Source organism: Paenarthrobacter sp. NPDC091669 (genome assembly GCF_044756725.1).
In the GTDB taxonomy this organism is placed as follows: Bacteria; Actinomycetota; Actinomycetes; order Actinomycetales; family Micrococcaceae; genus Arthrobacter; species Arthrobacter bambusae_C.
In genome coordinates this window covers 113,447-166,163 of record NZ_JBIVTK010000007.1, presented here as the reverse complement: position 1 = coordinate 166,163, position 52,717 = coordinate 113,447, and the positions used below count along the sequence as shown (strand labels likewise).

The 52,717-nt window shown below is 62.3% G+C and carries 64 protein-coding genes and 1 tRNA gene (1 of these 65 only partly in view); 36 read left to right on the top strand and 29 right to left on the bottom strand.

Annotated elements, in window-relative coordinates; translation table 11 throughout:
• Positions 1-16 precede the first annotated feature (16 nt).
• From ACIQLI_RS13500 to ACIQLI_RS13475, 6 genes are all read left to right on the top strand, one after another.
• The gene (locus ACIQLI_RS13500) at positions 17-1,306 is read left to right on the top strand and encodes a sensor histidine kinase (RefSeq protein ID WP_400389197.1); all 1,290 of its coding nucleotides are present in this window, start codon (positions 17-19) and stop codon (positions 1,304-1,306) included.
• The gene (locus ACIQLI_RS13495) at positions 1,303-1,995 is read left to right on the top strand and encodes a response regulator (RefSeq protein ID WP_400389193.1); all 693 of its coding nucleotides are present in this window, start codon (positions 1,303-1,305) and stop codon (positions 1,993-1,995) included. Before ACIQLI_RS13500 ends, ACIQLI_RS13495 begins: the two co-directional genes overlap by 4 nt.
• 105 nt (positions 1,996-2,100) lie before the next feature.
• The gene (locus tag ACIQLI_RS13490; RefSeq protein WP_354231659.1) at positions 2,101-2,550 is read left to right on the top strand and encodes an Lrp/AsnC family transcriptional regulator; all 450 of its coding nucleotides are present in this window, start codon (positions 2,101-2,103) and stop codon (positions 2,548-2,550) included.
• Positions 2,551-2,787: 237 nt separating this feature from the next.
• Positions 2,788-4,230 (top strand): amino acid permease, encoded by a 1,443-nt coding sequence (locus ACIQLI_RS13485; protein WP_400389190.1) that lies wholly within the window; start codon positions 2,788-2,790, stop codon positions 4,228-4,230.
• A gap of 33 nt (positions 4,231-4,263) precedes the next feature.
• Positions 4,264-4,428, top strand: coding sequence for a hypothetical protein (locus ACIQLI_RS13480; protein ID WP_400389187.1), 165 nt, complete (start codon positions 4,264-4,266; stop codon positions 4,426-4,428).
• Between the two features lie 35 nt (positions 4,429-4,463).
• Positions 4,464-5,234 carry an IclR family transcriptional regulator gene (locus ACIQLI_RS13475; RefSeq protein ID WP_400389184.1) on the top strand — a complete coding sequence of 257 codons (771 nt, stop codon included), beginning with the start codon at positions 4,464-4,466 and terminating at the stop codon, positions 5,232-5,234.
• On the opposite strand, the gene ACIQLI_RS13470 is transcribed toward ACIQLI_RS13475, so the two are convergent.
• From ACIQLI_RS13470 to ACIQLI_RS13460, 3 genes are all read right to left on the bottom strand, one after another.
• Positions 5,231-6,007: an IclR family transcriptional regulator gene (locus ACIQLI_RS13470; RefSeq protein WP_400389181.1), complete on the bottom strand. Its 777-nt coding sequence runs from the start codon at positions 6,005-6,007 to the stop codon at positions 5,231-5,233. The two genes, ACIQLI_RS13475 and ACIQLI_RS13470, sit on opposite strands and share 4 nt — an antisense overlap.
• A 64-nt stretch (positions 6,008-6,071) precedes the next feature.
• On the bottom strand, positions 6,072-6,812 hold the full coding sequence (locus ACIQLI_RS13465) for a cyclase family protein (protein ID WP_400389178.1): 741 nt from the start codon (positions 6,810-6,812) through the stop codon (positions 6,072-6,074).
• The gene (locus ACIQLI_RS13460) at positions 6,809-7,255 is read right to left on the bottom strand and encodes a hypothetical protein (protein WP_400389175.1); all 447 of its coding nucleotides are present in this window, start codon (positions 7,253-7,255) and stop codon (positions 6,809-6,811) included. Before ACIQLI_RS13460 ends, ACIQLI_RS13465 begins: the two co-directional genes overlap by 4 nt.
• 164 nt (positions 7,256-7,419) lie before the next feature.
• On the opposite strand from ACIQLI_RS13460, the gene ACIQLI_RS13455 reads away from it, so the two are divergent.
• The 3 genes from ACIQLI_RS13455 to ACIQLI_RS13445 all read left to right on the top strand — a co-directional run bounded on the left by ACIQLI_RS13455 (position 7,420) and on the right by ACIQLI_RS13445 (position 11,292).
• The gene (locus ACIQLI_RS13455) at positions 7,420-8,307 is read left to right on the top strand and encodes an intradiol ring-cleavage dioxygenase (protein ID WP_400389172.1); all 888 of its coding nucleotides are present in this window, start codon (positions 7,420-7,422) and stop codon (positions 8,305-8,307) included.
• Between the two features lie 37 nt (positions 8,308-8,344).
• Positions 8,345-9,652 carry a M18 family aminopeptidase gene (locus ACIQLI_RS13450; RefSeq protein WP_400389169.1) on the top strand — a complete coding sequence of 436 codons (1,308 nt, stop codon included), beginning with the start codon at positions 8,345-8,347 and terminating at the stop codon, positions 9,650-9,652.
• 224 nt (positions 9,653-9,876) lie between these two features.
• Positions 9,877-11,292, top strand: coding sequence for an amino acid permease (locus ACIQLI_RS13445; RefSeq protein WP_354231427.1), 1,416 nt, complete (start codon positions 9,877-9,879; stop codon positions 11,290-11,292).
• Between the two features lie 90 nt (positions 11,293-11,382).
• Here ACIQLI_RS13445 and ACIQLI_RS13440 read toward each other — a convergent pair whose 3' ends face one another.
• Positions 11,383-12,042 carry a DUF1345 domain-containing protein gene (locus ACIQLI_RS13440; RefSeq protein WP_400389165.1) on the bottom strand — a complete coding sequence of 220 codons (660 nt, stop codon included), beginning with the start codon at positions 12,040-12,042 and terminating at the stop codon, positions 11,383-11,385.
• Positions 12,043-12,068: 26 nt separating this feature from the next.
• Positions 12,069-12,233 carry a hypothetical protein gene (locus ACIQLI_RS13435; protein WP_400389162.1) on the bottom strand — a complete coding sequence of 55 codons (165 nt, stop codon included), beginning with the start codon at positions 12,231-12,233 and terminating at the stop codon, positions 12,069-12,071.
• A 119-nt stretch (positions 12,234-12,352) separates the two neighbouring features.
• Between ACIQLI_RS13435 and ACIQLI_RS13430 the strand changes: the two genes are divergently transcribed.
• Positions 12,353-12,435, top strand: a tRNA-Leu gene (locus ACIQLI_RS13430).
• Between the two features lie 50 nt (positions 12,436-12,485).
• Here ACIQLI_RS13430 and ACIQLI_RS13425 read toward each other — a convergent pair.
• Positions 12,486-12,824 (bottom strand): YnfA family protein, encoded by a 339-nt coding sequence (locus ACIQLI_RS13425; protein ID WP_354231421.1) that lies wholly within the window; start codon positions 12,822-12,824, stop codon positions 12,486-12,488.
• A 232-nt stretch (positions 12,825-13,056) separates the two neighbouring features.
• Here ACIQLI_RS13425 and rpsF point away from each other — a divergent pair, with 232 nt between their 5' ends.
• The 4 genes from rpsF (at position 13,057) to rplI (ending at position 14,836) form a co-directional block, all read left to right on the top strand.
• Positions 13,057-13,362 carry a 30S ribosomal protein S6 gene (rpsF, locus tag ACIQLI_RS13420; RefSeq protein WP_011776755.1) on the top strand — a complete coding sequence of 102 codons (306 nt, stop codon included), beginning with the start codon at positions 13,057-13,059 and terminating at the stop codon, positions 13,360-13,362.
• A gap of 50 nt (positions 13,363-13,412) precedes the next feature.
• Entirely contained in the window at positions 13,413-13,997 is a 585-nt protein-coding gene (locus ACIQLI_RS13415; protein ID WP_354231419.1) for a single-stranded DNA-binding protein, read from the top strand.
• 128 nt (positions 13,998-14,125) lie between these two features.
• Positions 14,126-14,365, top strand: coding sequence for a 30S ribosomal protein S18 (gene rpsR / locus ACIQLI_RS13410; RefSeq protein ID WP_003800144.1), 240 nt, complete (start codon positions 14,126-14,128; stop codon positions 14,363-14,365).
• Positions 14,366-14,383: 18 nt separating this feature from the next.
• Complete coding sequence (gene rplI / locus ACIQLI_RS13405; RefSeq protein WP_089597031.1) at positions 14,384-14,836, top strand: 50S ribosomal protein L9; 453 nt, start codon at positions 14,384-14,386, stop codon at positions 14,834-14,836.
• A 65-nt stretch (positions 14,837-14,901) separates the two neighbouring features.
• Here rplI and ACIQLI_RS13400 read toward each other — a convergent pair whose 3' ends face one another.
• On the bottom strand, positions 14,902-15,324 hold the full coding sequence (locus tag ACIQLI_RS13400) for a DUF1801 domain-containing protein (protein WP_400389157.1): 423 nt from the start codon (positions 15,322-15,324) through the stop codon (positions 14,902-14,904).
• A 71-nt stretch (positions 15,325-15,395) separates the two neighbouring features.
• Here ACIQLI_RS13400 and ACIQLI_RS13395 point away from each other — a divergent pair, with 71 nt between their 5' ends.
• Positions 15,396-16,247, top strand: coding sequence for a PhzF family phenazine biosynthesis protein (locus ACIQLI_RS13395; protein WP_400389154.1), 852 nt, complete (start codon positions 15,396-15,398; stop codon positions 16,245-16,247).
• Positions 16,248-16,263: 16 nt separating this feature from the next.
• On the opposite strand, the gene ACIQLI_RS13390 is transcribed toward ACIQLI_RS13395, so the two are convergent.
• Both ACIQLI_RS13390 and ACIQLI_RS13385 read right to left on the bottom strand, forming a co-directional pair.
• Complete coding sequence (locus tag ACIQLI_RS13390) at positions 16,264-17,796, bottom strand: DUF6297 family protein (RefSeq protein WP_400389151.1); 1,533 nt, start codon at positions 17,794-17,796, stop codon at positions 16,264-16,266.
• A gap of 1 nt (position 17,797) precedes the next feature.
• On the bottom strand, positions 17,798-18,475 hold the full coding sequence (locus ACIQLI_RS13385; RefSeq protein ID WP_354231410.1) for an ABC transporter ATP-binding protein: 678 nt from the start codon (positions 18,473-18,475) through the stop codon (positions 17,798-17,800).
• Positions 18,476-18,533: 58 nt separating this feature from the next.
• On the opposite strand from ACIQLI_RS13385, the gene ACIQLI_RS13380 reads away from it, so the two are divergent.
• Positions 18,534-19,325 (top strand): IclR family transcriptional regulator, encoded by a 792-nt coding sequence (locus ACIQLI_RS13380; protein WP_400389148.1) that lies wholly within the window; start codon positions 18,534-18,536, stop codon positions 19,323-19,325.
• A 738-nt stretch (positions 19,326-20,063) separates the two neighbouring features.
• Positions 20,064-20,678, top strand: coding sequence for a hypothetical protein (locus ACIQLI_RS13375; protein ID WP_400389145.1), 615 nt, complete (start codon positions 20,064-20,066; stop codon positions 20,676-20,678).
• Between the two features lie 422 nt (positions 20,679-21,100).
• On the opposite strand, the gene istB is transcribed toward ACIQLI_RS13375, so the two are convergent.
• Together istB and istA are read right to left on the bottom strand one after the other, a co-directional pair.
• Positions 21,101-21,916: an IS21-like element helper ATPase IstB gene (gene istB / locus ACIQLI_RS13370; RefSeq protein ID WP_400389142.1), complete on the bottom strand. Its 816-nt coding sequence runs from the start codon at positions 21,914-21,916 to the stop codon at positions 21,101-21,103.
• Entirely contained in the window at positions 21,913-23,604 is a 1,692-nt protein-coding gene (gene istA / locus ACIQLI_RS13365; protein WP_400389139.1) for an IS21 family transposase, read from the bottom strand. The genes istB and istA overlap by 4 nt, the downstream gene beginning before the upstream one ends.
• 146 nt (positions 23,605-23,750) lie before the next feature.
• Here istA and ACIQLI_RS13360 point away from each other — a divergent pair, with 146 nt between their 5' ends.
• Positions 23,751-24,050 carry an iron chaperone gene (locus tag ACIQLI_RS13360; RefSeq protein WP_400389540.1) on the top strand — a complete coding sequence of 100 codons (300 nt, stop codon included), beginning with the start codon at positions 23,751-23,753 and terminating at the stop codon, positions 24,048-24,050.
• Between the two features lie 41 nt (positions 24,051-24,091).
• Here the strand turns inward: ACIQLI_RS13360 and ACIQLI_RS13355 are convergent, their stop codons facing one another.
• Positions 24,092-24,301, bottom strand: a complete 210-nt coding sequence (locus ACIQLI_RS13355) for a hypothetical protein (RefSeq protein ID WP_089597024.1) — start codon at positions 24,299-24,301, stop codon at positions 24,092-24,094.
• Positions 24,302-24,477: 176 nt separating this feature from the next.
• On the opposite strand from ACIQLI_RS13355, the gene ACIQLI_RS13350 reads away from it, so the two are divergent.
• The gene (locus ACIQLI_RS13350) at positions 24,478-25,395 is read left to right on the top strand and encodes a diacylglycerol/lipid kinase family protein (protein ID WP_400389136.1); all 918 of its coding nucleotides are present in this window, start codon (positions 24,478-24,480) and stop codon (positions 25,393-25,395) included.
• Positions 25,396-25,401: 6 nt separating this feature from the next.
• On the opposite strand, the gene ACIQLI_RS13345 is transcribed toward ACIQLI_RS13350, so the two are convergent.
• Positions 25,402-26,310: a hypothetical protein gene (locus tag ACIQLI_RS13345; protein WP_400389133.1), complete on the bottom strand. Its 909-nt coding sequence runs from the start codon at positions 26,308-26,310 to the stop codon at positions 25,402-25,404.
• Between the two features lie 203 nt (positions 26,311-26,513).
• Between ACIQLI_RS13345 and ACIQLI_RS13340 the strand changes: the two genes are divergently transcribed.
• Together ACIQLI_RS13340 and ACIQLI_RS13335 are read left to right on the top strand one after the other, a co-directional pair.
• Positions 26,514-26,807 carry a DUF4287 domain-containing protein gene (locus ACIQLI_RS13340; RefSeq protein ID WP_354515579.1) on the top strand — a complete coding sequence of 98 codons (294 nt, stop codon included), beginning with the start codon at positions 26,514-26,516 and terminating at the stop codon, positions 26,805-26,807.
• Positions 26,808-26,892: 85 nt separating this feature from the next.
• Positions 26,893-27,342 (top strand): SRPBCC family protein, encoded by a 450-nt coding sequence (locus tag ACIQLI_RS13335; protein WP_400389131.1) that lies wholly within the window; start codon positions 26,893-26,895, stop codon positions 27,340-27,342.
• Here the strand turns inward: ACIQLI_RS13335 and ACIQLI_RS13330 are convergent.
• Both ACIQLI_RS13330 and ACIQLI_RS13325 read right to left on the bottom strand, forming a co-directional pair.
• Complete coding sequence (locus ACIQLI_RS13330; protein ID WP_400389128.1) at positions 27,339-28,292, bottom strand: hydroxymethylglutaryl-CoA lyase; 954 nt, start codon at positions 28,290-28,292, stop codon at positions 27,339-27,341. The two genes, ACIQLI_RS13335 and ACIQLI_RS13330, sit on opposite strands and share 4 nt — an antisense overlap.
• On the bottom strand, positions 28,289-29,539 hold the full coding sequence (locus tag ACIQLI_RS13325) for a CaiB/BaiF CoA transferase family protein (RefSeq protein WP_400389125.1): 1,251 nt from the start codon (positions 29,537-29,539) through the stop codon (positions 28,289-28,291). Before ACIQLI_RS13325 ends, ACIQLI_RS13330 begins: the two co-directional genes overlap by 4 nt.
• 152 nt (positions 29,540-29,691) lie before the next feature.
• Here ACIQLI_RS13325 and ACIQLI_RS13320 point away from each other — a divergent pair, with 152 nt between their 5' ends.
• The 4 genes from ACIQLI_RS13320 to ACIQLI_RS13305 all read left to right on the top strand — a co-directional run bounded on the left by ACIQLI_RS13320 (position 29,692) and on the right by ACIQLI_RS13305 (position 33,078).
• A complete protein-coding gene (locus ACIQLI_RS13320; RefSeq protein ID WP_400389123.1) occupies positions 29,692-30,204 on the top strand; it encodes a GNAT family N-acetyltransferase in 513 nt (170 codons plus the stop codon).
• A 63-nt stretch (positions 30,205-30,267) separates the two neighbouring features.
• Complete coding sequence (locus ACIQLI_RS13315; RefSeq protein ID WP_400389120.1) at positions 30,268-31,344, top strand: alpha/beta hydrolase; 1,077 nt, start codon at positions 30,268-30,270, stop codon at positions 31,342-31,344.
• Positions 31,345-31,400: 56 nt separating this feature from the next.
• Positions 31,401-32,360: an alpha/beta hydrolase gene (locus ACIQLI_RS13310; protein WP_400389117.1), complete on the top strand. Its 960-nt coding sequence runs from the start codon at positions 31,401-31,403 to the stop codon at positions 32,358-32,360.
• Positions 32,361-32,451: 91 nt separating this feature from the next.
• Positions 32,452-33,078: an FMN reductase gene (locus ACIQLI_RS13305; protein ID WP_400389537.1), complete on the top strand. Its 627-nt coding sequence runs from the start codon at positions 32,452-32,454 to the stop codon at positions 33,076-33,078.
• On the opposite strand, the gene ACIQLI_RS13300 is transcribed toward ACIQLI_RS13305, so the two are convergent.
• On the bottom strand, positions 33,064-33,546 hold the full coding sequence (locus ACIQLI_RS13300; RefSeq protein ID WP_400389114.1) for a MepB family protein: 483 nt from the start codon (positions 33,544-33,546) through the stop codon (positions 33,064-33,066). The two genes, ACIQLI_RS13305 and ACIQLI_RS13300, sit on opposite strands and share 15 nt — an antisense overlap.
• Before the next feature lie 103 nt (positions 33,547-33,649).
• Here ACIQLI_RS13300 and ACIQLI_RS13295 point away from each other — a divergent pair, with 103 nt between their 5' ends.
• Positions 33,650-34,006, top strand: coding sequence for a zf-TFIIB domain-containing protein (locus ACIQLI_RS13295; protein WP_400389111.1), 357 nt, complete (start codon positions 33,650-33,652; stop codon positions 34,004-34,006).
• A 6-nt stretch (positions 34,007-34,012) separates the two neighbouring features.
• Here ACIQLI_RS13295 and ACIQLI_RS13290 read toward each other — a convergent pair whose 3' ends face one another.
• A complete protein-coding gene (locus ACIQLI_RS13290) occupies positions 34,013-34,588 on the bottom strand; it encodes a hypothetical protein (protein ID WP_400389108.1) in 576 nt (191 codons plus the stop codon).
• A gap of 7 nt (positions 34,589-34,595) precedes the next feature.
• Positions 34,596-35,069 carry a hypothetical protein gene (locus tag ACIQLI_RS13285; RefSeq protein WP_354231653.1) on the bottom strand — a complete coding sequence of 158 codons (474 nt, stop codon included), beginning with the start codon at positions 35,067-35,069 and terminating at the stop codon, positions 34,596-34,598.
• Positions 35,070-35,665: 596 nt separating this feature from the next.
• On the opposite strand from ACIQLI_RS13285, the gene dnaB reads away from it, so the two are divergent.
• Together dnaB and ACIQLI_RS13275 are read left to right on the top strand one after the other, a co-directional pair.
• Entirely contained in the window at positions 35,666-37,054 is a 1,389-nt protein-coding gene (dnaB, locus tag ACIQLI_RS13280; protein ID WP_089597011.1) for a replicative DNA helicase, read from the top strand.
• A gap of 95 nt (positions 37,055-37,149) precedes the next feature.
• Positions 37,150-37,878 carry a hypothetical protein gene (locus ACIQLI_RS13275; RefSeq protein WP_354231377.1) on the top strand — a complete coding sequence of 243 codons (729 nt, stop codon included), beginning with the start codon at positions 37,150-37,152 and terminating at the stop codon, positions 37,876-37,878.
• Positions 37,879-37,939: 61 nt separating this feature from the next.
• Here the strand turns inward: ACIQLI_RS13275 and ACIQLI_RS13270 are convergent, their stop codons facing one another.
• Positions 37,940-38,497 (bottom strand): AAA family ATPase, encoded by a 558-nt coding sequence (locus tag ACIQLI_RS13270; RefSeq protein ID WP_354231375.1) that lies wholly within the window; start codon positions 38,495-38,497, stop codon positions 37,940-37,942.
• 95 nt (positions 38,498-38,592) lie between these two features.
• Between ACIQLI_RS13270 and ACIQLI_RS13265 the strand changes: the two genes are divergently transcribed.
• A complete protein-coding gene (locus tag ACIQLI_RS13265) occupies positions 38,593-39,330 on the top strand; it encodes a VOC family protein (protein ID WP_400389103.1) in 738 nt (245 codons plus the stop codon).
• 16 nt (positions 39,331-39,346) lie between these two features.
• On the opposite strand, the gene ACIQLI_RS13260 is transcribed toward ACIQLI_RS13265, so the two are convergent.
• Both ACIQLI_RS13260 and ACIQLI_RS13255 read right to left on the bottom strand, forming a co-directional pair.
• Positions 39,347-40,672, bottom strand: coding sequence for a sensor histidine kinase (locus ACIQLI_RS13260; protein WP_400389101.1), 1,326 nt, complete (start codon positions 40,670-40,672; stop codon positions 39,347-39,349).
• Between the two features lie 14 nt (positions 40,673-40,686).
• Positions 40,687-41,370: a response regulator transcription factor gene (locus tag ACIQLI_RS13255; RefSeq protein ID WP_400389098.1), complete on the bottom strand. Its 684-nt coding sequence runs from the start codon at positions 41,368-41,370 to the stop codon at positions 40,687-40,689.
• A 61-nt stretch (positions 41,371-41,431) separates the two neighbouring features.
• On the opposite strand from ACIQLI_RS13255, the gene ACIQLI_RS13250 reads away from it, so the two are divergent.
• Positions 41,432-42,454: an endonuclease/exonuclease/phosphatase family protein gene (locus ACIQLI_RS13250; protein ID WP_400389095.1), complete on the top strand. Its 1,023-nt coding sequence runs from the start codon at positions 41,432-41,434 to the stop codon at positions 42,452-42,454.
• 59 nt (positions 42,455-42,513) lie between these two features.
• On the opposite strand, the gene ACIQLI_RS13245 is transcribed toward ACIQLI_RS13250, so the two are convergent.
• Entirely contained in the window at positions 42,514-43,488 is a 975-nt protein-coding gene (locus tag ACIQLI_RS13245; RefSeq protein WP_400389092.1) for an acyl-CoA thioesterase, read from the bottom strand.
• 216 nt (positions 43,489-43,704) lie between these two features.
• Between ACIQLI_RS13245 and aztD the strand changes: the two genes are divergently transcribed.
• Positions 43,705-45,018 (top strand): zinc metallochaperone AztD, encoded by a 1,314-nt coding sequence (aztD, locus tag ACIQLI_RS13240; protein WP_400389089.1) that lies wholly within the window; start codon positions 43,705-43,707, stop codon positions 45,016-45,018.
• A gap of 141 nt (positions 45,019-45,159) precedes the next feature.
• On the opposite strand, the gene ACIQLI_RS13235 is transcribed toward aztD, so the two are convergent.
• From ACIQLI_RS13235 to ACIQLI_RS13225, 3 genes are all read right to left on the bottom strand, one after another.
• Positions 45,160-45,594, bottom strand: a complete 435-nt coding sequence (locus ACIQLI_RS13235; protein ID WP_354231362.1) for a DoxX family protein — start codon at positions 45,592-45,594, stop codon at positions 45,160-45,162.
• Positions 45,595-45,661: 67 nt separating this feature from the next.
• Entirely contained in the window at positions 45,662-46,072 is a 411-nt protein-coding gene (locus ACIQLI_RS13230; RefSeq protein ID WP_400389086.1) for a GNAT family N-acetyltransferase, read from the bottom strand.
• The gene (locus ACIQLI_RS13225; RefSeq protein ID WP_400389083.1) at positions 46,069-46,668 is read right to left on the bottom strand and encodes an antibiotic biosynthesis monooxygenase; all 600 of its coding nucleotides are present in this window, start codon (positions 46,666-46,668) and stop codon (positions 46,069-46,071) included. Before ACIQLI_RS13225 ends, ACIQLI_RS13230 begins: the two co-directional genes overlap by 4 nt.
• Before the next feature lie 41 nt (positions 46,669-46,709).
• On the opposite strand from ACIQLI_RS13225, the gene ACIQLI_RS13220 reads away from it, so the two are divergent.
• The 3 genes from ACIQLI_RS13220 to ACIQLI_RS13210 all read left to right on the top strand — a co-directional run bounded on the left by ACIQLI_RS13220 (position 46,710) and on the right by ACIQLI_RS13210 (position 49,057).
• Entirely contained in the window at positions 46,710-48,050 is a 1,341-nt protein-coding gene (locus tag ACIQLI_RS13220) for an MATE family efflux transporter (protein ID WP_400389080.1), read from the top strand.
• Positions 48,051-48,059: 9 nt separating this feature from the next.
• The gene (locus ACIQLI_RS13215; RefSeq protein WP_400389077.1) at positions 48,060-48,644 is read left to right on the top strand and encodes a DUF308 domain-containing protein; all 585 of its coding nucleotides are present in this window, start codon (positions 48,060-48,062) and stop codon (positions 48,642-48,644) included.
• A gap of 68 nt (positions 48,645-48,712) precedes the next feature.
• Positions 48,713-49,057, top strand: coding sequence for a hypothetical protein (locus tag ACIQLI_RS13210; RefSeq protein ID WP_400389074.1), 345 nt, complete (start codon positions 48,713-48,715; stop codon positions 49,055-49,057).
• A gap of 81 nt (positions 49,058-49,138) precedes the next feature.
• On the opposite strand, the gene ACIQLI_RS13205 is transcribed toward ACIQLI_RS13210, so the two are convergent.
• Both ACIQLI_RS13205 and ACIQLI_RS13200 read right to left on the bottom strand, forming a co-directional pair.
• Positions 49,139-49,498 (bottom strand): iron chaperone, encoded by a 360-nt coding sequence (locus ACIQLI_RS13205; RefSeq protein ID WP_400389071.1) that lies wholly within the window; start codon positions 49,496-49,498, stop codon positions 49,139-49,141.
• Positions 49,499-49,545: 47 nt separating this feature from the next.
• Positions 49,546-50,094 (bottom strand): CGNR zinc finger domain-containing protein, encoded by a 549-nt coding sequence (locus ACIQLI_RS13200; RefSeq protein ID WP_172323463.1) that lies wholly within the window; start codon positions 50,092-50,094, stop codon positions 49,546-49,548.
• A 71-nt stretch (positions 50,095-50,165) separates the two neighbouring features.
• Between ACIQLI_RS13200 and ACIQLI_RS13195 the strand changes: the two genes are divergently transcribed.
• A complete protein-coding gene (locus ACIQLI_RS13195; RefSeq protein ID WP_400389068.1) occupies positions 50,166-51,212 on the top strand; it encodes an EamA family transporter in 1,047 nt (348 codons plus the stop codon).
• 132 nt (positions 51,213-51,344) lie between these two features.
• Here ACIQLI_RS13195 and ACIQLI_RS13190 read toward each other — a convergent pair whose 3' ends face one another.
• Complete coding sequence (locus tag ACIQLI_RS13190) at positions 51,345-51,608, bottom strand: WXG100 family type VII secretion target (RefSeq protein ID WP_011776688.1); 264 nt, start codon at positions 51,606-51,608, stop codon at positions 51,345-51,347.
• A gap of 158 nt (positions 51,609-51,766) precedes the next feature.
• Between ACIQLI_RS13190 and ACIQLI_RS13185 the strand changes: the two genes are divergently transcribed.
• Positions 51,767-52,039, top strand: a complete 273-nt coding sequence (locus ACIQLI_RS13185; RefSeq protein WP_026541100.1) for a DUF2277 domain-containing protein — start codon at positions 51,767-51,769, stop codon at positions 52,037-52,039.
• 25 nt (positions 52,040-52,064) lie between these two features.
• Here ACIQLI_RS13185 and ACIQLI_RS13180 read toward each other — a convergent pair whose 3' ends face one another.
• Positions 52,065-52,717, bottom strand: the 3' end of a protein-coding gene (locus ACIQLI_RS13180; RefSeq protein ID WP_400389064.1) for a heavy metal translocating P-type ATPase. 1,849 nt of this gene lie beyond the right edge of the window; the window shows 653 of its 2,502 coding nt (coding positions 1,850-2,502); its start codon lies beyond the right edge, outside the window; the stop codon is at positions 52,065-52,067.

Here is a 52,717-nt window from a genome sequence, read left to right as displayed (position 1 = left end):
CGTCTAGGCTCAATCCATGACTGAAGCTCCACAGGTGAAGGACGCGTCCACCGCTACGGTGGACGCGTCCTTCGCTGAAATAACCCAGCGCCGCAGGGGCCGCATCCGGCGCTACTTCTACGAGCGCCCCAGCGCCATGGATGCCGTGGTAATCCTCTGTTACGTGCTCCTGGCCCTGCCCACCATCATCAGCTCCATCTCCGAGGGCAAGTGGCTGGTGGTGGCCTTGCTGCTGATGATCGCGGCTGTGCTCATGTTCAGGCGCCGCTACCCACTTCAGGTGGTGGCCGCCGTCGTCCTCCTGGAGGTTGCGGCCGCCATCCTGAACCCGTGGGGATCCAACGTCTCAGCAGGCCTGTGGTTTGCGCTGTACGCGGTGGCATCCATCAGGAAGCGCAGCCTCGCCTTGGTGGTGTTTGTTGCCGCCAGTTTGCCCCTGAGCCTGCTTTATCTGTTCATGTGGACGATTCCCAGCGGCATGGACACCCTGCAGGAGGTACCGGAGAATTTCCACCTGATCAACAACATCGCCACCGCGGTGACCATCATGTTGTCCAACCTCCTGGCCACCGGCATTGGTATTTCCGTGCGCCAGCGGCGGGAGCATGAGGCCGAGATCGCTGCCTGGGCGGCCCGCACCACCCATCTGGGCAAGGTGACCGAGCGGAACAGGATCGCACGCGAGATGCACGACGTCGTGGCGCACTCCCTGACGGTGATGGTCAGCCTGTCGGACGGTGCTGCCGTGGTGGTCAGGAAGAATCCGGAGCGCGCCGCGGAGGTCCTGGGCGAATTGTCCCGGACCGGCAGGACCGCCTTGGCCGATATGCGCCGCGTGCTGGGCGTCCTTCGCGACGACTCCGGGCGGCCGGCACCGCTCACGCCCTTGGAATCCGGGCACAACCTCTCGAAGCTCCTGGATGGCTTCCGGACCGCGGGTCTGCCGCTGCATTATGCGCACACAGGCCCTGGATTACCGGCCGATCCCGCCTTTGAACTCACCGTCTACCGGATTGTGCAGGAGTCGCTGACCAACGTCCTGCGGTACGGCCGCTCACTGAGCCGCGTTGACGTCCAAGTGGCGCGGGACGCCGATCTGGTCACCATTGACGTCCACGACGACGGCCGCGGAACCGTGGAGGGCGGCAGCGAACCAGTGGGCAGCCTGGGCACCGGGCAGGGCATCGCCGGGATGAATGAACGCGCCGGAATTTATGCTGGAATCGTTACAGCCGGGCCCAGTAAAAGGGGAGGCTGGGCAGTTCACGCCGAGCTCCGCTGGGCCGGCGACAAGGGGGAATCATGACAGAAGACATCATCAAAGTGCTGCTCGTGGATGATCAGCCACTGCTTCGGATGGGCTTCCGGCTCATTCTGGAAGGCGAGGAGGACTTCCACGTAGTGGGTGAGGCGTCCGATGGCATCGAAGCCGTACGCCAAGTAGAAGCACTCGCGCCGGATGTGATCCTGATGGACGTGCGGATGCCCACCATGGACGGGATTGAGGCAACGCGTCGGATCTCGGACTCCGGGTCCGAGGCGCGTGTCATCATCCTTACTACCTTCGACCTCGATGAGTATGCCTTCACCGGTTTGCAGGCCGGCGCCTCCGCCTTCCTGCTCAAGGACGTTGCACCCTCGGAACTGGTCCACGCTGTGCGCCTCGTGGCCAGCGGCGATGCTGTGGTTGCTCCGCGGGTGACGCAACGGCTCCTGGAAACATATGTTCGAGGAGGCGCGCTGCCCGGGCAGTCACCAACTCCCCACCGGGACCCGTTGCTGGACGATCTCACGCCACGCGAAACCGAGATCCTCACCACCATTGCCGAGGGCCTGTCCAACGCGGAGATCGCCCACAAGTTCTTCCTCTCCGAGGCGACCGTCAAGACCCACGTCCGCCGGATCCTGAGCAAACTCCAGTTGCGGGACCGGGTGCAGGTGGTGGTTTACGCCTACGAGACCGGGCTTGTAGTGCCGAGCAACCCTGATTACTGAGCGCGGGGAAATGCCTCGGGGACTTGTGGAAGTATCATTTCCTTCGTGGGCCTTTCGGCCGAGGCAGGGGCTGGTGTCCCTGCAGGGGTAGGTGGAAAGGGACGCATGGAGCGGGCTGGTCTGGACGGCATCGATCAAAGGATCCTCGCGGAACTGACCAAGAATGCCCGCGTCCCCCACGCCGAACTTGCCGGCAAGGTTCTTTTGTCCAGAAATGCGGTGCGGCAGCGGATCGATCGCATGGAGCGGCAGGGCTATATCCAGGGCTACACAGTGGTGGCTGGAGTAGATGCCGAATCCCTGGTTTCGGCCTTCCTGATGGTTTACCGCAAGGACCGGATGCGGGGCGCCGACGTCCTGAACGAACTCCGATCCATTCCGGAAGTGGTCCTGTGCGACGTCCTCAGCGGCGACTTTGACCTCATTGTCCGTGTCGAAGCGCGATCCCTTGGCCGCGTCCAGGAGATCTGGGAGCAGATCGCTGCCCTCCCCGGAGTGAGCGACACCGTGACGGCAATGACCTTGTCCAACGTCATCCGACGGGCTTCGCTCTAGGATCACCCGGCCCCGGCGGGCTTCCGGCGCTGCCTCATTGCTGGGGCATTCTGACCAGTGAACGGTCACATCGTCATGCCTGCGATGCAAAGTGTGCGTTATTCGCATTCACAAATGTTTTTAATGACTAAAGTCACATGATCTGTGTTACCTTCGTCACTACAAGCGCCCCCATGGCTCCCCGCCCCGGAAGTCCTCGGCGTACCGTTCGCACCTGTCACTTAACGGAGACAAGACATGGAATCTTCTACACCCCTGAAACTGGATCATCCAGCCGATACCCCCTTGGCGCCGCCGGAACCCGGTTTGCGCCGCTCCATGGGACCACGGCACCTGATCATGATTGCGATGGGAGGTGTGATCGGTTCAGGTCTCTTCCTGAGTTCGGGCTACACCATCTCGCAAGCGGGCCCGTTGGGGGCCGTCATCGCCTACCTGGTTGGCGCGTTCGTGGTCTACCTGGTGATGGCATGCCTTGGCGAACTCGCCATCGCCTACCCTGTCTCCGGCGCCTTCCACATCTACGCATCCCGCTCGATCGGCCCGGCAACCGGCTTCGCTACGGCCTGGCTCTACTGGCTTTGCTGGGCCGTGGCCATCGGATCTGAGTTCACAGCCTCAGGCTTGCTCATGCAGCGCTGGTTTCCCGATGTTGAGGTCTGGGTGTGGTGCCTCGTCTTCGCTGCCATCCTCTTCGGCTTCAATGCTTTCTCGTCCAAGTTCTTCGGGGAATCCGAGTTCTGGTTCTCCATCGTCAAAGTGGGGGCGATCATCGCGTTGATCGTCTTCGGCGGGGCTGCATTGTTCGGATTCCATCCCCTTGCAGAGTCCGGCAACCACCCATTCCTCTTTGAGAACTTCAATACCTCAGGTGGCCTCTTCCCCAACGGTTTCACAGGTGTCCTTGTCACCGCCCTGGCCGTCTTCTATGCCTTCTCCGGCTCTGAACTGATCGGTGTTGCGGCTGGGGAGACCAAGGACCCTGCAAAGAACATCCCCAAGGCCATGCGCAGCACCGTCATCCGGCTACTGATCTTCTTTGTGGGCGCCATTGCAGTCATCGCGGCAACGGTTCCTTACGACCAAGTGGGATTGGATGAAAGTCCCTTCGTCACGGTTTTCTCCTCTGTGGGCATCCCGTTCGCGGCGGACATCATGAACTTTGTGATCATCACCGCGCTGTTGTCAGCCGGGAACAGCGGTTTGTTCTCCTGTGCACGAATGCTCTATTCACTGGCCGATGAAGGACATGGCCCACGGGCACTCAAGAAGCTGACCCGGCGCGGAATACCCCTGGTTGCCCTTTCCGTCAGCATGGTGGGCGGGCTGGCGTCCCTGGTCAGCAGTGTGGCTGCACCGGAGACCGTCTACCTGGCCCTGGTGTCCATTGCCGGATTCGCGGTGGTGGGAGTCTGGATGTCCATCACTGCCTCACATTTCTTCCACCGGAGGGCATTCATCCGGAATGGCGGAAAGGTGGCTGATCTGGCCTATAAAGCCCCCTTCTTCCCGGTGCTGCCCATCCTGGCTTTTACTCTTTGCCTGGTATCCCTTATTGGCATAGCCTTCGACCCCACCCAGATCGCGGCCCTGTACTTTGGTGTTCCGTTCGTTGCAGCTTGCTACCTGTTCTTCCACTTCCGCTACGGCCCGAAGGCCAAGGCCAAGCGTTCGGCCTGATTCGAGATTGGCCATGCGTCACGGCCGGGCTTCATGCCCGGCCGTGCCCGCCATTTCCGGGTGGTCCTCTTCGGTGGTCAGGACGGCGGAAAAATCACGGTAGGTGAACTTGAAGTGGCGAATGCCGCGATACTCGCTGACCTCTACACTGTGTGGGCCAACAGGGCACGTGTCCTTGCAGCTGACGTCACCATGTGAGAATGGCGTGAACGCTTGGTGGAAGGAGCGGATTCGTGGAGGTGTCACCGGAGGCGTCATCCCTGGGCCAGGGTCTTCGCCTTGTCCGTATGGTCACGGACCGCGAAAAGCAGGGACGCCAACTTTTGGGCGTCTCGCAGCTGGCTGCCGGACTGGACATGGAACAAAGCCGGGTCTCCCGATTGGCGCAGGAATTGTGCGATCTTGGACTGCTGGAACGGGTGGACCGTGGCCCTTTCCGCACAGGACCGCGTTTCTTCAGCCTCGCAGCGTCCCTGAACAGTACGTGGGTTCAGAAGTCACCTGCGGAACTTGAAGAACTGGTGTCCGCGTTCGGACTGCGGTCCCGGCTGTCCGTGCGGGAAGGTGTCCGCGTTCTCCTACTGCGTTCGTCAACCAACAACTCAGTCCTGGGCGGGTTCGCCAAACCTGGCATGGTCACGCCGGTGTGGTGCACGGGTTCAGGGCGGGCCTTGCTGTGGGACCACTCGCCCAAGGACCTCGGTTCCTTACTTAGGGATGTTAACTTCATCGGCGTAGGCGGACCGGCCGCGGCGCACACTGCCCCCGAAGTCGCCGATTTGATGGAGCGCGACAGGCCAAGGGGTTATGTCCTCGCTGCTGAAGAATTTGAACACGGAGTCTGGGAGCTGGCCGTTCCCGTCCGGGCTGAGGATGGCCGGATCATTGCTGCTCTGAGCGTGCTGGGCAGCCGGTCCGGCGTCGAAGCCAATGCCCCGAAAATCGCTGCTGTTCTCCACTCCAGCGCCCAACGGCTCAGTGGCGGGCCCGCACTGGAAGCTTAGGCTTCGAACTGGCGTGCAGTTCCGCCAACCCTGGACTCGAGCCACGTCCGCCAAGAGCCGAGGGCCACGGCGAAAGCCTCCCGCTGGGGTTCCACGCGTGTTTTCGGCCCAACGATTTGCAGGGCCGCGGCAACATCTCCCTTGAAGTCCCTGATGGGCGCGGACAGCGAGTAGAGTCCGGGTTCGGCTTCTTCATCAACAATCGAGTATCCGCGGACGCGGGCTTTGTTCAGCCGTTCCAGGAAATCATCAACGGAAACCGGGGTGTTGGGGCCATGCCTCACGAACTCCACTGTGCTGAAGATTTTCCGGATTTCCGCCTCCGGGGCATCCCACAGGAGCGCCTGGCCGGCGTCGCTGCAGTAGGCAGGGTAGGGGCGGCCGAGCCAGGAACCCACAAGGTTTGCGCTCTCGGGAACTTGCTCGCCGATAGTGACCGTACTGTTTCCACTCAGTACGCCCAGGAAGCAGGCCTCGTTGGTTTCGGTGGCCAACCCCTCCAAAGCCGTGAGGCCGTCGGTCTTCAGCCGTTGCTCTGTGACCAGTTGGGCGTCCGTCAGGATGGACCAGTCCAGGCTGTACTCGCGTTGGTCCGAACGTGTCAGGAAGCCTTCCTGCTGCGCACCCTTGAGGCTTCGCGACACCTGGCTGCGGTCTTTGCCGAGGCGGGCTGCGACGTCGGCCACCGTGCCGCCGTCGAAACCTTCCGCATGACGCGCCCCCACCGCAAGAAGGGCCATCATGCCGCGGCCCATGCTGGAGGTCTTTGACATGGATCGATTCTAGCTACCCCGGCCTGCTCAGGCGTCACAGCCCGGCGTTACACGACGGCCGGAGTCAGTGGATGGAGAAGACCCTGGCCGGGAAACCACTGCCCTCGAACGGCTTTGCCCACGTGGCTACCAAGGCGGCGCCGGCCTCCGGGAGGTGGTCCAGGGCGGCAAGAAGCTCTATCTGCCACTTGTCCTGGGCAAGGACGTAGGTTTCCAGGCTGAAATCCTGCCGGGATGTGGCCTTTCCGGGGTCGGTATCAGTCTGTTCGTGCCCCACCGCGCTAACTGAGCGCTTTTCGATCAAGTACTCCAGTACTTCCCGCGACCATCCCGGGGTATGGCTGACACCGGCTTCGTCAACGTTGGCCATGGCGGCACTGTCCGGCCAGCGGTGGCTCCACCCGGTGCGGAGGGCTACAAACGACCCCGCCGGAATGTCACCGTTGCGGTCTTCCCAGCCGTGGACGTCATCCAGGGTAGGGGTGGCATCCGGATTACCCGCGACGCGTTCGCTGATGTCCAGGACTACCAGCGGCAGGATCATCTCCTCCACGGGCAGTTGGTCGAGTGTCCGGCCGCCCAGGACAAAATGCGACGGCGGATCCACGTGGGTGCCCCACTGGCCCACAATCGAGTATCTGTGGGCTGTGAACCCGTCTCCCTTTTTCATATCGAAGAGGGTCTCCCGGGTTTCGTCGGGAAACGCCGGAAAATGCGGCTGGCCGGAATGGAAGGCGTGCGTCAGGTCTGTGAATGTCCTGTTGCGGAGAAGTGGTGCCAACTCCTGCCACAAGGGCGCGCTCATGACGCCAACCTCGCTTCGGTGTGGGCCACGGAGCTGCTGGAGACACTGAGTGGACCCGAGACCTCGATGACAGGGACTTCCCACGGGTGGATGTCGACTATCCGTTGCACCAGCTCCTGGACTGTCCGGTGGTCCAGGGAATCGTCGAAATAGGTGGTGAACACAAAAGTGGGAGAGATGGTCCGCTGGCCTACAGCGCCGAGAGTGGGCTTGGCCCCCTCAGCTACCGTGAATCCCTCGAAACCCGCGGAGGACTCGAAGACGTGGTGGTAGTTGCCGAAGCCGCCCAGTTCGGGTGCCGACTGCAATTCGTTCAGCAGGGAGGCGATGCCTTCATCGGACTCAAGGGCGCCAAGGTCGCCGGCGGCCATTTGCTTCATGGTTTCCACGGGAATGGGCCAGTGGATGCGTAGCTTGCGCACTGGTTTCAGTTCAATGTTCATGGCGAGAGACCTTCCGTCATTATGTCCGTTGAGACATCGTGCCATGATGTGACGGGCATTACAAGCATATAGAAATGTTTATATTGCACATGCAGCTACATCCTCACAGTCCGGCCACAGCCTTCCCATGTACAAGTCACAGGGCGCCCGCGTTTCATGGAGGCATGACTACTCCTCATCCCAACCACGATCGCGGACTTGAGTTCGATCTCTCCACGCTCCTGAGCCGGCGACGCACTTTGGGCGTTCTCTTCGGCGCCGGGACTGCAGCCGCCCTCGCGGCCTGCACGCCCGGTACGGAAGGCAGCGGCGCATCGCCGTCGAGCGCTGCCGGCACCACGGCCGCTGCGACGGAAAGTTCGACGGCGGCTGCGTCACCTTCAGCGTCGGCCACCAGCACGGTGACCCGGGCATTTGCCGAATGTGGCGTCGAGATCCCTGAGGAGACGCTCGGGCCCTACCCTGGAGACGGCTCCAATGGTCCCAATGTGCTGGAGGCCTCCGGGGTGGTCCGCCGTGACATCAGGTCCAGTTTCGGAACGTCCACCACAACAGCTGAGGGCGTTCCCCTCACGGTGACACTGACGCTCCTGGACAATGCCAATGGCTGTTCGCCGCTGGCTGGAGCCGCTGTGTACGTCTGGCATTGTGACCAGAACGGCAAGTACTCCCTCTACGATTCGGGCCTGGAGGACCAGAACTATCTCAGGGGTGTGCAGGAGGCTGACGCCAACGGCCAACTGACCTTCAGCACCATCTACCCGGGCGCGTACAACGGCCGATGGCCACATATTCACTTTGAAGTATTCGAATCGATGAGCAACACCACCGCTGCCGGGCAGGTGCTGGCCGTCTCCCAGATTGCCCTCACGGAGGCGGCGTGCAAGACGGTCTACGCAACCGCTGGCTACGAGTCCAGCGCCCGAAACTTCCCCAACACCACGCTCACCTCGGACAATGTCTTTGGCGACGACGGGGGTATATACCAACTCGCGACTATATCCGGCTCGGTTGCGGGCGGTTATACGGCCGCGCTGAACGTCACCGTTTAGCCCGGCCGGCGGCGAAAGCGCGGCTAGACTCGGGGTCATGCCTTCGAATGCTTCCGCAGCAGTTGACCACATCCAGGATCTCGGCGCCTACGTTTCTGCGTCACCGTCGAGCTTCCATGCAGTCCACGAGGCCGCCCGCAGACTCGATGCCGCAGGATTCACGGCACTCGATGAACTGAAGCCGTGGGATGGCGGAGCGGGCAAGTTCTACGTGATCCGCGACGGCGCCCTGATCGCGTGGGTAATGCCCGAAAATGCCGGCCCCACCACGGGGTTTAATATCCTCGGCGCACACACCGATTCGCCGTCCTTTAAACTCAAGCCGAAGCCCACTACGGGCAAATTCGGCTGGCTGCAGGCCGGCGTCGAGGTCTACGGCGGACCCCTGCTGAATTCATGGCTGGACCGGGAACTGCAGCTGGCAGGCCGTTTGGTCATGCGTGACGGAACGCAGCATCTGACAGCCACGGGCCCGCTCCTTCGCTTCCCCCAGTTGGCGATCCACCTGGACCGCGGCGTGAACGACAATGGACTGCATCTGTCCAAGCAGCAGCACATGAACCCGATCTTCGGCCAAGGCGACCCCGCCGGGGAGGATCTTCTCGGGCTGCTCGCCGATCGCGTTGAGGGTGCCACGGTGGACGCAGCCGCGATTGGCGGGTACGACGTCGTAGTGGCAGACACGCAGCCCCCTGCGGTTTTCGGAGCCAACAGTGAGTTCTTCGCGTCAGGCCGCATGGATAACCTTTCTTCCACGCACGCGGGGTTGGTGGCACTGATCAGCCATGCGGCGTCAACTCCGGTGAAGGGACCGATCGCAGTCCTGGCCGCATTCGATCACGAGGAGATCGGCTCCAACTCGCGCTCCGGAGCGTGCGGCCCCATCCTCGAAGACATCCTGGTCCGCATCTCGGACGGCCTCGGCGCCTCGGTGAGCCAGCGGCGGCAGGCGCTGGCGGCGTCGTTCTGCGTTTCCGCCGATGCCGGCCATGCTGTACACCCGAACTACGCGGAAAAGCATGATCCCGCCAACAAGCCAGTGCTGAACGGTGGCCCGCTGCTGAAGATCAACGCCAACCAGCGTTACGCCACGGATGCCACAGGTGCTGCGTTCTGGGCCCGGTTGTGCGACGAATCCGGCGTTCCCTACCAGGAATACGTGTCCAACAACGATCTCCCGTGTGGATCCACCATTGGGCCCCTGACTGCTACCCGCCTTGGTATCCGGACCGTGGATGTGGGCATTCCCTTGTTGTCCATGCACTCCGCGCGCGAGCTCTGCGGCGTTGAGGATCCGCGGTACCTGGCAACTGTTGTTGAGTTGTTCTTCCGCACCTTCGTCTAACGGAAGCCTCAAACACTCATTTCAGGGGCATTACAAAAGTTTTCAATACGAAACATTGGATGCCTCATGATGTACATTTTGTGCACACATCCCTTTTCGTGGGCGTCAAAATGTTCAGCTGCACAGGCGGCGGCTTGGTGCAGCAAGCTAGCGTGAATGAGTCATGTGGCCCGTGGCACACCACGCCGGCCACCCCGCGAACACCTAAAGGACGGCGCAGATCCATGCACGCTGACCAACAACTTTCAAAGTCCCTTAAGCCCCGGCACCTCTCCATGATCGCCATCGCCGGCGTTATTGGCGCAGGCCTCTTTGTGGGCTCCGGAGCTGCCATCCAACAAGCCGGTCCCGGCATCCTTGTGGCTTACCTCGCTGCCGGCCTGGTGGTCATCCTGGTCATGCGCATGCTGGGCGAGATGGCTGCTGCCAACCCGGAGACGGGCTCGTTCTCCACCTACGCTGACAAGGCCCTAGGCCGCTGGGCGGGCTTCAGCATTGGCTGGCTCTATGCCTGGTTCTGGATCATTGTCCTCGGCATCGAGGCAACAGCGGGCGCCGCCATCATGCACCGCTGGGTTCCCGGCGTGGACCAGTGGATCTGGGCGCTGATCTTGATGGTGCTCCTGACGCTGACCAACCTTGGTTCCGTGAAGTCCTACGGCGAGTTCGAGTTCTGGTTCGCGTCCATCAAGGTGGCCGCAATCGTCATCTTCCTGCTCGCAGGCATCGTTGCCATCCTGGGCCTCATGCCGGGCGTCTCTGCGCCGGGCGTCGCCAACCTCCTGGACCAGGGTGGCTTCATGCCCAACGGTCCGGGCGCAGTCCTGGCGGGCATCCTCGTGGTGGTCTTCTCGTTCTTCGGCGCCGAAATCGCCACCATCGCGGCCGGTGAATCGGAGAACCCCGTAGACGCCGTCAAGAAGGCCGTGAAGTCCACTGTGTGGCGCATCCTGATCTTCTACATCGGCTCCATCGCCATTGTTGTCACCCTTCTGCCGTGGAACGACGCTTCTGTTGCAAAGAGCCCGTACGTTGCCGTGATCGAGCTCTACGGAATCCCGGGCGCGGGCACCATCATGGACATTGTTGTCCTCACCTCGGTCCTGTCCTGCTTGAACTCCGGCCTCTACACGGCCAGCCGCATGCTGTTCTCCCTTTCACAGCGTGGCGATGCCCCCAAGGCCTGGATGAAGATCTCCAAGCGTGGCGTCCCGGCAGCAGCAGTGCTGGCCTCCACGGTGGTGGGGTTCATCACCGTTGGGCTGAACTACATTGCCCCGGACACGGTGTTCCTGTTCCTCGTGAACACCTCCGGAGCCATTGCACTCTTTGTGTGGCTGGTCATTGCGGCCTCGCAACTCATCCTGCGCAAGCGCATGGGTGCTGCGGCCAAGGAGCTCGACCTCAAGATGTGGTTCTTCCCGTACCTCACGTGGATCGCCATCGGCGCCATCGTGGCCCTCATTATTGGGATGGTGATGATCGAATCCACCCGTGAGTCGCTCTTCCTGTCGCTGGCTTTGGCCGCGATCGTGGTGGGTATCGGTGTTTGGCGCTATCGCAAGCGTGGCACTGCTTCACCTGAGGCGACCACAGCGGAAGCCGAGCAGGCGACGGTCGGTGGGGGACCGGCGTCGTAAGCGTCTTTCACCAGCAGCGGGGCAGCCAGCGTCAACGTTCGACGCCGGCTGCCCCGTTTCGCTTTAACGTCACCGCCGCAGGCCTCTTGGCTACTGGGCCAGGCCGATGACGAGGTTGATGGTAACGGCAAGAATGACGGTTCCGAACAGGTAGGACAGCAGGCTGTGCTTCAGCGCTTCCAACCGGATCGAGTGGTTGCCGAGGTTGGTGTCAGATACCTGATACGTCATGCCAAGGCTCGTGGCCAGATAGGCGAAGTCCGTGTACTGCGGCGGCCGGTCCTGGTTGAAGCTGATGCCGCCCACTTCACCGCCGGCGTGGGCTTCCCGGCTGTAATAGAGCTCGGCGTACCGCAGCGTGAAGAGAGTTTGGACCAGCATCCAGGACAGTCCCACACACGCCAGGGCGAGTGCCGCAGAGGACAGGCGGGAACCGGTTCCTTCAGTGTGCGAATTGACGATCACGGCGGCCACAGCAGCAAGGCTGGCCAAATTGGCCACGAGTATCAGCAGGTCGGTGACTCCCCGTGACGGGTCCTCGGACGTTGCATGGTGCTGTGTTTCCGCAGGATCGAGCCGCGCGATCACCAACCACACCCAAGCAACGTAGACCAGGGCGGCGGCGGCCCAGCCGACCGCAGGCGCATCCACCCAACTGCCTGACATTCCGGTGGCGACGAAGGCCACTGCGCCGGCCAGGACCATGACCACAAAGCGCAGCCGGCTCCGCCTCACCCTGACGTTGTCCATGTGCCCACCCTAACCAGTGGGGGAGCTCAAAAGTCGGTGGGGCGTGTCGGCTCCGCCTGCTCGCTGCGCTTCTTGTCGGCCTGGAGGATGCCGTCCCGCACCCCTGAGCGGATCACGAAGTACAGGGCATAGAGTCCCATCGCTGCGAAGACGACAGTCAGGAGCAGGGCGCTAAGGGGTGTGGCATCCATGGCCACCACCCTAGCGAGGTTCCATGAAGGGCTCAGGAATCCACGGATCGGCCCGGTTCGTGTTATTGTCTTTGTCGCTGTCACGGAGAAAATGAAACATTGTTTCTCCTGATCACCTTGCGCGGGTGGCGGAATGGCAGACGCGCTAGCTTGAGGTGCTAGTCCTCGAAAGGGGGTGGGGGTTCAAGTCCCCCTCCGCGCACAAAGAAACCCCCGGAAGGTAACCTTCCGGGGGTTTTGCCGTGTTCGGGCCTACGCTCCCGGGCGGGGCGCGAACATGATGACGCCGACGCCCACAATGCAGATGGCAGCCCCCATCACGTCCCAGCGGTCCGGGCGGAAGCCGTCCACCAGCATTCCCCAGGCCAGCGAGCCGGCGATGAATACGCCCCCGTAGGCGGCCAGGACCCTGCCGAAGTGCGCGTCGGGCTGAAACGCTGCGAAGAAGCCGTAGATGCCCAGTGCCACGATGCCGAGGCCGGCCCACCACCAGGCTTTGCCCTCACGGACGGCCTGCCAGATCAGCCAGGCGCCGCCGATCTCGGCAACGGCGGCCAGGACGAAGAGAATGATGGACTTCAGCACGGTCATTGCTCCAGTATTCCCTGCTGGCTGCACGGGTTATCCACATACGCCAGGTGCCCGGTTCCGACGGCGGATCCGCTCGAATAGCTTTGAGTGCAGGAGATGCACTAAGATATTGAAGTCTGTGTTGCGCCCTCCTTCCGAGTCTTCGGCGGGGGAGCGGGTACACGGCACCGCAAATGAACCTCCTGTTACGGAAATACCGTAACCGCTTAGCCCAAAGGAGGTGGGTTCACATATGCGTCCTTACGAATTGATGGTAATCATCGACCCCGAGGTCGAAGAGCGTACCGTAGAGTCGTCGCTTCAGAAGTTCCTCAATGTCATCACCACCGATGGTGGAACCATCGAAAAGGTAGACATCTGGGGCCGTCGCCGTCTGGCGTACGACATCAAGAAGAAGTCCGAAGGTATCTACGCCGTGGTGAACTTCACCGCAGCACCGGCTACCGCCAAGGAACTTGATCGCCAGCTGTCTCTTAACGAGACGATCATGCGCACCAAGATCATCCGTCCTGAAGACCAGAAGGTCGTTGCTGAGTAATCAGCCCCTTCCAGATCTTTATCCCGCAGGAACGAACAAGGAGGCAGTAGATGGCAGGCGAAACCACTATTACGGTCATCGGTAATCTCACCAATGACCCCGAGCTGCGGTTCACCCCGTCTGGCTCAGCAGTAGCGAACTTCACCATCGCTTCTACTCCCCGGACCTTTGACCGCCAGTCCAATGAGTGGAAGGACGGGGAAACCCTGTTCCTCCGCGCATCTGTATGGCGCGAAGCAGCCGAGAACGTGGCCGAGTCCCTCACAAAGGGCATGCGCGTCATCGTTTCCGGCCGTTTGAAGAGCCGTTCCTACGAAACAAAAGAAGGCGAAAAGCGCACCGTTATCGAGCTTGAGGTCGACGAAATCGGCCCCAGCCTGCGTTACGCAAACGCCAAGGTCAACCGTACCCAGCGCTCCGGCGGTGGGCAGGGCGGCTTCGGTGGCGGTAACGCCGGTAATTCCGGTGGCTTTGGAGGTGGCGCTCCTGGTGGAAACCAGCAGGGCGGCGGCAACTCCGGTGGAACCTGGGGCGGCAACCAGCCCGCACAGCAGCAGGATGACCCTTGGGCTACGCCCGGTGTCAGCAATGCTGGCGGCTGGGGCAACGGCCCGGATTCCGAACCTCCCTTCTAAACAAAACATAAACGTCCGACGCCGGACGCTCACCCGGACTGCCGCGAGGCACCTTGGTGACAACCGCCGTCGAACACCACCATCCCGTGGATCAATATCCACGGGCTCCATAGAAAAGGAGCTCCACGATGGCTAAGGCTGAACTCCGTAAGCCCAAACCAAAGTCCAACCCCTTGAAGGCCGCTGACATCACCGTCATCGACTACAAGGACGTAGCACTGCTGCGCAAGTTCATCTCCGACCGCGGAAAGATCCGCGCTCGTCGCGTTACTGGCGTTACCGTTCAGGAACAGCGCAAGATCGCCCAGGCAATCAAGAACGCCCGCGAAGTTGCTCTGCTGCCTTACTCCGGCGCTGGCCGCGGCTAAGGGAAGGGATTAACTAACATGGCAAAGCTCATTCTGACCCACGAAGTAACCGGTCTCGGTGCTGCTGGCGATGTCGTCGAGGTCAAGGACGGTTACGCACGTAACTTCCTGCTGCCCCGCGGCTTCGCTCTGACCTGGTCCAAGGGTGGCGAGAAGCAGGTTGAGTCCATCAAGGCTGCCCGCGCCGCTCGTGCGCACGCTTCTGTTGAGGCTGCACAGGCACAGGCCCAGGCTCTGTCCTCCAAGAAGGTCAAGCTCGAGGTGAAGGCCGGCGAGTCCGGTCGTCTCTTCGGCACCGTCAAGCCTGCTGATGTCGCTGCTGCTGTTGAGGCCGCTGGCCTCGGCGCCATCGACAAGCGCAACGTTGAACTGCCGAACCACATCAAGTCTGTCGGTTCGTACACGGCCAACGTTCGCCTGCACGAGGACGTTTCCGCTGTCATCGACCTCGAGGTCGTTGCAGCAAAGTAGTCCCTGATTGCATCTAAGGCCCCCGCTACCGGATTCCGGTGGTGGGGGTCTTTTTGTGGCGGGAATCAGGAGGTGTGGAGCTCCTCCATGACGTGCTGGTACCCCGTGCGGATCATCTGCGCGAGGACGTCGCGGTCCACGTCGTCGATTTTGTTGACGTAGAGGCAGGCGGCGCCGGTCTTGTGCTTGCCGAGTTCGGGCAGAAGCCGGTCTGCGTCGGGACCATACGTTAGCCCGTACAGAGCCAAATTGCCTTTGCGTGGTGAAAATCCGACGGCGGCCGAGTCGCCTTCGCGGCCGGTCTCGTATTTGTAGTGATAGCTGCCGAAGCCAACGATCGACGGCCCCCACATGACGGCTTCCTGGCCGGTGATGTCACGCATCATCTCCAGCAGCTCGAAACCGTCCGCACGCCGCGTCGGGTGCTCCACGGCGGCCAGGAATTCTTCCACGGACACGTCCGTGGGCTGGGTCTTGTTCTCTGCCATAGGGGTAGTTTCGCAGACGCTGGGCGGGTGCGTCAGCAAAACCGGTCAGCAACCGGTGATAGCCTGCAGCGGTGACTTCAGAAGCCCTGCGCAGCCGCCCGTTCCACCAGGTGGACGTCTTCTCCGACCAGCCTTACCGAGGCAACCCGCTTGCCGTGGTGGTCGATGCCGAAGGCCTCAGCACGGGGACCATGCAGCACTTCGCCAACTGGACCAACCTTTCCGAGACCACGTTCCTCCTGCCTCCCACGGACCCCCTGGCGGATTACAAGGTGCGGATCTTCACGGGCCGCGAGGAGTTCCCCTTCGCGGGGCATCCGACGCTGGGTTCGGCGCACACCTGGCTTCAGGCCGGGGGAGTGCCCAAGGCTGACGGCGTCCTGGTTCAGGAGTGCGGCGCCGGTTTGGTAAGGGTGAAGCACGACGCCGGGCGTTTGGCTTTCGCCGCCCCGCCGCTGACGCGCTTTGGTCCTGTGGATGACAGGATCAGGACGCAGCTCGCTGCAGCCCTGCGTCTTCCAGAGGAAGATCTGCTGGACGCCTCATGGCTGGTCAACGGACCCACGTGGATCGGCGTGCTGCTCGGATCCGCGGAACAAGTCCTTGCCATCGAACCGGATTTCGCTGCCATGGGTAACCTCAAGGTCGGAGTGATCGGACCGCATCAGGCGGGTGCGGGCGTCGACTTTGAAGTCCGTACGTTTATTCCGGGCGACGCCATGGTGGAAGACCCGGTCACGGGTAGTTTCAACGCCGGCGCGGCCCAATGGCTGATCGGCAGCGGCCGGGCGCCTGAGGAGTACATTGCAGCCCAAGGCACCGTATTGGGCAGGGCGGGCAGGGTCCATGTCAAAGCCGAGGACGGCGCGATTTGGGTGGGTGGAGCGTCGGCCACGTGCATCGAAGGAACGGTGCTGCTCTAAGGCAGTGCCCCCGCTGTCACGTGCGCTTGGGCCTTGACAGGACCACCACCAGGAAAATCCCCGCACTGAACACGGCCTGCACCATCAGGACGATGGATGGAACGTACGCCAGATAGAGTGCCACGAGCAGCGGGATGGTCGCCAAAATGGTCACGTCCAGCCCGCGCAGCAGGGAGCCCACCTGCGCACGGGGAACAGGTCCGAACGGAGTCTCAACCGGCGGAGCGGTCCAGTCCGGCGGCGTTCTGGCGGCCGCGCGGAGAGTTCCCGCGCCCATGCCCACGCCTGCCAGGGCACCCAGCAACACCAACCACGGATCCGCGGCACCGAGGAGAACCAACAGTCCACTGAGCACCGCCATCCACACGCACATGGCAAGGCAAGGCATGAGCGTGCGGCTGGTCCTGACAAGTGCCGGATGAAGTGGCAGTACGGCGTCGAGTTCAGGAACCAGGGCGGTTTTACGGGCCACGGTCCCCAACCCGGAGGCCGTGGCGCACCCCGCGATCACGATGACCGCCAGCTGCACGAACTCCGGCAACCCGCCTTCCACCAGCAACATCCCGATGCAGGCAGCAAGCCACAGGATGGGTGGCATCAACGGGGGATTGAGTCTGAGGAAGGCAACTGCATCAGCACGGATCAGTGCCCTCAGGGGGCCGTGCGTGCGCCGGGCGTAAAAGCGGGCCGCCCTGCCGCCGTCGACCCTTTGACGGCCGCCGCTCAAGGCGCGCAGCACCTCATTGGCGTCCATCATGAACAGCGAAGCCCCCGCATGTCCCGCCACAGCTCCGCCGCGAACCAGCTCTTCACCCCGCACGCGTCCGGACCGCGGCACAACAAGAGCCAGGAGTCCGACGGCGGCGAGGCCCACCAGCGCTGTTGGCCACGGAGACCACGACAATGCGGGAAGGAGCGAGCAACCCAGAACCGCCGCCGTGGTGGTCGCCTTACCCAGACGGGGTCCCAGCAGGCCGAGCTGTTGCACGGCTCCCAGGACCACCGCAATGGCGCCCGCACCGCCGAAAGTGAGGGCCGCGAAAACGTGTTCAACGGGGACGCGGTCAATGGCGGTCACCATGCTGAAGGGAAGGTACATGATGGCCGAACCGGCTGCTGTGAGCGCGACTTTGCGGAGGAACGGCGGCAGGACCATGGGACGGCGATCCACCGGAAGAGTCAGCCACCAAGTGCTCTCCGCGCCACTCACTGTCATGGGTCCGAGCTTGCGTGCCAGGTTGCTGATGACCAGAAGGACCGCGAAGGTCACGGATGTCCACAGCACAGGTTCCGGCAGGACCAGCCATTGCTCGCCAATGATGCTGCCGGTGGTGGAAGCACGGTCTGCGAGTTCGTTGCGCAGTGCGAGAATGAACGAGGCCGCGATGGTCAGGGACACTCCGATGCCGAGGCCCCAACTGTAGGCATCGACAAACCTGTCGCCCCACGTGATCCGACTGCGTTTGTAGCGTCGGGCGGACCTGCGGGTAAACCGGACAATGTCAGCAGCGAGCTCCCTGTTCTGACCGGCCGGTTCGAGCGTGAGCATGTCAGGAGCCGGCAATGATCGAGGCCCCCTGGTCCGGATCGAATTCCTGGACTTCCTCGTCAATCACCAAACACGTGGAGGCGGTAGCGAGCAGGAGCTGGGGATCATGGGTTACCAGAACCACTGCGCCACCGTCGTTGGCGTGGGCGGCGATGCGCTCACCGAGGGCCACCCGCATCCGTGGATCGAGCCGTTGCTCCGGCTCATCAAGGATCAGGAGCGACGACGGGCGGATCAGTCCTGCTGCCAGCAGCAGCCGGCGCCGTTGGCCGGAAGAGAGGGCGTCGGGGATGGCGTGCGACCTGCCCAGGAGTCCGAAGAAATCCAGTTCTTCCTCAACGCGGGCTTCGGGGTTCTCCAATGAATGGCCGCGGGCGATGAGGAGGAGGTGTTCCCGAACTGTGAGGGACGGGAAGAAGAGGTCGTCGTCAAACACTGCGGAAACCTGCCGGCGGAAGGGAACGGCGTCCGGGTCGATGAGGAGGCCGTGGACTTTAACGTCGCCGGCCAAGGACGCCTGCCGACCCGCAAGAGTGCGGGCTACCGTGGACTTCCCGGCGCCGTTGACACCCACTATTCCCAAGACCTCACCCGCGTCCACGGATGCAGAAACTTCCCCGCACACCGGAGCCCCGGCGTATCCCACCAGCAAGCCTTCGGCTTCCAGAACTGTCCCCATGCTGCAACCCTACCGGCGGGATTGGCGCGACCCTGTCTGAGCGTTTAGCGTGAGTCCTATGTCAGCATCCGATGCCTCCGCGAAGGCCAACGGCAACCCTTTGCTTGTCCTGGGCAAGATCACGTCCATCCTGGATGCTTTCTCTTTGTCCAAGCCTGTCTTGCAGTTGGCCGACATCCGCGAGTTCACCGGCATGCCCACGTCAACGGTGCAGCGACTGGTCACGAACCTCACGTCGCAGGGCTTCCTGGACCGGGAGGGCGACGCGTACCGCATTGGCATGCGGATGGCTTACTGGGCAGCGCCGGCAACCCGCGGCATGGAGGTGGTGGACATCCTGAGTCCGCTGCTCAAGGCACTGCGGGATACCACCGGCGAGACTGCGTGCTTCTTCAAGGCAGAGCAGCACTACCGGGTCTGCGTGGCCATGGCAGACACGCATCACGCACTCCGCCGGGAGATGCACCTGGGGAAGATTGTCCCGCTTCACGCAGGGTCGGCAGGCAGGGTGCTCCTGGCCTGGTCACCGGAATTGATGGAAGCTGTCCTGCAGGATCCGTTGGAATCCATCACGGACTACACCATCACCAGTTCCGAGGAGCTCGAAGCGGCCGTAAGGAAGGCCCACGCGGACGGGTTTGCCATCACCGTGGGTGAGCGGGAAGACGGTGCATCAGGGCTGTCCGCGCCGGTTTTCGATTCGGCCGCCGGCCTCGTGGGTGCCGTAACCATCAGTGGACCAACCCTTCGGATGCCGCTGAAGACGTGCGAGGCTTGGGTGGAGCCCCTGCTGGCTACCGCTGAGCACATGACCAGGCTGATCGGCGGACGTTTTCCCGGCGAGAGCTGAGCAATCAAGGTGAGGGAGAATGACGATGGCTGAGAAACACTCAACGGTGGACGCCTACATCGCAGCCCAGCCTGAGGCCACCCGGCTGATTGATTGTGTCAACTCTATTGGGTACCACCGTGACGGCTTGTTTGGTGCCCACTTATGGCCACGGAAGGGGACGGCTTGCATGCCGCTCTGATGCCCATCCGCGCTGTCAAGGCGAGGCTGAAACGGAGATGCACTACCCGTGTTGTCCAGACGGTGTTGGTTGTTTTCTACTGCGAGAATCCGGGACGCATCCTTTGTTTGGCGTGTTTCATGCGTTTGTTAGGTTCTTGACGGATGGAGTCATACAAGGCAGGGTGCACATATACGTAGATCGCGTAGCAGTACAGAGTCTTTGGGGGAAGATTGAACCGATTTTTCGTGCGCACTGGCAGGCTGGCAGCAGCGACAGCAATTGGAGCTTTGGTTGCTGCGACTCTGAGTGCTGGCCATGCACCGCCCACTCAAGCAGATGACCTCTCTGTCATCTCCGCGGCCGCGCCGGAGGCAGTCGCAAATGCTCGAAGCCTTCCAGAGGACGCCCGGAACCGAGCTGTCCTTCCTAGTCGTTCTGCGGACAGGCTGAAGGTAAGGTCGTCCGTGACTGGCCATGAGATAGGCCTGAGGCTGCCATTTGGGGATCGAAACGCCAACGGCTCCCACTTAGGGAATGGCATAGTTTCGTTCGACAACGGGAACGGGAGTAAGACGGTGCCCGTTCCGCAGGAAGAGGGCGGCGTCGCTGTCCATACGATCATTTCATCCCCAGCAGCACCGACTATCTACGAGTACGAGATTGAGGCTGCCGCGGGTTCCACCTTGCAGCTGGTTGAAGAAGGTGGGGTGCTGATCCTCGACGCGGCTGGATCTTATCTTGGGGCAGTGGCACCGCCTTGGGCAACTGATGCAGGCGGCTCCAAGGTGGAAACACACTACGAGGTCGAGGGATCGCTGCTGCGGCAAGTTGTCAATCACACGTCTTTGGAACTGAAGTACCCGGTTGTCGCGGACCCATATTTGGGTGTAGACCTGTTCAGCGCCACTTGGTGGACGGGCTCCGGGAGCAGCCTGGTTGCACACCTCAACACGACGCCCATGATGGGTGTTGCATGGTCGGCCGGACAAGCATTCATCGCTTCGTGGCCCGAGGCCGTAACCAAGATGGGGCCCACCATTCAGAATGAGAACTTGTACCAGCAGTTCTCCTGTCACGCGAACGGGGCTCCCTTTGCAAGCAGTGGCGGTAGCCCGAGCTGGGATCTTGAAAACTACCGTGGCACAACCTGGAATTACAACCACTACTGGATCCATGGGTGCAACTGGTAGATCTCTGAAAGGAACGACCATGTCAGTTTGGAACAGCAAGGAATCCCGAACTTTCGGATTTACACTCGCCGCTTTCTCGGCGCTGACCGTTTTCCTGCTCATGTATGCGTGGGTTCTCACTTGGATCTCTAGTAACCGAGTGGAAACGACAGGTTTTGGATACTTCACACTCCTGGAGAGCATCGTGATGTTTGCTGGGCCGGCGCTGTGGTTGCTACTCGTGGTGCGCCTGGTCTATTTGGCCAATCGCGCTGCCGGGACACTACGTTCATACAGAAAGGTCCCGGGCCAACCTAGCTAGTTGCCTCAACCGAAGAGCGTTCCGCATTCTGCGGGACGCTCTTTCGGGTGTGTAGTGGTGGCCTACCTTAGCGACCGCCCGGCAGTCGAGCTACGCCCAGCCGCTCTTCGTTTGTCTGCGGCTAGCTGGCTTGTTGCGCGATGGTGTGGGCGAGTCGGTAGGAGTCGGTTCCGGTTTCAATGATGGTGCCGTTGAACGTGAGGCGGTCCACGATGGCCGCGCAGAGCCGCGGGTCGGTGAACGTCTTCGTCCAGCCGGAGAAGGACTCATTGGAAGCGATCGCGACGGAAGCCTTTTCTTCACGTTCGGTGAGGACCTGAAAGAGAAGATCGGCACCGCGTTTGTCGAGTTCCATGTAGCCAAGCTCGTCGATGCAGAGCAGGTCCACACGGCCGTAGCGGGCGATGGTTTTGGCGAGGATTTTCTCGTCTGCAGCTTCAACGAGTTCGTTCACGAGCCGTGTTGCCAGGGTGTACTTGACCCGGAAGCCTTTCTCAGCCGCGGCGGTTCCCAGGCCGATGAGGAGGTGTGATTTGCCTGTCCCGGAGTCTCCGATGAGGCAGAGCGGGGATCCTTTCCGAATCCAGTCGCCACTGGCCAGGGTGTGGATCGTGGCGGGGTTGATGTTCGTGTTCGCTTCAAAATCAAAGTCCCCGAGCCACTTGTCCCTCGGGAAACCTGCTGCTTTGACACGCCGGACTGAGGAGCGCCGGTCCCGGTCATCACACTCTGCCAGCAGCAGTTCAGCCAGGAAACCTTGATACGACAGCTGTTCTTTCCCGGCTACTGCCAGGGCTTCGTCCAAGACAGCCCTGACAGTGGGTAAGCGCAGTCGCCGGCAGGCCTGGTCCACGGCCGCGACGGCGGCCTGCTCCGTGAGTCCTCGGCGTCTGCGCAGAACGGGGGTGATTGAAGCTGCTGGGGCCGTGGGTGTCATGAGATGTTCTCCTTTGTGGCAGTTCCTGCGGATGCCGGGGTTTGAGTGCGTTTAGCCAGCAGCTCGTCATAGATGTTGACCGTGGGCAGCGGACGTTTGTCCTGAGGCAGGCCGGCTATGACGGCTGCTGGGTCCATGAGGCGGCGTTGGGTGAGACTGACAACTTGTTGCACTTTCACTTCGTCGTGAGCACCGGGATGACGGCCTGAACCGGACCCACCTGCTGTCACAGCCGGGACGCTTGCAGCGTGCCTGCGGGCCTCTACCGCCACGACATCGGCACTGACAGCACCGACGGAGAGAGCAGCGGCAATCCCTTCCTGAATATCCTCCGCGTCCATGGAGCGGTGCAGCAACAGAACTTCGATCAGTTCCCTTGTCCCGTCCGCGTCACCGTTGACCCTGCGCGATGCTGCCCAGAACGCGTCATGCGCGGAAGTGAACGCGCCGGTCTCCCGCGCCCTGGCCAAGGCTGTGGATCCGGGGAGGGCACCGGGTTTGGTTCTGAGGACTTCCAGGTAGTGATCGAGCTGTACCGATTGGCCGCCTTTGGCAGAGAGCCTGGCGTGGCGGGCGACGACCGTGTTGCCGTCGAACACGATGATTTCGGAAGCCCGGAGTGAGACGCGGACTTTCCTGCCGATGAGCCGTGCCGGGACGGAGTATTTGACCATCCGGACTGTGATCATCGAGGATCGGTCGACTCTGGGGGTGAGTACCAGCCCGGGGTCGAAGCTTTCGGCTGGCAAAGGGGCGAGGAAGGGTTGTTCGGCGGTGAAGTCTTCGCCTATTGTTCGTATCCTGTCGTTGATCCGGCGCCGCTGGTCCTGTTCTTCCCAGACCCGGATTCTGTCGTTGAGTTCATCCAGGGACTCCACTACCGGCATGGGTGTGAGACGGTTTCGTCTGAACCATCCAACTTCACCCTCAACCCCGCCCTTCTCGTGAGCCCCGGCGATTCCTGGTTGGCAGTAAAAGGCGTCGAAATTGAAGGCTGATTTGAACAGGACCCACCGCTCGTTCTCGACCCGTTGGCGGCCCTGTCCGAACACCACGGCTGTGACTGCGGAGGTCAGGTTGTCGTAGCGTATGTGTTTCGTTGGGATGCCGCCGATTTCCCGGAAAGCCTCGATATGCCCTTCAAGGAATGCCTCTTGGGCTTGGGTTGGATAGATCCTATGGATAGCGCGGCCGGATCGGGAGAGCCGGAACACGAACATGTGGCATTTCGTCTTCACCCCGTTTAACACAACCCAGACTTCACCGAAATCAACTTCGGCCTCGGCGCCTGGGGCGTGTTCCTGCGGCACGAACACTTCAACCCGCCGACCGGCTTCAACATCGATTTGGGCTCGACGCACTCTGACGTAATCCCGCACCGTTGAATACGACAGATCCTGCGCTGCATGCTCCTCGATCAGCCGGGCAAGGATTCTCTTAGCGGTGTGGCGCTGCTTCCTCGGTGCCGTCGTGTCCTCAATCAACATCAGGTCTATCGCAGACTTGAAGGGCTCAAGCCGGGGCGAGATTCTCTGTGGCGTCTTTCGTGGCGGGGGAATCGGTGAGCTCAGAGCCCGTCTGACGGTCTTCCGCGATACCTGGTACCTGCGCGCTAGCTCTCGAATCGACAGCTCCTCGACCCTGGCGTCTCTCCGAATTCCCGCGAACAACTCCACTCTTGACCCCATCCTGGTCCTCCCGTGGTAGATCCCAATTGGATGGGATCAACGTTCACAGGTGGGTACCAATCAAGCCGTCATCAGGTCCGGCATGTCGCAGAGGTGGGTACCAATCAAGCCGTCCTGGTGGGCTCCGATCAGGCTGACATACTCAGCTGATCCTCAAGGAAATCCGCAGGAGCATTCACGCAGCAGTTCCCGATGCCGGCGAGATGATCAGCTATGACATTCCCACAGTCACCATTGATGGGCATTATGTGGTGTATTTCGCTGCCTGGGCACACCACATTTCGGTGTATCCGGTCCCTCGTGGAGACGAAACTCTGAACAACGAGTTGGAGCAGTATCTGTCCGGGAAAGGAACCCTGAAGTTTCCTTTGACCAAACCAATCCCGTACCAACTGATCAGCAGGGTTGCTGGCCAGCTCGCGGCGGAAAGACGACGGAAACACTGATGCGTGATTTCGCCGGCCCATGCAGCAATGCCTTAGGGGAATCAGAGCAGTGAACGCGCCTCAAGATCTTCCATGGCCCACGTGAGGATCTTCAGGTCAAAGGGATCCCGCTCCTGGATGCCAAAGAGGTAGGCGTCGAAATCCCATGGCCTGGCGTTCCCGCCGTTGGCCCAATACCAAGCCCATAAATCGTCCAGGGTGATCTCATGCTCCATGACCAGTGATCGGGCCGTCTGGCGTGAGTCTTCCATGAACCTTTCCCGACTCCTGACACAGCACTAAACTGCATCAGGCTGATTGAGGTGGATCCTGCTTCTTAACGTGCATTTTCATGCTTGCACGTTCAGGGCTCATCCGAAACCCCAGCGGCTTTGCGAATACTATGGGAACTTCCGAGGGAAACTACCGCCTGAAGAGGGACCTCGCAATGAATCAGGAGCACACTGTGGATTCTGCCCGGACCTTTGAGTCGATCGTCATCATTTTCAACCCCAACAGCACGGGGGATGCGCCTGAGTTGGCGCAGCAGTTGCATGACCGGCTGAAGGAGCTCCTCTCCTACCAGCCTGAGATCATCCTCCAGCCCACCGAGCACGCCGGACACGCCGTCGATCTGGCGAGGGAAGCGGCCGGCAGGGGCGGAGACGTCCTGGTGGTGTCCGTCAGCGGCGATGGCGGCTACAACGAGGTGGTTAATGGTGTGATGCAGGCCGGGAACCCCAGGGCTGTCTGTGCAGTCAGGGCTGCCGGAAACGCCAACGACCATAGCAGGATCATGGCGACGAAACCGTTGGAAGAAGCCATCGCGGAAGGCCATGTTCACAACATTGACCTTCTCCGCATCCATACGGGCCAAAAAGAGAATGAGCCCCTCGAATACGCGCATTCCTACATCGGATTCGGCTTGACCCCGGTGGTGGCCACTGAACTCGAAAAGGGCAGTAAAGGTGCCCTGACGGAAATGGTCACCGTGATCCAGACGTTTTCCAAGTTCGAGCCCTTTGGTATTCGCACGGCTGACGGGAAGCGCCGGAAGTTCGACAGCCTCGTCTTCGCCAACATCAATGAAATGGCCAAGTACGCCACGCTCAGTGAAGCGGCAAACCACCCATCCGACGGGAAATTCGAGGTCATCACTTTCCCGCACATGCCCAAGTGGCGCGTTCTCCTGACTGCGCTCAAGGCCACCACGCAGGGCTTGGGTGACCAACCGAGCATGAGCAAGTACGAATTCACCACGCTCAAGCCGCTGCCGTATCAAATGGATGGCGAGGTGAAGAGCGTTGAAGCGAACGTCAAGGTCACAGTGGAGTGCGCTCCCCGCGCCCTGGCCACTCTCGGCTAGGCGCGCTTAGCCCGCAGTGGCGCAGGCGGCGGTGACGAAGTCGTAGATCCGGCCGCGGAGCTCGTTCGACGCTGCGATCTTCACCGACCCCTGCCGTTCTCCCACTGTGATCCTTAATGGCAGGAGTGTCCCCACCTTGTCCTCGGCGACAGCATGTGGGTCGCAGCGCGCAGGTCTGATGCGCAAGGCCAAATCGCGTGTGGAGTCACCGGGTGCGATGGTGACGTTCCGAGGCCAGGGATCAGAGGGAGCCTCCACCAGAAGAGTGGTTCCGTCGATCGATTCAATGGTGAGGCTTTTTGCCGATCCACCCGGCGTGGCTGGCGTAATGACAAGGCGCACGACGGCGGTGCGACCGTCCGCTGCCACCTCAAGTGCGGGGTCCAGAACTATGGCGGAGACGGCGGCGACTTCTGTTGCGAGGCACAGCTCGCCGGCGTTTCTGGTCAGGACACCGAAGGGATCGGAAGCGTCGGTGATCCCCTCCGCGGGTTCTTTGCCCGGTGCTGCGTAAGTGATTCTGGCGTTGAGTTCCGGTGACGCATCCCCTGATGTTTCGCAGGCGGCCGCGGGCAAGATTGCGGGAAGGCTTTTTGGCTGACGGGGTGGCAACTCCAGGCCGCCTTCCGACGGCTCCCAGGAAATGTCATCGGCAAATAGCGTGGACCGCAGCCGGGCGGCGGTCACCGTCAGGGGAGCGTCCGTGGTGTTGGTGAGCTGCAGCAGGATGGCCTGCTTGCCATATTGGTCCCGGGACTGGTTGACCTCAACGGCGATAGGGCCTGATCTTCCGCTGGAGGGATCCGAAACGGAGCCGCCGTCACCGGTTCCGCCGGAGTCGCACGCGGCCAAAAGGGGCATAGTCACAGCGATGGCCATACCCACAACAAAAGGAGGCCACCGTCGGCTCATCATGCGATCAGTGTAGGGGCGCCGGCAAGCAGCCCGGTACCCGCGCAGGACACCGCCGCGTTAATGCTGAGCTGACGCTTTCACGGCCCTACCTCAGCGAGTCGTACATCGAAGCCCCGCATACCGGGGGCTTGGCGGCGGTACGATGTGGCTCACGCAGACTCCGCAGTCCTGTCCCTGAAATCTACAACGAAAAGGTGACGTCGATGTCATTCCAGGCTTATCTCGATGCCATTGAAGACAAGACCGGCCTCACTCCGAGGAAATTGGTTGAAATCGCCGAATCCAAGGGCTTCAGTGACCCTTCGGTGAAGGCCGGGACCATCCTTGAATGGCTCAAAGCCGACTATGAACTTGGGCGCGGCCATGGAATGGCGCTGGTGCACGTCATTAAGAAGGGCCCACAGATCGACAGCAAGCACGTGGGCTCGGACGGCACGCACCGGGACGAGTCGGACATGCTCTGGCTGGACGGCAAGGCCAGCAAGCCACAGCCGTGACTGGGAGCGGCCTATGGCGGGCAATCAATAAGCATGCTTAGCTTGAGCTCATTGCCTTGGCCGCATCTGCTGAGAAAGGGTCCACATGTCCACCGTCACGCAGTTGTTCAGGTCCCCCGCCGGCGACGTCTGGGAAGTCATTGAGGACGGGTGGCTCTATTCCGGCTGGGTGGTGGGTGCTTCACGGATCCGCGCCGTCGACGACCAGTGGCCGCAGGTGGGTTCCAAGCTGCATCATTCCGTGGGGTCGTGGCCCTTTCTGATCGATGACAGCAGCAGGGTCACAGCTGTGGAACCTGGCAGAAAGCTGGAAATCCTCGCCAAGGGCTGGCCTCTGGGTGAAGCCAGAATCCTGATCACCTTGGAAGACCTTGGCGGTTCCCAGTGCCGGGTGTCCATCGCCGAAGACGCCGTTCGCGGCCCGGGGAAGCTGATCCCCAAGGCGCTGCGGGACCCCGTGATAGCAGTGCGGAACCGCGAGACGCTCAAGCGTCTGGAACTTATGGCTGTGGGCGGAGCGGGCAAGAAGAGCTAGGAGGCAGGCATAACCCAGTCAAAAGCCTCGGCCTTGGACCGCGCTCCTTGAGCTGCCTTGGAGCGGTTCGGTTCACCCAGTTCCGCCAGCAGCTTCTCCGAAAGCACCACAAGTTCGCCGAAAACGTCCGGAGTCAGCCATTCAGGGCGGGTTGCAAAAAGAATGTCTTCACTGGACGTATTGCCGCTGGCGCCGGGCGCGAAGGGGCAGCCGCCCAGTCCACCAAGGGCACCATCCACCATCGCGGCTCCGGCCTGGATGGCGGCGAGTGTGTTTGCTACACCCAAACCCCAGGTGTCGTGGCCGTGATAGACGATCCTGCGTGCAGGGGACTCGTCCCGAACCCGGGAGATGAGACGGGCGACCTGCGCTGGAACGGCCTGCCCCAAGGTGTCGCAGATGACGATGTCCGTAGTGCCCTCAGCCCGGGGGTCGTTGGCGATGGAAAGGATGCGCTCCTCGGGAACGTAACCCTCGAAGGGGCAGGTAAAGGACGTAGCGATGCACAGCTGGATGTGGCCGTTCACTGCGCGGGTGTACTCGACAGCCTCGGGCAAAGCGGCCAGGCTCTCATCAGTGGTCCGACCGATATTGGCCTTGTTGTGGGAATCCGAGGCGGACAAGCAGTACTGGAAGTTCCGTGCTCCGGCGGCTGATGCTTTGGCGACGTGACCGGGGGTGGCCACCCAGATCCAGCACCTTTCCAGTTCCTCGGGGGTGAGGGCCTGGACCACTTCCAGGGTGTTGGCCATGGTGGGGACCAGGTCTGCGCGGGCCATGGAGCCCAGCTCAATGGCGGGCACTCCCAGTCGGAGCAGCTCCCGCACCGTCTCGATCTTCTGCTCTGCAGGCAGCAGTTTGCCGGTCAGCTGGAGCCCGTCGCGCAGCGTGACGTCCCGCAGGATGACATTGCCAAGCGTTGAAGCCAAGGGGCTTTCGAAGCGGTTCATGGTCGGAGGGCCTCCTCGCGGCCGGAAGCCGCATTGATCTGTGCGGCGTCCATGTCCAGGAGCCCGCCAAGGATTTCTTGCGTATTTTCGCCCAGGTCCGGTCCCAGGTTGCGGATGGGCAGGGACTGGGCCCCGATCACCGGAACAATGCCCGGGAAGCCCACGCCGGGGAGGATTTCCTCGCCGGTGGACACGTCGAACTCCTGGATCATGTTGCGGGCGGCATACTGGCTGTCCGTGCTGATGTCTGCGGCGGTATAGATGGGTCCGGCCGGAACCCCCGCGGCCTCAAGGGCGGCCAGCGCTTCAGTACCTGAAAGCGTCGCTGCCCACTCGCCGATCGCCTGATCCAGCTCCTCACGTTGGGCCCAGCGCCCGGCATTCGTTTGCAGCGAAGGGTCCTCAGCGAGGTCGGGGCGCCCGATGGTCTGCATGTACCGCTGGTAAATGGAGTCACCGTTGCCTGCCACCACAATGCTCGCACCGTCCTTGCATACGTACGCGTTGGAGGGAGCGATGCCCTCCATCCGGCCGCCCACGCGCTGCCGGTCCACGCCGTAAGCCTGGTAGTCAGGGATCAGCGATTCCATCATCGAGAACATTGCCTCGTTCAGCGCAACGTCGATGATGCGCTCGGTGAGCGGAACGGCGCCGGCCGAGTCCCGGCGTCGTGCTTCACGCTGGTACAGGCTCATCATGGAGCCGAAGGCGGCGTACAGGCCCGCGATTGAGTCGCCTATGGAGACGCCAACGCGAACGGGAGCGCGATCCGGGTCGCCCACCAGGTTGCGGAACCCGCCGTAGGCTTCGGCGACGGCGGCAAAACCGGGCCGCTCAGACAGCGGCCCCGTCTGCCCGAAGGCGGAGATGCGAGTGACGATGAGGTCGGGGTTCACTTCGTTGAGGACCTCCGGTCCCAGACCCCACTTTTCCAGCGTCCCGGGCCGGAAGTTCTCCAGGAGGATGTCGCACTTGGCCACCAGCTCCAGCACTGCCTGCTTGCCCGCCTTGGTGCGGAGATCCAGGACCACGGACTTCTTGTTGCGGTTCAGCGTGCGGTACAGCATGGACGTGGTGCCCTTGTGCAGGCGCCAGTTGCGCAGTTCGTCGCCTGTGCCGGGCCGCTCCACCTTGATGACCTCGGCTCCGAAGTCGGCCAGCAGCCTGCCGGCCGTGGGTGCGGCGATGTAGTTGCCGAGTTCCAGGACCCGGACGCCGTCCAGAGGAGCGATGGTGTGGTGTGTCATGGGCTTCTTTCGTGCGGGCGCGGGACTGTGTTGCGGGGCCTGGCAGAACAGCCGGCCCATGGCCTGGGTCCCGACGCGAGGGCTCCATTACCTATCCCATATTATGGGCTGCAACTCATAATGAAAGTCTTTTGCTCAAATAGACTGAGCCGGTGTACTTCACTATCAGGCCCGCCCGCCCGGCCGATGTACAGGTCATCCTCGCCACGGACATCGTCACTGGGCGGACATCGCCCAGTGACGCTGAGCGATTCGCTGCGGGCATCAGCGCCGCGGTCGCGGACCCCGCCCGTCTCGTCGTGGTGGCCGAAGCGCATGATGACGCCAACGCGGAAGGTGGGTCCGGCGTCGTGGGTTGGGCCAAAACGCATCACTGGGACTATGCGGACGGCCCCGCGCCGGCCGGGCAATACCTGGGTGGCGTCACCGTGCGGCCTGAATTCCGGCGCAGGGGCCTGGCGGCTCAGCTGACTGAGGCCCGTCTCCACTGGATGTGGGAGCGGGCGGAGTTCGCTTGGTATGTGGTCAATGCGGGCAACGAGGCGTCGCTGGCGTTGCACCGAAGATGGGGCTTTCGGGAGGTCGCGCGTGGCGCCCGTTTTCACACCGTAGCGTTCGACGGCGGCGAAGGAGTGCTGCTGTCAGCGGCACGGCCGCAGTGCTGACGTCGGCAAACGCCGCGGCTGCCTTAGCATAGTCCACAGGTGCGCCGACCGGGGGAGTGTGTGATGGGACCGTTGGAATCGATCCAAAGAAGCGCGGACAAGAGCCAATCAGCAGGCGCGGGGTCACGTTCGCGTCCTCCGAGAGCACGGTCGTCGCGGCTTAAGAAGCTGGACGTTGCGATTCTTCTGGTCCTGATCGTCCTTCTGGCGCTGTCCGCTACCCCGTGGCCATCCGCGATGCTGATCCGCAGTGTTTTTGAGCGTGGGGCGCAGGCGACCATTGACGAGATGACCCCTTACGTGCCGGATGCGCCACTGCAAACCCAGGCCGGCGTGGTGTACAAGCCCGGGTCCACTTTTGATGTTTTCAGCCCTGAGGGGACCACCGCGCCGCTGCCGACAGTGGTGTGGATTCATGGGGGTGCCTGGATTTCCGGGGCGCAGCGCGACGTGAATCCGTATCTCCAGATCATCGCCGCCGAGGGTTACACCACCATCGGCATGAGCTATCCGATCGCCCCCGAAGCCACCTATCCCACTGCCGTGCGTGACATTAACGACGCCCTTGCCTACATCAAGGCCCATGCGGCCGAACTGAACGTGGACACCAGCCGTATTGTGCTGGCCGGTGACTCTGCCGGGGCCCAGCTTGCGAGCCAGATGACCACGCTCACCGTAAACCCCGAGTACGCCAATCTGATGGGGATCCAGCCGGCCCTTCAAAAGTCGGAGCTGGCCGCCACCATCCTGCACTGCGGTGTCTACGATCTCCGGGCCATGGCTGACCTCAGCGGCATCGTGGCGTGGGGATTCAAGACCTCCCTTTGGGCGTACACAGGCACCAAGGACTGGTCCGCTACCTACGCCGGGGCCACCATGTCCACCATCGACTTTGTCACCGACGACTTCCCGCCGACGTTCATCAGCGGCGGCAACGGCGACGGGCTCACCTGGCTCCAGTCCGTGCCCTACAGCAACCGCCTCAAGGATGTCGGCGTTCCGGTGACCGAGCTGTTCTGGCCCGCCACCCATGAGCCGGAACTGCCGCACGAATACCAGTTCCACCTGAACTTCGACGAAGCCCGGGAAGCGCGGGACAAGACGTTCGCCTTCCTGTCCACGCACGCCCCGCGGCGCTGATCGTCCGCTCTTCTGGGAAGCGCAAAGTATCTCCATGATGGAACTATTATGGAAGCATGACCTCCTCCCCTGATGTCTCGTCCGTCACACGCAGGCCAGTGCTCTTCTGGGCCTCTGCCCTGTGTGTTGCCGCCTTGGTCCTGGCGCCCCTGTGGATGCTGCTTGGGAATCCCGCCGTCCTGCGCGGACACCCGCTGCTGCCTGCGCTGTTGGTGACTGCCGTCGTCGTCGGACTTCTTTGGGCTGTTCTGCTGTGGCGCCGCCGCCGCGTGTCCCGCAAGCGCACAGCGCTGAGGGCTGCAGGTGCATGGGTGGGGCGCGTGGCTGTGCTGGCCTTGGTGGCCATGCTGGTGTGGCTGAATCCCTTCGCCTACCAACAAGGCGCGGTAGCGGCCGGATCGTCTCCCTCGGCCTCGGTGATTGAAGAGCCGACGGCGATTGTGATGAGGCCCGACGGCGCGCCGGTCAGCAAAGGGCTGGTCTTCTACCCCGGCGCCCGGGTTGAGGCGCGGGCGTATGCGGACATCCTCAAGCCGGCCGTGGATGCCGGGGTCCTTGTGGTGATCCTCAAGGCACCCCTCAATCTCAGCTTGTTGGACGGAAGCCAGGCCCGTGGCGTCATGGAGGCCCATCCGGAAATTTCCACATGGACTGTTGGGGGTCATTCCCTGGGTGGGGTCAGTGCGAGTTCATTTGCCCTGTCCAACCAGGACGTGGACGGCCTGCTGCTGTACGCCTCCTACCCGCTGGACTCCATGCGCGACCGCGCGGGGCTGAAGGTCCTCTCCATCTCAGGCTCGGAGGACGGGCTCAGTACGCCGGAGAAGATCAACGCCTCCCGCGAACTGCTGCCCTCGGACGCCGCATTTGTGGAGGTTCAGGGCGGTAACCACGCGTTCTTCGGGGACTACGGACCGCAGCCCGGCGACGGCGAACCTACCGTGGACCGCGACGCTGCCCAGGACCAGATCGCATCCGCCACGGTTGCCTTCTTGACGGGGATCAACGGGAGCTAAGGCCCGCCGGGAATAGTTCCGGGTATACGCCTGTTCATTGATTTAGATGCAAACGCATGTAAGCTGGATGAACAAGCAACAGGAGAATGCCATGGAAACCCGCCGCATCACCGTCCTTTCCGCCGGACTCGGCGTCCCGTCGTCGAGCCGCCTGCTGGCCGATCAGCTGGCCGCCTCCGCCGAGCGGCAGTTGCGGGCTGCAGGGTACGACGTGAAGATCGACACCGTTGAACTGCGCGATCTTGCCGTGGACATCGCCAACAACTTTGTCACCGGCTATGCGGCGCCGCGCCTCGCGGAGGTGATTGCCGGCGTCGACGATTCCGACGCCATCATCGCCGTCAGCCCCGTCTTCAGCGCCTCCTACAGTGGTTTGTTCAAGTCCTTCATCGACGTGCTGGACCCGAAGTCGCTGGACGGCAAGGCTGTCCTGCTGGGCGCCACAGGCGGCACAGACCGCCACCAGATGGTCCTCGATTACGCCATGCGCCCACTGTTCACCTACCTGCGCACCAGGATTGCCGCTACGGGCGTTTTCGCGGGGCCGCAGGACTGGGGAAATACCGACGACGGCGGCTCGCCCCTTTCGGCGCGCGTTGACCGCGCTGCGGGTGAACTGGTGCAGTTGCTCAGCGGACCGCAGCCGAACCGCAAGCCCGAAGCCCTTGAATCACTGCCGTTCGAACAGCTGTTGGCAGGTATTTCAGCGGGTCGGTAGCCCGCGATCAGGGGAGTAGTGGAAATACCGGCTTTGCCACGCCTGGGTCTTCCGTGCCTGGGGGTTGGCGGTTTCGGACCACGGAGGATAGACGCGGAACCCGCGCTTCCCGCCTCTTCCATTGAGGGAACTGATGCCGTGAGTGACCAAGGCGGACCGGGGAAAGACGAAATGTCCGGAGTTTTCCGCTTCCCGGACGGAGATCACCAAAGTGTCGGCATCGTTGGCTTCCGGGTGGTCCGCAGGGAACGGTTCCGTACCTCCGGCAGCTGACCGACGCCACACCGCAACGAAGAGGCCCACCTTGGTAGGCGTCACCTTGCCCACCCGGAAACGGATCATTGCGGTCCCACAGGTGGACGTTGCGGCGCCATACTCAGTGTTGTCCGACTCGGAAACGGGAAGGGAGCATATCTGCCCCAGGAGGTTCACCAGCCGGTGGGCTTGAAGGACATCGGGATGAAGCATCCGATCAGTATGCACGTGGTGCTGGACGCTTGGTGAATCCCACCGCTTGGTTGGCCCGAACTTTTTCACGCGGCTGATCGTTGGGGCAACCATGAAGTGTCCTGTGGATTCCATTGACCTGGTGATGAGCGAACGAAGCGGCGTGGAGATTGATTACTGCCCGCAATGCAGGGGTGTGTGGCTGGACCGTGGGGAGCTGGACAAGATCATTGATCGCGTCGCAGCAGAAACCATCCCTGCTCCCTCCCGGCCGGCGGCTGCGCCGTCCCAGCCACCCGTCGCGCCGCCACCCCTCTACAATCCGTTTGAGTCCCGACCGCAGCAGCCGCGCTATGACGACAGGGACAGGCGTGACTACGACCGGCGGGACGGCGATCGGCGCGAAGGCTACGATCGCGATGGGCACGGCCGTAAGCGCAAGAAAAAAGAGGGCTTCCTTGGAGACCTGTTCGACTTCTAGGTTTTCCTAGTCGTCCAACAGCTCAATAAACTCGCGGGCCTGTTTGATGGTGATGTCTGAGTGGCGCGTCAACGCGATCGCGGCGCCCTCGACATCTCCACTTTTGGCGAGCGTCCGTATTCGTCCGTAGATCTCATCGTTGAGCATGTTGCTGCTCACTTCCCGCGTTACCTCGCCTTTGCTGACAATCGCCCTGTAACGGTAGGGAAAGCGCTCGGGCTCGTCATCGTCATCCGCCAGCAGATCCTTGGCGGCTGGCTCCGGCGTGAAAGGCTGCGGGTGGGCGGCCAAGGCGCCTACAGCTTCACGCGAGGCACGCAGGCCTTCGCCAGTGGCCTGCAAGTAGAGCTTGATCGCTGCCATGCCCTGTCCGCGGGCGATCAGTGAGTAAAGCTGGCGGTGTTGCTCCTGGTTGAGCTTGGCGGCAGACTCCCTGGCCAGATCCACGGGATCCTTCGGGGCGTTCGCGGCAGCGACGCCCGCTGTGGTTTCAGCGGAACGCTTGGTGAAAGAGCGAATAAGCAGGAGCACTCCCGCAATGACCGCAACGAGGATCAGGAGCGGGATGAGGATGGAATCCATGGCGTTGTCAGAGCCGATCTACGTAGTTCTTGGCGGTAAGCAGGTCCGAGTGGGTGGCCTGGCGCAGAACCTTGATGGCCTCGATCTTCTTCCCGCTGCGGACCAGGTTTTGGAGCTCGAGCGCAAGCTGCGGGTTCAGTTGGCCATTGGGAAGGACGGCGGGCTGGTGTCCGGTCTGGCCGGCAGCATGTGAACGGGCGGCCTGGGCCTGGATAGCGGACCTGGAGTTCTCCGCCTGTTCCCGGTGGCTTGCCTCATTCTGGCTCGGCTTGGTAGTGGCCTCGATCCGGGCGCGCAGGGCCAGCGCCTCCTGGACTTGGGACGCTTGGTGCGCAGCCGAACGGGCCGCCAGTTCACGTTGATACCTCTCCGCGTCGGAGACGCCGGTATCCCGCGGTTTGAAGGCCGCCGTGAGTGCCCACAACAGGCCAACGAGGACTAGAAGCGGAAGGGCAAGCGTCAACACGTCACCAAAGTTCATCCCCATGCTTAGAGCTTATGCCAGAACTTGGTTATCCACAGCACATTCCACTTCCGGCATAGGCTTCTGAGACAGTGGTGTCAAATTTGGGGCCGGTTTGTAAGATGCATCACATTTGCGGCATGTTTGGGGTTCATTCCACCCTCCATGAGGCTCGGAGGAGCGGGGCGTCTGTGGATGAAATTGCGCCGAATCTTTCTTTGGTCCACAGCTTGTGATCAACGTTTCCGCAGGTCAGACGCCAATTTCCCGTAAAAGAATTTCTCTATCCACAGGGTAACGCACAGTCTGTGCACAACGTGGGGCTGGTATTCCACAGGTTTTCCACAGGGGGTGTCAGGCGCCTGCTGTAACGTGTCTGGAGTGTCCATTTCGGATGCGAATATCCCTTGTTGAGTTTCCCGGACGCTGCTCAAGCCCACCATTTGCAGCGGGCGTGGGGAATCGACTGTGGATAACTTGTGGATACGGAATGCTATTTTGTCGGCCCTCCCTGACATCGTCAGAGACACCGGGCGGACTTCGTCACCACACACTGCGGTTTACGGGCCGCCGGGGAGTAAATCTCTGCAGCGGTACACAAATGGAGGACGGCTTTGTCAGTTACGCACTTGGACTCAATCGAGGGCACACGCGCTTCGGACTCGAGCCGGAAACCTCCCCAGGACATCCCTGCTGAACAGTCGGTACTTGGCGGCATGATGCTGTCCAAGGACGCGATCGCGGATGTCGTCGAGATCGTCCGTGGGCACGACTTCTACCGTCCGGCCCACGAGACCATCTATGAGTCCATCATTGACCTCTACGGTCGTGGCGAGCCCGCCGACGCCGTCACCGTCTCGGATGAACTGACCAAGCGCGGAGAAATCAACAGGATTGGCGGCCCCGCCTACCTCCACGAGCTCATCCAGACCGTACCAACCGCGGCAAACGCCGGCTACTACGCCGAGATTGTTGCCGAGCGTGCTGTCCTTCGCCGCCTTGTTAACGCCGGCACCAAGATCGTCCAGATGGGCTACGGCCAGGACGGCGAAGTGGAAGACCTTGTCAACCAGGCCCAGGCCGAGGTCTACGCTGTGGCGGAAAAGCGCACTGCAGAGGACTACGTGGCGTTGAAGGACGTCATGGAATCCACCGTGGACGAGATCGAAGCTTCCGGTCACCGCGGCGAAGGCATGACCGGTGTTCCCACTGGCTTCTACGAGCTGGACGAACTGACGCACGGACTCCACCCCGGCCAGATGATCGTCATTGCAGCGCGTCCTGCCGTGGGTAAGTCCACGTTCGCGCTGGACTTCGCCCGTTCCGCCGCCATCAAGAACAACCTGGCTACAGTCATGTTCTCCTTGGAAATGGGCCGGAACGAGATTGCCATGCGTCTTCTCTCCGCAGAGGCCACTATTGGTCTGCAAGACCTCCGTAAGGGCACCATCAAGGACGAGCAATGGTCCAAGATCGCCACCACCATGGGTCGCATGAACGATGCTCCGCTGTTCATCGATGACAGCCCCAACATGTCCCTCATGGAGATCCGGGCCAAGTGCCGCCGCCTGAAGCAGCAGCACGACCTCAAACTGGTCATCCTCGACTACCTTCAGCTCATGAGCTCCGGCAAAAAGGTTGAATCGCGCCAGCAGGAAGTTTCCGAGTTCTCCCGTGCGCTTAAGCTGCTGGCCAAGGAGCTCCAGGTTCCCGTCATCGCCCTGTCGCAGCTGAACCGTGGTTCCGAGCAGCGCCAGGACAAGCGCCCCATGGTGTCCGACCTCCGTGAATCCGGCTCCATCGAGCAGGACGCCGACATGGTCATCCTGTTGCACCGTGAAGACGTCTACGACAAAGAATCCCCCCGCGCCGGCGAAGCGGACATCCTCATTGCCAAGCACCGTAACGGTCCCACCAAGGACATCGTTGTTGCTTTCCAGGGCCACTACTCGCGTTTTGCCAATATGGCAGGCGATGCAGGCGCCGGTGGAGGAGGCTTCTAGGCCGCCCGGTCCTGGTTCCCGCGCAGGCACCCCTTGGCGGTAGTGTGGTCCGTGCCCCGCGTGCGCGGGAATTTCTAAAGTTATTGGGGAAACACATGAAGAAGCATTTGCTGCCCGGAATCGGGGCAACGGCATTGATGGTTGTGGCATTGACTGCGTGCGGTGGGTCTACGGCATCTCCCGAACCAACGTCGTCGCAATCCAGCGGGGCGGCCACTCCCACGCCGACGCCCGTGAAGCAGTACACCAACGAAGAGCTCATTGGCCTCGTCGGAAAGATTACATTGAGCGACGGCACCAGCCCCGCTGTACTTTCCGGCAAGGAGTTGCTGGGTCAATTTGATTCGGTGGCAAAGGGTTTCGAAGAGGCCACCATTGAACCAGCGGCGTGCGATGACCCGATCCTGCTTGGTGCCCCACGGGCCATCGACGGTTCCACGACGGCGGGCACAGCCCGCACAAAAGCCGGTGGGTTCATCAGCAACGTATCCATGACCTCCGGTGTCGATGGTGCGCGGCTCCAGAAGGACCTGGATACAAGCAAGGCCCAGGCCGAGCAGTGCAAAAAAGTGGCCTACTCCGCTGAAGGGGATACCCTCACCACCTCCACCGAGAAGGTCGAAGGCATGGGCAGCGTACCCGGAACAGCGGGTTTCAAGACCGTGATGGTCCTCCCCGATGGAAGAACAGGCGCCATCTACACGGCACATGCCATCAAGGATGGTGTCCTGATCTCCGCCACGGCTTCCGCCAATGACGGCGCAGCCGGCGGCCCGGAAGCTGTCGGTGCCCTCATGGACCAGGCAGCAGCGCTGATCAAGTAGTTCCCGTCAGCTCAAGGCCGCACGTGCAGGATTCTTTCCCGGCTGTGCGGCCTTCGGCTGCCTATCGAGCAGCCGGCGCCAGCGCCTCCACCACAAGCTGGTAGGTCTCCTCGATGTGGTCCCTGCGGCTCGGGATCACGGTGGCAGTCGGACGGGCCTCAAGGCCGCTGGTGAGGTCCTGGTACATCGACTCCAACAGCCGCGGCCCTCCGCCTTGTTCCACGATGGCGGTGACACTCGCATGCCAGGGATCATCGCTGTCCGTGCGGGAATAGAACCTTTCAACGGATGCCTCGCGCGTGTCCATGAGGACAATTTCCCTGAGGCTGGCTCCGGCCCCTTCAGCGGCCTCCCGGAACAGCAGGACTTCAGCCCCGGCGTCGAGATATTGCGGCATGATCACAGTGTGTCCGGCTGCCAGATGGGTGGTGGCCATGCTGAGCGCGATCGGGCGGACCAAGGTTCCTGCGGTCTGGAAGTCTTTCTCCCAGCCTCCGATCAAGCAGCGAACTTTATCCACATCCAGGTTGAGGACGCCGGGATGGCGATCCGCATATAGTCCGGCGAGAGTCGATTTCCCGATTCCGGGTGGACCGTTCAGGAGGATCAGTTCGTTCATGGAGGACACCGTAGGACATGAACGTCGGGATCCATGCCTTGGTCAGGACGTTGCCGGCCGCGACATTGCCTTGGCTCGGTATAAGGTAGGGCGTCATGGCCCTGCGACTTGTTCAAGTGAACTTCAAAGCCCGGGATGACTCTGCTCTCGGGAAGTTTTGGGCTGACGCCCTCGGATGGGGTATTTCCAGCGAGGGACCCGGTGTGACCAACGTTGAACCCGTGGGCTTCACATGGCCGGACCCCTCAGCCGTCTGCGTTGACGTCGTGGCAGTTCCGGACCCGGAAACGGTGAAATACCGGGTGCATCTCGATCTGGCTACCACCTCTGCTGCCCATCAGGCGGAGCTGGTTGCGCGACTCAAGGAGCTCGGCGCGACTCCGGCCGACATAGGCCAAGGAGAGGTGCCATGGGAGGTGCTGGAAGATCCCGAGGGCAACCTGTTCTGCGTCCTGGAACCCCGCCCGATCTACCAGGACACCGGACCCATTGCCACCGTGGTGGTCAACTGCGCAGATCCGAGGGCCATGGCCAGCTTCTGGAGCGGGGCGATGGACTGGACCCTCCACGAGGTGACGGACGAACACGCCAGGCTGCGTTCGTCCACGGGAGTCGGACCATATCTGGAGTTGCTGCGCACGACGGACCCCGACTCGCTGCGGAGCCGTATCCATCTCGACCTGATGCCCTACTCCGGTGACGATCAAACGGCTGAGGTTGACCGGCTGCATACGCTGGGTGCCGTTGACGCCGACGTCGGACAAGGAGACGCGTCGTGGCGGTGCCTCGCCGATCCTGAGGGCAACGAATTCTGCGTGCTACGACCAGGATGACGGACAGGCGGGGTGTCTAGCTGCCTTCGGCCAACGGCAAGGTAAGGCTGAAGTGTGCCCCGCTTGGGCTCGGATGCGCTTTTGCCATGCCATTGTGGGCAATGGCTACGTTGTGGACCACGGCGAGGCCCACACCGGATCCCGCCACGCTGCGGGCACTGCTGGAACGATAAAACCTGTCAAAGACACGGTCCAGATCCTCCGACGGAATACCCGGCCCCGTATCCCGCACGTCAAGAGTGACACCTCCTTTTGAAGCGGTGAGGGCTACCCGGACCTGGCCCGGCTCGGGCGTGAATTTGCCGGCGTTGTCCAGCAGATTAGTGATGGCGCGGGCCAGCCTGACGCGTTCTCCAGGCACGAGGAGAGGTCCGCCGGGTCCTTCCAGGGACCAAGCTACCCCGGGATAACGCCGTTCTGCATTGCCCATGCAGAAGAGAACTAGTTCGTTGAGATCAACTTCCTCGATGAAGGAAGGGGACTCCTTGTTTCGGGCCAGGTCGATCAGGTCCTCGATGAGGGACTGCATTGCTATCAGTTCGTGCTCCAGGGCCCCGGTAATGCGTTCTTTGCTGCCCTGGGGAAGCTCGGGGTTCCTGAGCATGGCTGCGTTGGTCCGCAGCGACGTCAGGGGAGTCCGCAGTTCATGGGAGGCATCGGCAATCAGCTGCTCCTGCTGGTGGCGGGATTGTTCCAATTCGCTCAGCATCGTATTGAAGGCGTTGCTGAGCCGGTTGATCTCAGTGGTTGTGCTGTGAGGGATCCTGATGTCAGTGTTGCCGGTTTGGGCGATACTCTCGGCTACGGCCGTGAGCCGATCTACAGGACGTAGTCCGCGTCGTGCCGCTATGTAGGCAGTGCCTGCGGCCACCACCAGGGCGCCCAACACTGTTGCCGCGAGCAGCCAACTGAGTCGCTCGAAGGACGCCAGCACCCTGTCGTCCCTGACACCCACTACCAACGCTCGCTGATCCGGCAGAGGCCTGACATACACGCGGATGGGGTCGTCGCCGATGGCCGCTTCCGTGAAGAAGGCCGCACTCTTGCCGGACGCCACCTCCCGCATCTGACCGGTGATGGGCAATGCCGGCCCGGCACCGGCGTCCGGGTCTTCGCTGGGAGTCGGCGCCACGAGTTGGGCACAGGCAGGCGAACGGACCCAGGTGCACTGCGAAAAGCCTTGCCAGTTGGGATCGGTCTGGATCAGCTGGATGATGCGATCCGATTCACGCCTCAGGGAGAGATCCTCGTTCTTGCGCAATTCGTGACCCACAAAGACGTACACCAGTACTGCGAACACTGAAACAGTGAGGGTGATGGCCGCTGCGATGACCAGCGTCATCCTCAGCCGCAGCGTCACGACGCAGCCAGCCGGTATCCGACGCCGCGAACGGTCTGGATGATCCGTGGTTCACCCTCGGCTTCGAGTTTTCGTCGCAGGTAGCTGATGTAGACCTCCAATGAATTGGAGGCCGGCGTCATTGCATATCCCCACACGGCGTCGCTGATCTGGCCTCGGCTGAGTGCCTGCTCAGGGTTTTCCGCGAGGACGCAAAGAATGGCGTATTCGGTGCTGCTGAGGTCAATCCACCGTCCGTTTTGCCTCACGGCGTGGGCCTCGGGCACCAATTCCAAATCGTCGTATCCAGCGGGACTGGCCGGAAGGTGGGTTGTCCGGCGCGCCATGGCCCTCAGACGCGCCAGCAGCTCATTCGGGTCAAACGGTTTCGAAAGGTAGTCGTCCGCCCCGGCATCCAAACCCGCAACGCAGTCGGCCACATCGCTGCGGGCCGTGAGCAAGAGGATCGGAACTGCATTGCCGGCTGCCCGGAGCATTTGGCAGAGACCGAGTCCGTCCATCCCCGGCATCACAACGTCCGCCACCAGCAGGTCGGGGGACGTTGCGGCCACCCTTTCGAGAGCTTCCCGGCCGTCAGCTGCCGACTCAACCTGGTAGCCGGCCGCTTCAAGCAGGGACTGCAGGGAGCTCCTGATGTCCGGATCGTCGTCGACGACCAGGACTGTTATGGGCTCCTTCATGGCCCCAGCATAGTTTGCGCGGCTTCAGAATCCTTTAAGTTCAATTCTGAACCATGGGTCTATGGAAAAGGACATCGGAACCACCTTCGCAACCGCCGCGCAGCGAGGTCTGCTCACGTCGCGGCGGCGTCGTCCCCGTGTCAGGGACTGGGTTGTGGGCATCTCTGCCGGGGCAATGATTGCTTTGATCTTCGGCCACAGACTGGTGCCGGAGGCTCACGGGATAGCGCTCGCCATCGAGAGCTTCCTTCCATGGCTGGGGGTGGTCATAGCTGCCCTTTTGATCGTGGCGGTTCTCTCGAAAGCGTGGGCTGGCTCCATCCCTGCGGCGGCCGCTCTGGTTTCCTGGTGCGTGGTCTTCCTGCCAGTCATGACGACGGGCACCGCACCTGCTCCCGCTCCAGGCGCCTCGGAGGCGGCAGCCAACGGATGGAGCGTGGCCACGCAGAACCTCCGCGCCGGAAATCCGGAGGCCGAGGCTGCGGTGGAAAAGGTGATCCAGTCCGGTGCCGCCGTCGTTGTCCTTCAGGAGCTCACCGGGCCAGCCCTGGAACGGATTGCCCCGTTGATGGACCGGACGTTCGGGTATCGGCAGGTAGCCGGGACGGTGGGAGTGTGGAGCCGGTTTCCCCTGAGCCAAGGCAGGCCCCTGACTTTGGGCCTTGGCTGGTCCCGCGCCATGAGTGTTCAGGTGGAGTCGCCGGACGGCCCTGTCCAGCTCTATGCCGTGCATCTGCCCTCGGTCCGACCCGGTGAAGTGCGCAGTCGGAACGCCGGGCTCGCCAAGCTCAGCAGGCTGGTGGAGGCGGATCCGTCGTCGCGGCTCTTGGTGGTCGGAGACTTCAATACGGCGAACACAGACCGCTCTTTTGGTCCACTGCTGGGGATACTCGACGACGCCCGGGCCGGCTTCGGTTTCACCTGGCCGGCCAGCCTCCCGGCCACCCGACCGGACCACATTCTGTTCCGCGGATTCACCCTTTCTGGCGCCTCCGTCATCAAGACTCCGGGCACCGACCATCTGGCAGCGATGGCATGGCTGCAGCCGGGGCCAGCCCGGCCGACGGTGAGCCTTCATCGATGACGGACAGCTCACGCGCACTTCGACACTCAGGGCGAGCCGGCTCCCTTAGTTGCGCGACCTTAGTTGCCCGGCGCCGTCAGCAGGTGATCCGGCAGCCGGTTTCCCGGGGCCCGACCACGGATTTCCAGCAGTTCGCGGGCGTGGGCGTGTAGCTTCCTGTCTTCCTCGGAGACTGGTACCCAGGACGGAATCGGCACGGCAGTGCCGGTTTCATCGCGTGCCACCATCACCGTGAGGCAATACGTCGTCAGGTTCATTTCGCGGTTCTTGGGATCCCCGGAGCGGACGTGGACCGCGATGTGCATGCCCTTGGCGCCGGTGTAGACGAGACGGGCTTCCACCTCTACGACGTGACCGATCAGCAGGGGCCGGTAGAAACGCACGCCACCGGAGAATACGGCCACTGTGTCCTTCCCGGCGTACCGGGAGGCGCACACATACGCGGCTTCGTCGATCCACTTCATGACGATGCCGCCGTGGACCTTGCCGCCCCAGTTCACATCAGTGGGGGACGCCATGAACCGCAGGACGACGCGTTCGGCGGTCCCGGCGTCGGTATATTCCTGGGCGTTCATAGCATTGACGATCTGCTCGCGGACCTCGATGCGCGCCAGAGCATGGTCGCGTTGCTCGATCTCTTCAGGCGTAGTCGGCTCGAACTGGGGGACGGGAATCGGCTTGCCGTCGGGTCCCACCGCCACAAAGATCACCATGCACTGACTGTGCATCGTCTCAGGGCCGCCCTTGGGATCGCGTGAGCTGACCACGGTGTGGATGTGCATGGAGGAGCGGCCGGTGTAGACGATGGTGGACGTTACCTCCACCATGTCGCCGCTGTTGACCGGATCAGTGAAGTGGATGTTGCCCACATAAGCGGTGACACAATACGACTTCGACCAGCCCACTGCTGCAGCGTAGGCTGCCTTATCCACCCACTCAAGGACCGTGCCGGCGTCGACTGACCCGCTGTGTCCGATGTCCATGGGAGCCGCGAGGAAGCGGAGGGTCACTGAATTGGCGGCGTCATCGCTCATGCTTGGAATCTTACTGTTGGCAGGTTTCTGTTACGTGACTAAGTCGGCTCCAGGGGGATGAACGGGTCACGTGCGCTGGATGCCAAGGGTAGCGATGAGATCCTCGTGCAGCTCGAACCAAACGCGGTGGAACGAATCGCGGTCCGTAGTTGTCAACCAAGCCGCTACCTGACCGGCCGAGTTGCACCATAAATGAGAATCAATATCATTTAACACATGCCTCATCACCCCACCCCCGTGTCCCCTGTCCGCACCCCGCGCAAAACCAGGCTTCGCGCACAGCCGATTGCTGCCGTCGGGCTCTCTGCCCTCCTGCTGACAGCATGCGCCGCCCCTGGTGGTTCAGCCGGCAACGCAATCGACGCAACACCCCACGCCACCTCCTCACCCAGCGCAAAGGAGGCCGGGGCGCCCACTCCCCGGCTCGTTTACACCCACGACGCCGGCATTTCCGTCCTGGACGCTACCTCGCTTGAACAGGTGGGAAGTGCGGAAATGTCCGGTTTCAACAGGCTTAACCCGGCCGGCGATGGCCGGCACGTTTTCGTATCCACCGGCGACTCCTTCCGCCTCTTCGACGCAGGCGCCTGGACGGAGCCGCACGGTGATCACAGCCACCACTATGTGGCTGAGCCCAAGCTGACTGAGTTGGCGTTTGCGGCAGACAAGGCCGGTCACGTGGTGTTGCACGGAGACAAGACTGTGCTCTTCAATGATGGTTCCGGGAAGGTGGAGAGCTTCGAAACCTCTGCGCTGGCCGCTGCCGTTGAGGACGGAAAGCTGCCTGCGACAGAGGTCTACACCACGCCCGAGGCGCATCACGGTGTGGCTGTGGAGCTGGAAGACGGCAAGCTCCTGGTGACACTCGGTAACGAGGAGGGGCGCTCGGGCATCGCGGTGCTGTCGGCGGGCAAGGGCCAGGAACGCACGGAAGTGGTGCGCAATGAAGACTGCCCCGGAGTTCACGGCGAAGCCGTAGCCGCCAATGAAGCCGTAGTGGTCGGCTGCGAAAACGGAATGCTCATCTATAAGGACGGCGCCATCACCAAGGTCGCCAGCCCTGACGCCTACGGCCGGATGGGAAACCAGGCGGGCTCCGAAAGGTCGCCTGTCATTCTCGGTGACTACAAAGTGGATAAGGCTGCCGAGCTCGAACGGCCCACGCGGATCTCCCTGGTCAACACTGAGACGGCCAGCCTGCAGTTGGTGGATATCGGCACCAGTTACTCCTTCCGCTCGCTCGGCCGTGGGCCCGCCGGTGAGGCGCTGGTGCTTGGCACGGATGGCGGACTGCGCGTGATCGACCCCCTGACCGGGGCCGTCACGTCGACAATCCCGGTGGTTGGGGCTTGGGAGGAATCCACAACGTGGCAGGACCCGCGGCCGACACTCTTTGTCCAAGGCTCGACGGCGTTCGTCACCGAGCCGGCGACGCGCACCATTCATGCGGTGGACTTGAAGACCGGCAAGGTGGCGAAGTCGGCGCAGCTCGAGCACGTTCCGAACGAGCTCACCGGCGTCAAGGGCTAGCCCCTCCCGCCCCCCGATCCTCTCTCACATCCCGCTGCTTAAACGCCAACGGTCTCTCACTTTTCTGAAGGAAGTGAGAGACCGTTGGCGTATAGGGGCTGTTATGTGAGAGGGGGTCGGTGGGGGTTGGTGCGGGTCTGACTAGGCCAGGACACGGAGTTTTGATCCGGAGCGACCGAACAGTGCTGCGTCGGCGGAGATTTTGCCTGCGCCGGCCAGCGCGAGGGCAAGAGCGGCCCCGGCGAAGAGCAGCACCAGCTCGTAGCCGCCATTGCCGACGAAGACGCCGGCCGGTGCGTGCACCAGGAAGAGCGCGCCGAGCATATTGACGGCCAGGAGCGCTGCGAACACGCGGGTAAGAAGCCCGATGATCAGCGCGATGCCGCCCACGAGCTCCAGGGTTGCCACAATCGGGGCTACTGTCGAAGCGCCCGGGACGCCCATCTGGGCGAAGGAGGCCTGGGTGCCGGCAATGGTGAATTCGTTGAACTTCTGCCAACCGTGCGCGGCGAAGAGAAATCCTGCAATAACGCGCAGGATGGTCAGGGCTGTGGTGGTTAAGCTGGACTTGTTCATGCTTCAACCCTTCCGGAGATAAGTTGAAGTGTCAACTAATCGTGGCTTTTTATGACCAAACTCCCAGCTACCTGACTTCGCGACGCTCAAGGTAGCGCGCATCCGGTTCTGCAAAACCGAACTGCTGGTACAGTCCATGTGCATCGCTGGTGTGCAGCATCCAGCGGAAGTTGGCCCCCGGCCCGGCGTCGATCATTTCCCGGACAATGGCCTTGCCCAGCGACTGGCCGCGCGCGGATTCCTGGACGTAAACGTCGGCCAGGTAAGCGATGGCGACGCCGTCGGAGAACGCCCGGGCGTAACCCACCATGGCGCCGGTGCGGGAATCGTAGGCGCCCACGATCCGCCAAGCGTTGTCCAACTGTGCCTCAACATCGGCGCGAGTGCGCCAGGTACCCCAGTAGACGTTGGTGGAGAGTTCATTCCAGAGCCAATCGCGATCAACGCGGTCCTTGTCGGCGGACAGAACGTATTTCATCGCGCAGTCCCCTTGGTCCTGGCCGGGCGGGCGCGGCGGGGCTTCGCCTGAAGCCACGGCTGCAGCAGCCGGGTGGTGATCGGCAGGAAAATGTACGTCATCAACGGCGTGAGGATCACGATGTTGAGGAGGACCCCGAACACCAACGGCCAGTCCTGCGTCAACGGATGCAGCAGGAAATTGGCCAGCAAGCTCAACGGAAAGAACGGCAGGAAGATGCTGATGGCCTGCTTCCAGCGCGGCGGCACCACCGTTTCGGGCACCACCACCGACACGTCGCCGGGCCGTGAGAACCAACCTTCAATCCCCGTGTGGCGTTCCACGCGGGTGGTCTCCATCATGTCCCTGGCGCTGTCAATCCACCAACGCCGTTCCTCGGAGTCCTCCCACTCCTGCAGCGACTCTGCGTCTGAGAAGCGGTAAAGCATGTGCCATTCGGTGGAATCCACCCCATTGCGAACCCACCCCGATCCCAAATATCCGGGCCATTCGCGGGCGAGTTCCTGGCCGGCGTGGGCCCACGCATTGGCTTGGCGGGTGTAGCCCGGGAGGATGGTGCGGGCGACGGAAACGGTGACGGGATGCTCATGTGACACGGCCCAAATGTACCCGGCCCGCGGCGGACTAGTCTGGTTTAGTGCCTCAAACCACAACCACTCCCACCCGTTCCAACGCCCGCGAGATCCTCCGCCTGGCCGTCCCCGCATTCGGCGCGCTCATTGCTGAGCCCCTGTTCCTGCTGGCCGACTCCGCAATCGTCGGGCATCTGGGCGTCGACCAGCTGGCCGGTGTGGGGCTCGCGTCCACCATCCTGCACACCGCAGTTGGCCTCATGGTCTTCCTCGCGTATTCAACGACGCCGGCGGTCGCCAGGGCGATCGGCGACGGGAAGTTGGGCAAGGCTTTGGCGGCAGGGCGCGACGGCGTGTGGCTGGCGCTGCTGCTGGGCCTGGTCCTCGCGGTGGTTGGCTTTGTGGCGGCCGAGCCCTTGGTGGGGTTCATGGGAGCGACAGGAGACGTGCAGCAATTCGCCGTCGATTATCTGCGCTGGTCCATGCCGGGCCTGGCCGCGATGCTCCTCATTTTTGCCGGCACGGGTGTTCTTCGCGGACTCCAGGACACCCGGACGCCGCTTGTCGTGGCAACCGCGGGCTTCGCCGTGAACATCGCCCTCAATCTGTTCTTCGTCTACGGTCTGAACCTCTCGGTAGCCGGCTCGGCGATCGGCACGAGCATTGCGCAGTGGGCCATGGCGGCGGTCTATTTGGTGATGGTCAGCCGCAACGCCCGGCAACACGGTGTGTCCTTGAAGCCCGACTGGCATGGCATCCGGGCCATGACCAAGGTGGGTTCGTGGCTCATGTTGCGCACCGTGAGTCTCCGCCTCGCCATCCTCGCCACTGTTCTGGTCGTCACTGCCCAAGGGGCCGTGAACCTGGCCGCGCACCAGTTGGCCATGACTATTTTCTCGTTCCTCGCGTTCGCCCTGGATGCCCTGGCCATTGCCGCGCAAGCCCTGATCGGCAAGGAACTCGGCGCCAGGAACGCCCAACGCGTCCGTGAATTGACCCGCACCATGATCCGCTGGGGCCTGGGCTTCGGTGTGATCACCGGTCTACTCCTTGCCATTGCTGCCCCGTGGGCCGGATACCTCTTCACTCCCGACGCCGGTGTCCGCTCCGCCCTCACCGTCGCCCTCTGGGTCCTGGCGGTCGGGCAGCCGTTGGCGGGCTATGTCTTCGTCCTGGACGGAGTCCTCATCGGCGCCGGCGACGCGCGCTATCTGGCGATTGCCGGCGTCGTCAACCTGGTGGTCTACCTGCCGCTGTTGGTGGCCATCCACCAGTTAAGGCCCGACGGCGAGGCGGGGCTCCTCTGGTTGTGGGCCGCGTTTGCGCTGGGTTACATGCTGGCCCGCGGGGTGACTTTGGGGCTACGTGCACGCACGGATCGGTGGATGGTGCTGGGTTCGCACTAAACTGGACGGGTGACTCTCCCAGCGACTCCTGCCCAGACTCCTTCTGCCTCCGCGGCCGGACTCTCGAAACCCGTGCTGATCCGTGCCACTGTTGCGCTGGCGTTCGGCGCGGTCACGATCTTCTGGGCCACCCCCTCCGTGCACGTCCTGGCGTGGGCTGTGGGCCCGTATTTGCTCGCGACTGCGGTGGCCGTGTGGATGTCCCGCGCTTTGCCCGTGGCGGTGCCTGCTGTGGTGGCGCTCGGCGGAATCGGGGCGCTGGTCACGCAGTCTGACGCGGGAGTCGCTCTTTCAGCCATGCTGGCGCTGCTGGTGTTGGGCCTCCTCGAGCTGGTGCACGGGATCAGGAAGCGCGATTCCCTGGCGCGTGACTGGCTCGTTTCCGGCGTCATTTCCGTTGGCACGGCAGTTTTGCTGCCCTTCTTCACCTCGCTCGGGGCGCATGCGCTGCTGGGCGTTGCCGGTGGTGGGGCCATCATTTCCGGAGTTCTGTGGATCCTGTCAGGGCTGACCTTGCGGCACGACGCCAAGGCTGCTGCCGGCGGCACGGCCCAGGCCACTGCTCCCGGCGCTTCGCCCGAGGCCGTAAACTAGTAGCTGGACGTTCTACTCGTTGTAGAACTTTTGCAGACCGGCGGGCACGAACCGCCATCATTGGAGGAATGACCGTGGCTGACCAGACACCAGGAGAACCGCGCAAGATGCGGACCTCGGTCAAGGGACCGCTCATGTTCTCCGCGTTCTTTGCAGTACTGGCTTTCGTGGCTGTTCTCATCTTCGCTTCCGGCGGCAGCGCGAAGGCCCCGCGGTTCGACCTCGCCTTCACCGGCGCCGGCATCGCGTTCATCGTGAGCCTCGTTGTGGCGGCCATGTTGTCCATGAGCCACAAGGAAAACGCCGACCACCTCGGCAAGGGATCCGGAGTCAACCTCAGTTCCAAGCGTCCCGGCCATGGCGGCCCGGCTGCTCCGGACGATGGCACGGAAACGCACGACGCCGGCCGCTGACCTTCGAGCGCTTCCTCACCTTGGTGGGGGAGCGCTTTTTTGTGTGTGCCGTGGCCGGGGAGTGCAGCTTGAGCGAACCGGTCATGCCTCGTCTGAAGGCAATTGCTGCAGCCGCCAATCGATGATCTCGCGAATGAGCTCGATGGGGAGCGGCGCATTGTGGGGCAGTTGGATGGCGTGCTCGGGGGCTCCGTAGCCGCTCAAAGCCGTTGAAAAGTGCGTGATCGCCTGCGGTGTGGGGTAGAACCCGACGTGGCGCTTGGTTCCGGTGAAGAAGAACAACGGCTCGACGCCGAGTTTGAAAGTGGGCATGCGCCAACTGATCGATTCCACCGCTTCAGCCGGTACGGCCGACTTGATCATCTGGTACACGGTCAGCAATCGTTGCTGTACATCACCGTCGTACTGGTCGATGTACTCGCTGATGGAACTCGCTGTCATGGTGGATGTCCTCTATATCGAGCGCATGGATAGCGCCATTATGCCCTTTACTCGCCCTCGGCGGCCTTCCTGGCCCGGTAGGCGGCGACGTGGGCTCGGTTGGCACAATTGCCGGTGTCGCAGTAGAGCTTGGAGCGGTTGCGGCTGAGGTCCAGCACCACGGCATCGCAGTCCTCTGCCGCGCACACCCGCATGCGCTCCATTTCCCGGCTGCGGATCACGTCAATGATGCCCATGGCGGCTTCGGTGCCCATCCGGTCTGCCAGGGGAGCTTCGGGGGTGGTGGCGTGGAGGTGCCAGTCCCAGTGATCGTGCTTTACGAGCTGGGGGAGTGCCTTGGCGTCGGCCAGAATCTTGTTGACGGACTTTGCGGCCGTGTCCTCATCGGCGCTCCAGAGTGCCGTGAGTTCGCTGCGAAGGCGCTTGATGCTGTTCAGCTCGGCAGGGGAATTGACCCGCGAACCGGTGAACTCTTCAGCTTTCAGGAACGCATCGAGGTCCTCGAGGGTGACGAGTGATTCCTGCCCATTGGCTGCGGTGTTGATGAGGTTGACGACGCTGCGAAGGGCAACTTCGGTGTCAGGCGCAAAAAGCACTTTGACTCCTTACAAGTTTCGGGAGTACTGTCATGACCATAAGCCCACTTTACTCCTGACAGGAGGCTGCTGTGTCAGCTCCAACGACGAAGGCTGATGCACAAGGTTTCCTGGCATCAGGACTCGGCATCGCACTCTTTTCTTCCGCTGTCTTTGGCACGTCCGGCTCGTTCGCCAAGTCGATGCTGGAAACCGGCTGGTCACCCGGCGCCGCAGTTGCCGTGCGCCTCACCGGTGCCGCTCTGATTCTGCTGATACCCGCCGTCGTGGTTCTCCGCGGCCGCTGGCACCAACTCAAGGACAACTGGCTGACTATCCTGCTCTTCGGACTGATCGGGGTGGCAGGCTGCCAACTGTTTTACTTCAACGCCGTCGCGCGATTGTCCGTGGGTGTTGCCTTGCTGCTGGAGTACCTGGCTCCGGTGATGATCGTCCTGTGGCTGTGGATCGCAAGCCGCCGCCGGCCCCGGGCACTTACCGCCGTGGGCGCGCTCCTTTCACTGGGTGGCCTGGTTCTGGTGCTCGACCTGACCGGTGCCGTGAAAGTGGACTTCATCGGTGTTCTTTGGGGCATGGCCGCGGCCGTGTGCCTGGTCATCTACTTCTTCATTACTGCCAAGGAGAACGACACCCTGCCTCCGCTGGTGCTCGCGTCCGGCGGGCTCATGGTGGGTGCGCTGGTGATGTGGCTGGTGGGCCTGTTGGGACTGCTGCCCATGACGTTCAGCACCGCCGACACCACCCTCGGACCGTGGACAACGCCGTGGTGGGTGTCCGCCGTCGGACTCATCATCCTGGCCACTGTCCTTGCCTATGTTTCCGGGATCATGGCCGCGCGGAGCCTGGGTTCCAAGGTGGCATCTTTCGTCTCGCTGACCGAAGTTCTTTTCGCCGTGATCTGGGCATGGCTGCTGCTGGGCGAACTTCCCGGGCCCATTCAATTGCTGGGTGGCCTCTTCATTGTGGGCGGAGTCGTCCTGGTCCGCGTCGACGAACTCCGCGGAGATCGCCGCACTGCTGCTGGCCGGCCCGCTGAGGCCGCGGCCCGGGTCCTGGACCACCCGAACGACGTCGAACCCGTCCCGATAGGGTCCGTCACCAAAGCGCCGCGCGACTAAGCCGGAGGAATCCCGGGCTTGTTCGAAATCTCCGCCGAACAACGGCAGCGTGTGCGAACAACGCCGGGGCTCGCTGCTCCCTTAAAAGCAAAGAACCCGGACGCTGGTGCGTCCGGGTTCTTCCCAACTGTCTTAGTTGGAAGCCTGCTGCTGCTGCTCGGCGTTCTTCTGAGCGCGGTCGCCGGCTTCGCGAAGTGCGTCGGCAACCTTCTTCAGGTTCGAAGCGTGCTGGCTGTCCCACTCGCCGCGGAACTTGTCAGCGTCAGGGCCCTTCCAGTCGGTGCCATCAAGCGCGCCCTTGAGCTGTGAACGCTGCTGCTCGATGTTCTCGGCACCTGCCTTCAGCTTGTTACCGAGCTGACGAAGCTGATCAACATCTGCACCCCAAATAGCCATGAGATTCTCCTTCATTTGTTCGGACCCGAGCTCTTCGGCATCCCCAGCGGCCTCCGGCTCATCCGGAAGATCCAATAACTAAAACCTATCCCGGGAATCCAAAAACCGTCGATGGGCACCCCTCCCCATGCAGCGCTGCCCATAGTTAGCATGGGGTTATGTGCCGCAATATCAGGACCCTGCATAACTTCGAACCGCATGCCACGAATGCCGAAGTGGAGGCCGCAGCGCTGCAGTATGTGCGCAAAATCAGCGGATCCACCAAGCCTTCCAAGGCCAACGAGGAAGCCTTCGCAGAGGCTGTCCACGAGATCGCGCATATTACGCAACATCTCCTGGACTCCTTGGTCAGCAATGCTCCGGCGAAGAACCGGGACGAGGAAGCAGCCAAGGCAAAGGCCCGGTCGGCCGTCCGTTTCGGGACAGCCTAGCCGGGCCCTGCTTCCGTTCCTGGGGCTACTTCCCGAAAGAACGCAATCTCAGCGAGTTGGCTACTACCAGCACCGAGCTCGCTGCCATCGCTGCGCCGGCGATCATGGGGTTCAGGAATCCCAGTGCTGCCACCGGGATGCCGATCGCGTTGTAGAAGAACGCCCAGAACAGGTTGGTCTTGATGGTGGACAGGGTCTTGCGGGACAGCTCGATCGCCTGCACCAGCTGACCAAGGTCGCTGCCCATCACCGTCAGATCGGATGCCTCGATGGCAACATCCGTGCCCGAGCCCATCGCGATGCCGAGGTCCGACTGTGCCAAGGCTGCAGCGTCATTCACGCCGTCACCGGCCATGGCCACCGTGGCGCCGGAAGCCTGCAGCTTCCTGACAGCCTCGACCTTGCCCTCCGGCAGTACGCCGGCGAACACGTCCTCAGGTGAAATCCCGACGGCGGCAGCCACTTGGGCGGCCACGGCAGCGTTATCGCCGGTCAACAGGATGGGGCGGATGCCCAGGTCCTTCAACTTTTGGATTGCCGCTGCCGAGCCGGGCTTGATGGTGTCGCTCAGGCTGATAATGCCGGCCGGCTGGCCGTCAACGGCAACCCAGATCGCCGTGGCGCCCGCGTTTTCCTCTGCAGCCAGGGCTTCCCGGTGGCTGGAGTCGAGGGTGATGC

Coding starts and splice junctions, on each gene's coding strand:
- ACIQLI_RS13315 (WP_400389120.1), top strand. CDS start 30,268: ATGGGACCGTTGGAATCGATCCAAAGAAGCGCGGACAAGAGCCAATCA.
- ACIQLI_RS13480 (WP_400389187.1), top strand. CDS start 4,264: ATGCCCGGCCGTGCCCGCCATTTCCGGGTGGTCCTCTTCGGTGGTCAG.
- ACIQLI_RS13310 (WP_400389117.1), top strand. CDS start 31,401: ATGACCTCCTCCCCTGATGTCTCGTCCGTCACACGCAGGCCAGTGCTC.
- ACIQLI_RS13265 (WP_400389103.1), top strand. CDS start 38,593: ATGGCCCTGCGACTTGTTCAAGTGAACTTCAAAGCCCGGGATGACTCT.
- ACIQLI_RS13330 (WP_400389128.1), bottom strand. CDS start 28,292: ATGAACCGCTTCGAAAGCCCCTTGGCTTCAACGCTTGGCAATGTCATC.
- ACIQLI_RS13500 (WP_400389197.1), top strand. CDS start 17: ATGACTGAAGCTCCACAGGTGAAGGACGCGTCCACCGCTACGGTGGAC.
- ACIQLI_RS13255 (WP_400389098.1), bottom strand. CDS start 41,370: ATGAAGGAGCCCATAACAGTCCTGGTCGTCGACGACGATCCGGACATC.
- ACIQLI_RS13495 (WP_400389193.1), top strand. CDS start 1,303: ATGACAGAAGACATCATCAAAGTGCTGCTCGTGGATGATCAGCCACTG.
- ACIQLI_RS13190 (WP_011776688.1), bottom strand. CDS start 51,608: ATGGCTATTTGGGGTGCAGATGTTGATCAGCTTCGTCAGCTCGGTAAC.
- ACIQLI_RS13335 (WP_400389131.1), top strand. CDS start 26,893: ATGTCCACCGTCACGCAGTTGTTCAGGTCCCCCGCCGGCGACGTCTGG.
- aztD (WP_400389089.1), top strand. CDS start 43,705: ATGCCTCATCACCCCACCCCCGTGTCCCCTGTCCGCACCCCGCGCAAA.
- istA (WP_400389139.1), bottom strand. CDS start 23,604: ATGGGGTCAAGAGTGGAGTTGTTCGCGGGAATTCGGAGAGACGCCAGG.
- rplI (WP_089597031.1), top strand. CDS start 14,384: ATGGCAAAGCTCATTCTGACCCACGAAGTAACCGGTCTCGGTGCTGCT.
- ACIQLI_RS13185 (WP_026541100.1), top strand. CDS start 51,767: ATGTGCCGCAATATCAGGACCCTGCATAACTTCGAACCGCATGCCACG.
- ACIQLI_RS13450 (WP_400389169.1), top strand. CDS start 8,345: ATGCCTTCGAATGCTTCCGCAGCAGTTGACCACATCCAGGATCTCGGC.
- ACIQLI_RS13340 (WP_354515579.1), top strand. CDS start 26,514: ATGTCATTCCAGGCTTATCTCGATGCCATTGAAGACAAGACCGGCCTC.
- ACIQLI_RS13355 (WP_089597024.1), bottom strand. CDS start 24,301: ATGGAAGACTCACGCCAGACGGCCCGATCACTGGTCATGGAGCATGAG.
- ACIQLI_RS13380 (WP_400389148.1), top strand. CDS start 18,534: ATGTCAGCATCCGATGCCTCCGCGAAGGCCAACGGCAACCCTTTGCTT.
- ACIQLI_RS13270 (WP_354231375.1), bottom strand. CDS start 38,497: ATGAACGAACTGATCCTCCTGAACGGTCCACCCGGAATCGGGAAATCG.
- ACIQLI_RS13235 (WP_354231362.1), bottom strand. CDS start 45,594: ATGAACAAGTCCAGCTTAACCACCACAGCCCTGACCATCCTGCGCGTT.
- ACIQLI_RS13385 (WP_354231410.1), bottom strand. CDS start 18,475: ATGGGGACAGTTCTGGAAGCCGAAGGCTTGCTGGTGGGATACGCCGGG.
- ACIQLI_RS13245 (WP_400389092.1), bottom strand. CDS start 43,488: ATGAGCGATGACGCCGCCAATTCAGTGACCCTCCGCTTCCTCGCGGCT.
- ACIQLI_RS13290 (WP_400389108.1), bottom strand. CDS start 34,588: ATGGATTCCATCCTCATCCCGCTCCTGATCCTCGTTGCGGTCATTGCG.
- ACIQLI_RS13210 (WP_400389074.1), top strand. CDS start 48,713: ATGACCGTGGCTGACCAGACACCAGGAGAACCGCGCAAGATGCGGACC.
- ACIQLI_RS13440 (WP_400389165.1), bottom strand. CDS start 12,042: ATGGACAACGTCAGGGTGAGGCGGAGCCGGCTGCGCTTTGTGGTCATG.
- rpsF (WP_011776755.1), top strand. CDS start 13,057: ATGCGTCCTTACGAATTGATGGTAATCATCGACCCCGAGGTCGAAGAG.
- ACIQLI_RS13435 (WP_400389162.1), bottom strand. CDS start 12,233: ATGGATGCCACACCCCTTAGCGCCCTGCTCCTGACTGTCGTCTTCGCA.
- ACIQLI_RS13425 (WP_354231421.1), bottom strand. CDS start 12,824: ATGACCGTGCTGAAGTCCATCATTCTCTTCGTCCTGGCCGCCGTTGCC.
- ACIQLI_RS13260 (WP_400389101.1), bottom strand. CDS start 40,672: ATGACGCTGGTCATCGCAGCGGCCATCACCCTCACTGTTTCAGTGTTC.
- ACIQLI_RS13325 (WP_400389125.1), bottom strand. CDS start 29,539: ATGACACACCACACCATCGCTCCTCTGGACGGCGTCCGGGTCCTGGAA.
- ACIQLI_RS13460 (WP_400389175.1), bottom strand. CDS start 7,255: ATGAACATTGAACTGAAACCAGTGCGCAAGCTACGCATCCACTGGCCC.
- ACIQLI_RS13470 (WP_400389181.1), bottom strand. CDS start 6,007: ATGTCAAAGACCTCCAGCATGGGCCGCGGCATGATGGCCCTTCTTGCG.
- ACIQLI_RS13275 (WP_354231377.1), top strand. CDS start 37,150: ATGAAGAAGCATTTGCTGCCCGGAATCGGGGCAACGGCATTGATGGTT.
- istB (WP_400389142.1), bottom strand. CDS start 21,916: ATGACACCCACGGCCCCAGCAGCTTCAATCACCCCCGTTCTGCGCAGA.
- ACIQLI_RS13415 (WP_354231419.1), top strand. CDS start 13,413: ATGGCAGGCGAAACCACTATTACGGTCATCGGTAATCTCACCAATGAC.
- ACIQLI_RS13465 (WP_400389178.1), bottom strand. CDS start 6,812: ATGAGCGCGCCCTTGTGGCAGGAGTTGGCACCACTTCTCCGCAACAGG.
- ACIQLI_RS13390 (WP_400389151.1), bottom strand. CDS start 17,796: ATGCTCACGCTCGAACCGGCCGGTCAGAACAGGGAGCTCGCTGCTGAC.
- ACIQLI_RS13300 (WP_400389114.1), bottom strand. CDS start 33,546: ATGCTTCATCCCGATGTCCTTCAAGCCCACCGGCTGGTGAACCTCCTG.
- ACIQLI_RS13490 (WP_354231659.1), top strand. CDS start 2,101: ATGGAGCGGGCTGGTCTGGACGGCATCGATCAAAGGATCCTCGCGGAA.
- ACIQLI_RS13250 (WP_400389095.1), top strand. CDS start 41,432: ATGGAAAAGGACATCGGAACCACCTTCGCAACCGCCGCGCAGCGAGGT.
- ACIQLI_RS13485 (WP_400389190.1), top strand. CDS start 2,788: ATGGAATCTTCTACACCCCTGAAACTGGATCATCCAGCCGATACCCCC.
- ACIQLI_RS13400 (WP_400389157.1), bottom strand. CDS start 15,324: ATGGCAGAGAACAAGACCCAGCCCACGGACGTGTCCGTGGAAGAATTC.
- ACIQLI_RS13455 (WP_400389172.1), top strand. CDS start 7,420: ATGACTACTCCTCATCCCAACCACGATCGCGGACTTGAGTTCGATCTC.
- ACIQLI_RS13205 (WP_400389071.1), bottom strand. CDS start 49,498: ATGACAGCGAGTTCCATCAGCGAGTACATCGACCAGTACGACGGTGAT.
- rpsR (WP_003800144.1), top strand. CDS start 14,126: ATGGCTAAGGCTGAACTCCGTAAGCCCAAACCAAAGTCCAACCCCTTG.
- ACIQLI_RS13305 (WP_400389537.1), top strand. CDS start 32,452: ATGGAAACCCGCCGCATCACCGTCCTTTCCGCCGGACTCGGCGTCCCG.
- ACIQLI_RS13445 (WP_354231427.1), top strand. CDS start 9,877: ATGCACGCTGACCAACAACTTTCAAAGTCCCTTAAGCCCCGGCACCTC.
- ACIQLI_RS13345 (WP_400389133.1), bottom strand. CDS start 26,310: ATGATGAGCCGACGGTGGCCTCCTTTTGTTGTGGGTATGGCCATCGCT.
- ACIQLI_RS13350 (WP_400389136.1), top strand. CDS start 24,478: ATGAATCAGGAGCACACTGTGGATTCTGCCCGGACCTTTGAGTCGATC.
- ACIQLI_RS13230 (WP_400389086.1), bottom strand. CDS start 46,072: ATGAAATACGTTCTGTCCGCCGACAAGGACCGCGTTGATCGCGATTGG.
- ACIQLI_RS13285 (WP_354231653.1), bottom strand. CDS start 35,069: ATGAACTTTGGTGACGTGTTGACGCTTGCCCTTCCGCTTCTAGTCCTC.